Source organism: Limnoraphis robusta BA-68 BA1 (assembly GCF_034932365.1).
Lineage (GTDB): Bacteria > Cyanobacteriota > Cyanobacteriia > Cyanobacteriales > Microcoleaceae > Capilliphycus > Capilliphycus robustus.
In genome coordinates this window covers 57,672-114,853 of sequence record NZ_JAYGHR010000009.1, presented here as the reverse complement: position 1 = coordinate 114,853, position 57,182 = coordinate 57,672, and the positions used below count along the sequence as shown (strand labels likewise).

General features: G+C 40.7%; 57 protein-coding genes and 1 tRNA gene (1 of these 58 only partly in view). 25 read left to right on the top strand and 33 right to left on the bottom strand.

What is annotated here, in order from left to right; all coding sequences use genetic code 11:
- Positions 1-157 precede the first annotated feature (157 nt).
- Both egtC and VB836_RS06790 read left to right on the top strand, forming a co-directional pair.
- A complete protein-coding gene (gene egtC / locus VB836_RS06795; protein WP_323218614.1) occupies positions 158-949 on the top strand; it encodes an ergothioneine biosynthesis protein EgtC in 792 nt (263 codons plus the stop codon).
- The gene (locus VB836_RS06790; RefSeq protein WP_323218613.1) at positions 921-2,183 is read left to right on the top strand and encodes an SUMF1/EgtB/PvdO family nonheme iron enzyme; all 1,263 of its coding nucleotides are present in this window, start codon (positions 921-923) and stop codon (positions 2,181-2,183) included. Before egtC ends, VB836_RS06790 begins: the two co-directional genes overlap by 29 nt.
- A 250-nt stretch (positions 2,184-2,433) precedes the next feature.
- On the opposite strand, the gene VB836_RS06785 is transcribed toward VB836_RS06790, so the two are convergent.
- The 7 genes from VB836_RS06785 to carB all read right to left on the bottom strand — a co-directional run bounded on the left by VB836_RS06785 (position 2,434) and on the right by carB (position 12,673).
- Complete coding sequence (locus tag VB836_RS06785; RefSeq protein ID WP_323218612.1) at positions 2,434-3,906, bottom strand: MBOAT family O-acyltransferase; 1,473 nt, start codon at positions 3,904-3,906, stop codon at positions 2,434-2,436.
- Positions 3,907-4,788: 882 nt separating this feature from the next.
- Positions 4,789-6,324, bottom strand: coding sequence for a hypothetical protein (locus tag VB836_RS06780; protein WP_323218611.1), 1,536 nt, complete (start codon positions 6,322-6,324; stop codon positions 4,789-4,791).
- 180 nt (positions 6,325-6,504) lie between these two features.
- Positions 6,505-6,581: transfer RNA gene (locus tag VB836_RS06775), tRNA-Met, on the bottom strand.
- Between the two features lie 181 nt (positions 6,582-6,762).
- Positions 6,763-7,047, bottom strand: a complete 285-nt coding sequence (locus VB836_RS06770; protein ID WP_046277672.1) for a DUF1830 domain-containing protein — start codon at positions 7,045-7,047, stop codon at positions 6,763-6,765.
- A gap of 124 nt (positions 7,048-7,171) precedes the next feature.
- A complete protein-coding gene (locus VB836_RS06765) occupies positions 7,172-7,381 on the bottom strand; it encodes a hypothetical protein (protein WP_323218610.1) in 210 nt (69 codons plus the stop codon).
- A 225-nt stretch (positions 7,382-7,606) separates the two neighbouring features.
- Entirely contained in the window at positions 7,607-8,851 is a 1,245-nt protein-coding gene (gene hemW / locus VB836_RS06760) for a radical SAM family heme chaperone HemW (protein ID WP_323218609.1), read from the bottom strand.
- 543 nt (positions 8,852-9,394) lie between these two features.
- Positions 9,395-12,673 carry a carbamoyl-phosphate synthase large subunit gene (gene carB / locus VB836_RS06755; protein WP_323218608.1) on the bottom strand — a complete coding sequence of 1,093 codons (3,279 nt, stop codon included), beginning with the start codon at positions 12,671-12,673 and terminating at the stop codon, positions 9,395-9,397.
- Positions 12,674-13,178: 505 nt separating this feature from the next.
- Between carB and VB836_RS06750 the strand changes: the two genes are divergently transcribed.
- The 4 genes from VB836_RS06750 to VB836_RS06735 all read left to right on the top strand — a co-directional run bounded on the left by VB836_RS06750 (position 13,179) and on the right by VB836_RS06735 (position 15,287).
- Positions 13,179-13,436, top strand: a complete 258-nt coding sequence (locus VB836_RS06750; RefSeq protein WP_046276560.1) for a hypothetical protein — start codon at positions 13,179-13,181, stop codon at positions 13,434-13,436.
- A gap of 2 nt (positions 13,437-13,438) precedes the next feature.
- Positions 13,439-14,353 (top strand): ROK family protein, encoded by a 915-nt coding sequence (locus VB836_RS06745; protein ID WP_323218606.1) that lies wholly within the window; start codon positions 13,439-13,441, stop codon positions 14,351-14,353.
- Between the two features lie 180 nt (positions 14,354-14,533).
- Positions 14,534-14,674 (top strand): hypothetical protein, encoded by a 141-nt coding sequence (locus VB836_RS06740; RefSeq protein ID WP_323218605.1) that lies wholly within the window; start codon positions 14,534-14,536, stop codon positions 14,672-14,674.
- Positions 14,675-14,879: 205 nt separating this feature from the next.
- Positions 14,880-15,287, top strand: a complete 408-nt coding sequence (locus VB836_RS06735) for a YidH family protein (RefSeq protein WP_323218604.1) — start codon at positions 14,880-14,882, stop codon at positions 15,285-15,287.
- Here the strand turns inward: VB836_RS06735 and VB836_RS06730 are convergent, their stop codons facing one another.
- Both VB836_RS06730 and VB836_RS06725 read right to left on the bottom strand, forming a co-directional pair.
- Complete coding sequence (locus VB836_RS06730) at positions 15,288-15,692, bottom strand: YidH family protein (RefSeq protein ID WP_323218603.1); 405 nt, start codon at positions 15,690-15,692, stop codon at positions 15,288-15,290.
- Between the two features lie 266 nt (positions 15,693-15,958).
- The gene (locus VB836_RS06725; RefSeq protein ID WP_323218602.1) at positions 15,959-16,846 is read right to left on the bottom strand and encodes a response regulator; all 888 of its coding nucleotides are present in this window, start codon (positions 16,844-16,846) and stop codon (positions 15,959-15,961) included.
- A gap of 539 nt (positions 16,847-17,385) precedes the next feature.
- Here VB836_RS06725 and VB836_RS06720 point away from each other — a divergent pair.
- From VB836_RS06720 to VB836_RS06700, 5 genes are all read left to right on the top strand, one after another.
- Complete coding sequence (locus tag VB836_RS06720) at positions 17,386-17,967, top strand: COP23 domain-containing protein (protein WP_049561401.1); 582 nt, start codon at positions 17,386-17,388, stop codon at positions 17,965-17,967.
- A gap of 120 nt (positions 17,968-18,087) precedes the next feature.
- Positions 18,088-18,432: a hypothetical protein gene (locus VB836_RS06715; protein ID WP_323218600.1), complete on the top strand. Its 345-nt coding sequence runs from the start codon at positions 18,088-18,090 to the stop codon at positions 18,430-18,432.
- Between the two features lie 249 nt (positions 18,433-18,681).
- Positions 18,682-19,608, top strand: coding sequence for a response regulator (locus VB836_RS06710; protein WP_323218599.1), 927 nt, complete (start codon positions 18,682-18,684; stop codon positions 19,606-19,608).
- Between the two features lie 20 nt (positions 19,609-19,628).
- Positions 19,629-19,853 (top strand): hypothetical protein, encoded by a 225-nt coding sequence (locus VB836_RS06705; RefSeq protein ID WP_323218598.1) that lies wholly within the window; start codon positions 19,629-19,631, stop codon positions 19,851-19,853.
- Positions 19,854-19,975: 122 nt separating this feature from the next.
- Positions 19,976-20,557, top strand: a complete 582-nt coding sequence (locus VB836_RS06700; RefSeq protein WP_046276568.1) for an SH3 domain-containing protein — start codon at positions 19,976-19,978, stop codon at positions 20,555-20,557.
- A 97-nt stretch (positions 20,558-20,654) separates the two neighbouring features.
- Here VB836_RS06700 and VB836_RS06695 read toward each other — a convergent pair whose 3' ends face one another.
- The 8 genes from VB836_RS06695 to VB836_RS06660 all read right to left on the bottom strand — a co-directional run bounded on the left by VB836_RS06695 (position 20,655) and on the right by VB836_RS06660 (position 30,197).
- Positions 20,655-20,828: a hypothetical protein gene (locus VB836_RS06695; RefSeq protein ID WP_323218597.1), complete on the bottom strand. Its 174-nt coding sequence runs from the start codon at positions 20,826-20,828 to the stop codon at positions 20,655-20,657.
- Between the two features lie 150 nt (positions 20,829-20,978).
- Positions 20,979-21,344, bottom strand: coding sequence for a response regulator transcription factor (locus VB836_RS06690; protein WP_046276570.1), 366 nt, complete (start codon positions 21,342-21,344; stop codon positions 20,979-20,981).
- A gap of 406 nt (positions 21,345-21,750) precedes the next feature.
- A complete protein-coding gene (locus VB836_RS06685) occupies positions 21,751-22,578 on the bottom strand; it encodes a transglutaminase-like domain-containing protein (protein ID WP_323218596.1) in 828 nt (275 codons plus the stop codon).
- 421 nt (positions 22,579-22,999) lie between these two features.
- A complete protein-coding gene (locus VB836_RS06680; RefSeq protein WP_323218594.1) occupies positions 23,000-24,154 on the bottom strand; it encodes a baeRF7 domain-containing protein in 1,155 nt (384 codons plus the stop codon).
- 69 nt (positions 24,155-24,223) lie between these two features.
- Complete coding sequence (locus tag VB836_RS06675) at positions 24,224-24,850, bottom strand: HPF/RaiA family ribosome-associated protein (protein WP_046276574.1); 627 nt, start codon at positions 24,848-24,850, stop codon at positions 24,224-24,226.
- 49 nt (positions 24,851-24,899) lie between these two features.
- Positions 24,900-25,664, bottom strand: a complete 765-nt coding sequence (locus VB836_RS06670; protein WP_323218592.1) for an SH3 domain-containing protein — start codon at positions 25,662-25,664, stop codon at positions 24,900-24,902.
- A 234-nt stretch (positions 25,665-25,898) separates the two neighbouring features.
- The gene (locus VB836_RS06665; protein ID WP_323218590.1) at positions 25,899-29,006 is read right to left on the bottom strand and encodes an MFS transporter; all 3,108 of its coding nucleotides are present in this window, start codon (positions 29,004-29,006) and stop codon (positions 25,899-25,901) included.
- A 777-nt stretch (positions 29,007-29,783) separates the two neighbouring features.
- Positions 29,784-30,197, bottom strand: a complete 414-nt coding sequence (locus tag VB836_RS06660; RefSeq protein WP_323218588.1) for a phage holin family protein — start codon at positions 30,195-30,197, stop codon at positions 29,784-29,786.
- A 171-nt stretch (positions 30,198-30,368) separates the two neighbouring features.
- Between VB836_RS06660 and VB836_RS06655 the strand changes: the two genes are divergently transcribed.
- The gene (locus VB836_RS06655; RefSeq protein ID WP_323218586.1) at positions 30,369-30,587 is read left to right on the top strand and encodes a YqaE/Pmp3 family membrane protein; all 219 of its coding nucleotides are present in this window, start codon (positions 30,369-30,371) and stop codon (positions 30,585-30,587) included.
- 56 nt (positions 30,588-30,643) lie between these two features.
- On the opposite strand, the gene VB836_RS06650 is transcribed toward VB836_RS06655, so the two are convergent.
- The 3 genes from VB836_RS06650 to VB836_RS06640 all read right to left on the bottom strand — a co-directional run bounded on the left by VB836_RS06650 (position 30,644) and on the right by VB836_RS06640 (position 32,541).
- Complete coding sequence (locus tag VB836_RS06650; protein WP_323218585.1) at positions 30,644-31,504, bottom strand: histidine kinase; 861 nt, start codon at positions 31,502-31,504, stop codon at positions 30,644-30,646.
- Between the two features lie 161 nt (positions 31,505-31,665).
- Positions 31,666-32,142, bottom strand: a complete 477-nt coding sequence (locus VB836_RS06645) for an ankyrin repeat domain-containing protein (RefSeq protein ID WP_323218583.1) — start codon at positions 32,140-32,142, stop codon at positions 31,666-31,668.
- 72 nt (positions 32,143-32,214) lie between these two features.
- Positions 32,215-32,541, bottom strand: coding sequence for a TMEM14 family protein (locus VB836_RS06640; protein ID WP_046276579.1), 327 nt, complete (start codon positions 32,539-32,541; stop codon positions 32,215-32,217).
- Between the two features lie 223 nt (positions 32,542-32,764).
- On the opposite strand from VB836_RS06640, the gene VB836_RS06635 reads away from it, so the two are divergent.
- The 4 genes from VB836_RS06635 (at position 32,765) to VB836_RS06620 (ending at position 36,938) form a co-directional block, all read left to right on the top strand.
- Positions 32,765-34,093, top strand: a complete 1,329-nt coding sequence (locus VB836_RS06635; RefSeq protein WP_323218581.1) for an ATP-binding protein — start codon at positions 32,765-32,767, stop codon at positions 34,091-34,093.
- A gap of 181 nt (positions 34,094-34,274) precedes the next feature.
- Positions 34,275-34,700, top strand: a complete 426-nt coding sequence (locus tag VB836_RS06630; protein WP_046276581.1) for a tellurite resistance TerB family protein — start codon at positions 34,275-34,277, stop codon at positions 34,698-34,700.
- A 217-nt stretch (positions 34,701-34,917) separates the two neighbouring features.
- Complete coding sequence (locus tag VB836_RS06625; protein WP_323218580.1) at positions 34,918-35,967, top strand: hemopexin repeat-containing protein; 1,050 nt, start codon at positions 34,918-34,920, stop codon at positions 35,965-35,967.
- A 29-nt stretch (positions 35,968-35,996) separates the two neighbouring features.
- Positions 35,997-36,938, top strand: coding sequence for a putative 2-dehydropantoate 2-reductase (locus tag VB836_RS06620; protein ID WP_323218579.1), 942 nt, complete (start codon positions 35,997-35,999; stop codon positions 36,936-36,938).
- Between the two features lie 18 nt (positions 36,939-36,956).
- Here VB836_RS06620 and VB836_RS06615 read toward each other — a convergent pair whose 3' ends face one another.
- The 7 genes from VB836_RS06615 to VB836_RS06585 form a co-directional block, all read right to left on the bottom strand.
- Positions 36,957-37,181 carry a type II toxin-antitoxin system RelE family toxin gene (locus VB836_RS06615; RefSeq protein WP_323218578.1) on the bottom strand — a complete coding sequence of 75 codons (225 nt, stop codon included), beginning with the start codon at positions 37,179-37,181 and terminating at the stop codon, positions 36,957-36,959.
- A gap of 41 nt (positions 37,182-37,222) precedes the next feature.
- Complete coding sequence (locus tag VB836_RS06610) at positions 37,223-37,462, bottom strand: hypothetical protein (RefSeq protein ID WP_323218577.1); 240 nt, start codon at positions 37,460-37,462, stop codon at positions 37,223-37,225.
- Positions 37,463-37,487: 25 nt separating this feature from the next.
- Complete coding sequence (locus tag VB836_RS06605) at positions 37,488-38,912, bottom strand: 2-succinylbenzoate--CoA ligase (protein WP_323218576.1); 1,425 nt, start codon at positions 38,910-38,912, stop codon at positions 37,488-37,490.
- 37 nt (positions 38,913-38,949) lie between these two features.
- On the bottom strand, positions 38,950-39,957 hold the full coding sequence (locus VB836_RS06600) for an o-succinylbenzoate synthase (protein WP_323218574.1): 1,008 nt from the start codon (positions 39,955-39,957) through the stop codon (positions 38,950-38,952).
- Complete coding sequence (gene menH / locus VB836_RS06595; protein ID WP_323218572.1) at positions 39,957-40,757, bottom strand: 2-succinyl-6-hydroxy-2,4-cyclohexadiene-1-carboxylate synthase; 801 nt, start codon at positions 40,755-40,757, stop codon at positions 39,957-39,959. The genes VB836_RS06600 and menH overlap by 1 nt, the downstream gene beginning before the upstream one ends.
- Positions 40,758-40,773: 16 nt before the next feature.
- Positions 40,774-40,962, bottom strand: a complete 189-nt coding sequence (locus VB836_RS06590) for a hypothetical protein (protein ID WP_046276586.1) — start codon at positions 40,960-40,962, stop codon at positions 40,774-40,776.
- A gap of 235 nt (positions 40,963-41,197) precedes the next feature.
- The gene (locus tag VB836_RS06585) at positions 41,198-42,700 is read right to left on the bottom strand and encodes a type II CAAX endopeptidase family protein (protein ID WP_323218571.1); all 1,503 of its coding nucleotides are present in this window, start codon (positions 42,698-42,700) and stop codon (positions 41,198-41,200) included.
- 360 nt (positions 42,701-43,060) lie between these two features.
- On the opposite strand from VB836_RS06585, the gene VB836_RS06580 reads away from it, so the two are divergent.
- Positions 43,061-44,017, top strand: a complete 957-nt coding sequence (locus VB836_RS06580) for a 3'(2'),5'-bisphosphate nucleotidase (RefSeq protein ID WP_046276591.1) — start codon at positions 43,061-43,063, stop codon at positions 44,015-44,017.
- A 228-nt stretch (positions 44,018-44,245) separates the two neighbouring features.
- Positions 44,246-44,455 (top strand): TOBE domain-containing protein, encoded by a 210-nt coding sequence (locus tag VB836_RS06575; RefSeq protein ID WP_323218570.1) that lies wholly within the window; start codon positions 44,246-44,248, stop codon positions 44,453-44,455.
- Between the two features lie 121 nt (positions 44,456-44,576).
- On the opposite strand, the gene dusA is transcribed toward VB836_RS06575, so the two are convergent.
- Complete coding sequence (gene dusA, locus VB836_RS06570) at positions 44,577-45,569, bottom strand: tRNA dihydrouridine(20/20a) synthase DusA (RefSeq protein WP_323218568.1); 993 nt, start codon at positions 45,567-45,569, stop codon at positions 44,577-44,579.
- Positions 45,570-45,650: 81 nt separating this feature from the next.
- Between dusA and VB836_RS06565 the strand changes: the two genes are divergently transcribed.
- Positions 45,651-46,550: an ATP adenylyltransferase family protein gene (locus tag VB836_RS06565; RefSeq protein ID WP_323218617.1), complete on the top strand. Its 900-nt coding sequence runs from the start codon at positions 45,651-45,653 to the stop codon at positions 46,548-46,550.
- Between the two features lie 86 nt (positions 46,551-46,636).
- Here the strand turns inward: VB836_RS06565 and crtO are convergent, their stop codons facing one another.
- The gene (gene crtO / locus VB836_RS06560) at positions 46,637-48,331 is read right to left on the bottom strand and encodes a beta-carotene ketolase CrtO (RefSeq protein ID WP_323218567.1); all 1,695 of its coding nucleotides are present in this window, start codon (positions 48,329-48,331) and stop codon (positions 46,637-46,639) included.
- Positions 48,332-48,629: 298 nt separating this feature from the next.
- Between crtO and VB836_RS06555 the strand changes: the two genes are divergently transcribed.
- Positions 48,630-49,214: a YdeI/OmpD-associated family protein gene (locus VB836_RS06555; RefSeq protein ID WP_323218565.1), complete on the top strand. Its 585-nt coding sequence runs from the start codon at positions 48,630-48,632 to the stop codon at positions 49,212-49,214.
- A 120-nt stretch (positions 49,215-49,334) separates the two neighbouring features.
- Here VB836_RS06555 and VB836_RS06550 read toward each other — a convergent pair whose 3' ends face one another.
- Positions 49,335-49,532 (bottom strand): hypothetical protein, encoded by a 198-nt coding sequence (locus tag VB836_RS06550; protein ID WP_323218564.1) that lies wholly within the window; start codon positions 49,530-49,532, stop codon positions 49,335-49,337.
- A 202-nt stretch (positions 49,533-49,734) separates the two neighbouring features.
- Positions 49,735-50,574, bottom strand: a complete 840-nt coding sequence (locus tag VB836_RS06545) for an SDR family oxidoreductase (RefSeq protein ID WP_323218563.1) — start codon at positions 50,572-50,574, stop codon at positions 49,735-49,737.
- 238 nt (positions 50,575-50,812) lie between these two features.
- On the opposite strand from VB836_RS06545, the gene VB836_RS06540 reads away from it, so the two are divergent.
- Positions 50,813-51,502, top strand: coding sequence for a hypothetical protein (locus VB836_RS06540; protein ID WP_323218562.1), 690 nt, complete (start codon positions 50,813-50,815; stop codon positions 51,500-51,502).
- A 125-nt stretch (positions 51,503-51,627) separates the two neighbouring features.
- Here VB836_RS06540 and VB836_RS06535 read toward each other — a convergent pair whose 3' ends face one another.
- The gene (locus tag VB836_RS06535) at positions 51,628-52,416 is read right to left on the bottom strand and encodes a sigma-70 family RNA polymerase sigma factor (protein WP_407659582.1); all 789 of its coding nucleotides are present in this window, start codon (positions 52,414-52,416) and stop codon (positions 51,628-51,630) included.
- A gap of 163 nt (positions 52,417-52,579) precedes the next feature.
- A complete protein-coding gene (locus tag VB836_RS06530; protein ID WP_046282365.1) occupies positions 52,580-52,945 on the bottom strand; it encodes a cupin domain-containing protein in 366 nt (121 codons plus the stop codon).
- 291 nt (positions 52,946-53,236) lie between these two features.
- Between VB836_RS06530 and VB836_RS06525 the strand changes: the two genes are divergently transcribed.
- The 4 genes from VB836_RS06525 to VB836_RS06510 form a co-directional block, all read left to right on the top strand.
- The gene (locus VB836_RS06525; protein WP_046282366.1) at positions 53,237-53,926 is read left to right on the top strand and encodes a Bax inhibitor-1/YccA family protein; all 690 of its coding nucleotides are present in this window, start codon (positions 53,237-53,239) and stop codon (positions 53,924-53,926) included.
- A gap of 742 nt (positions 53,927-54,668) precedes the next feature.
- Complete coding sequence (locus VB836_RS06520) at positions 54,669-54,971, top strand: ArsR/SmtB family transcription factor (protein ID WP_323218561.1); 303 nt, start codon at positions 54,669-54,671, stop codon at positions 54,969-54,971.
- Positions 54,972-55,306: 335 nt separating this feature from the next.
- Entirely contained in the window at positions 55,307-56,092 is a 786-nt protein-coding gene (locus VB836_RS06515) for a response regulator transcription factor (protein WP_323218616.1), read from the top strand.
- A gap of 156 nt (positions 56,093-56,248) precedes the next feature.
- Positions 56,249-57,182, top strand: partial view of an RNA-guided endonuclease InsQ/TnpB family protein gene (locus tag VB836_RS06510; protein WP_323218560.1) — the 5' portion only. The gene runs 287 nt beyond the window's last position; the window shows 934 of its 1,221 coding nt (coding positions 1-934); the start codon lies at positions 56,249-56,251; the stop codon falls past the right edge of the window.

Genomic DNA, 57,182 nt, shown 5'->3' with positions numbered 1-57,182 from the left:
GGCAACAGTTCCTTGTAGCTTCATTTCATAGACAATCATGTTTATCATTGTCGCTCCACGATAAGTTATTGTAGCATACAATAATCCGTCGTGAACGACGGGGCTTTAAACCTGCTTCTCTTGGTAAAATAGAAGCTTTAAAAGTTTTCACAGTTGTATGTGTCGTTTACTTGGCTATCTTGGCTGCACAATTCCTCTAGAGCGAATTTTATCTGATCCTCCCCACTCTTTGATCGTTCAAAGCTATCAACCTCGCGAAATGAGAGAAGCCTTACTCAATGCTGATGGCTTTGGGTTAGGCTGGTATCATGCCACTCAACAAACTGATCCCTTTACCTACAAAAATATTTTGCCCGCTTGGAGTGATCCGAACCTCAAAAGTCTCAGTCGTTATGTTGAGTCAGGACGAATTTTGGCTTATGTTCGCAGTGCAACTCCAGGTCAAGCGGTTAATTTAACCAATTGTCAACCGTTTCAGTTTGAACATTTGCTATTTGTTCATAATGGCTACATCAAAGAATTTCGCACCAGTCTCTATCGACTGATTCGCAACCGTCTCCGAGATTCAGTTTACCAGAATATTGAAGGAACAACTGACTCTGAACATATTTTTGGGTTACTGATTAATGAACTGACTTCTGCCGCGCAACCCACGCTGACTGAAGCCTTACACACGACATTAATGATCTTACAAGAACTTGGAGAATTAGCAGATGTCAAAGCGTTAGTTAATGTGATCATCTGTGACGGGCAGCAAATGGTTGCTTCTCGATTTGCAGTTGCCGGAATTCCACCCAGTTTATATTACCTGCAAAACGATCCAAAATTCCCCCAGTCTGTGATTATTGCGTCTGAACCTTTATTTCCTGGGAATTGGTATTCTTGTCCTGAACAAAGCATTATTACTGTTGGAGAAAACCTTGATATCCACATCGAAAAACTCGCTTAAAGACAGCCTTTATTATGCCTTTCATCGCTGTCGTCTTGGCACTTTAAAACAATTGGAAGCTGTCGATGAAACTGCATTTTGCGCTCAACCTCATCCTGATTTTAGTCCGGTTGGTTGGCATTTCGGACATATTGCTTTTACAGAAGCTTATTGGTTACTCGAAAACTGTGCGGGTTTAAAACCTCTATTTCCTGAATATGATCAACTGTTTCGGGCTGATGGTTTACCGAAACATGAACGGACTCAATTACCCGTCATTTCGACAATTAATTGTTATTTAGAAGCGGTTAGAAGTCAAGTTTGGCGTTATTTCGAGACGGCACCTATCGAAGAACAAGAACGGTTATGGCGGTTTATTTTACAACACGAAAGTCAACACAGCGAAACCATTGCTTTGGTTTTGCAGTTACACCATCTCAACTGTTCAAAAAATCAACAACAAATCTCTGAGTCTTCCTCGAAAATTTCTCATTCTCCCCAAACAATAAAAATTCCCGCAGGTGAGTTTGAAATGGGAAATAATTCAGTCGAAGCGATGGATAATGAAAAGCCTTTACATCGTCTTTATTTAGACACCTATTGGATTGATCGTTATCCGGTTACTTGTGGTCAATATCGCATATTTATGCAGGCTGGAGGATATCAAAATCCTCAATGGTGGTCTACTCAAGGATGGCAATGGTTACAACAAAATCCGGTTTCTAAACCGTTATATTGGCTAGATGATGCAATCTTTGATGATCATCCTGTTTGTGGCGTGAGTTGGTACGAAGCCGAAGCCTATTGTAAGTTTGTCGGGAAACGTTTACCGACAGAAGCAGAATGGGAAAAAGCCGCTAGTTGGGATGAAGAAACTCAAAGCAAACGGACTTATCCTTGGGGAGAAGAATTGCCAAATTCTAACCGATGTAATTGTAATGATAGCGAAAAAATGCTACAGGGAACAACGTCTGTTAATGGTTATCCTCAAGGAGAAAGTGCTTACGGAGTGCGAGATTTATTAGGGAATGTTTGGGAGTGGACAGGGAGTTGGTTTGCTGGATATTCGAGATTTGAATATTATCCTTATGTTGGATATTCTCAGAGTTATTTTGATCAGCAACATCGGGTTTTAAGAGGGGGAAGTTGGGCGACTCGTCCTTGGGCGATGCGGTGTAGTTTTCGCAATTGGTATTATCCAGGAGTCCGAGAAATATTAGCCGGTTTTCGCTGTGTTAGTCACGGTGAATTTTAATCAAAAATCACTTCGCAGGGGCGCTCTTGCTTGCGCCCTAAATTGATAAAAACAGCGCCCTAATATCATGTCCGGTTGATTAATTGCGTTATGGGGGTAGTAGGAGGGCGGGTTTATCTAAATTTTTCCTCACAGACAGAGAACGAGGCAGAACCCGCCCCTACACAATGATCATTAATTAATCGGATGTGATATCAACTGATATAAATTGCGCCCTAAACTGATATCAATAATCATACACCCTTAGGGGCTAAAAATCAAAGTAAATATAAGGTAATACTCCTTCAGGTGCAAGTAACCAAACAGCCAGAAAACAAAGGGGTGCAAGTAAAAGTTTTAGAGGCCAATTAAGCTGTAATTTTAATCCTCGGTTCAACAAAGTAGATAATCCCATTAAAACAAAAACGGATAAGAGTAAAAAAACAACATTACTTCGTTCTAGTCCTAAAGATTCTACATAAACTTTATGAGAAAATTGGATGTCAGCCGGATGATTCCATAAATTTTGAACAACAAACATAGCCTCTTTAAAATTGGGAACTCTAAAAAATATCCAAGTAAAAAAGACCATGAATTGGGTTAAAAACCAAGCAAAAATAATACCCGGAAACCTTTTCCAAATCCAGGCTATAGAAAATTGTTTTGACAACACATCTGTCAGGCGATGAATAATTAATGCTAAACCATGTAAAATTCCCCAAACAATAAAACCCCAAGCCGCACCATGCCAAATTCCAGCGATTAACATTACAATTAATAAATTGAGACAAGTACGAATTAATCCGACTCTAGAGCCTCCCAAGGGAAAGTATAAATAATTTCGCAACCAGTCTCCTAACGTCATATGCCAACGTCGCCAAAAGTCAGCTATACTTGTGGTAAAATAAGGTGCGTCAAAATTTTCAGGCAGACTTAAACCGAGTAATAATGCACTTCCTCTCGCTAAGTCAATATAACCGCTAAAATCGAGATAAAGTTGTAATCCATAGGCAAAGGTTGCTAACCATAAATCTACACTTCCAGCCCGTTGTAAATTACTAAAACTCAAGTCAACTAAAATCCCAATTCGGTCAGCAAATAAGCCTTTTTTAACCGCACCTCGGGCAATTAACCAGAGTCCATCGGCGATTTGTTCGGTCAGGGGAAACTTTAGGTTTTTGAGTTGATGTTCGAGATGATGATAGCGGGTAATTGGCCCGGAAATAAGTTTTGGAAAAAAGAATTTATAAGAGGTAAAGGATAGAAAAGAAGTTGCTGCGGGTGCGCCTCGATAAACATCAATTAAATAAGCGATAATTTCAAAACAGAAAAAACTTAATCCGAGTGGTGCAATCAGATTATTATCTAACCAACTTGCACGGTCAAGAAATAGAGGAAGTTTAAAAGTTTCTCCTACAATATTAAAAATAAACGGTAAATATTTAAAGCCCAACAGAAGAAAGACATTAACAATAATACCAATCCATAGTAAAATCAAACGCCGACTATTCCAAGCTTCATTAGCAATTCGCCAGTCAAGCGGTTCACCAATTGCTAAAGCCAAGCCAAAATTAAACAGAATAGACAGGAGTAGCAATGGAATATATTGAATCTGTAAAGTCCCATAAAAAATTAGACTAGCAGCTAACAACGTCAGGAGTCGCCAAGATTGCCAAGGGACAATCCAGTAAACTCCAAACAAAATGAGTAAAAATAGAGCGTAGGTAACTGAGATAAAGGTCATAGGTTGAGTCTTGGTTCACTTGATTGCTACAATAGACAAAATGTATGCAGAAAATCGAGAAATATGAGAATACAGTGTCAATTTTACCGAAAATTAATGAAAAGCAAACTTTTTTAGTCAGTTGTGATCTTTTTCTCGAACTAGAAGGCGTGAGTTTAGTCAGCATTTACTCCGAGGGCAAATTCAATAATTACCTTAATGATACTTAAACTTTCTCGGGGATAAACTGTAAACTTTTTTGAACTTGTTCTACGGTAAAATTGATTACCTGGGGTTCTAGTCAATTGTAGTAACTTTCAGTAATTTATAGCCCTAAAGTAAATTCATTATCCAAAACTTCAGTTATATCATCAGTAAAAATAATAATCCAAAAATTAACGGTTTGTCAAAAAAGACTCATACTCCGTAAATTTACGGATAAACTCAAAAAGTTTAAACCCGTAAAATTCTGTAAATTTACAGAGGACGAACTCAAGTTAAAATGTTAGATTGAGATAGAGGTAAGTTGGTAAAGGATCAAGTTCTCAGTTTAGATTTTTCTGTAACTTAAGGTTAACTTTAATTAGGGATTATTTTTCAGGTGTTGATTTAAAAGGTGATCAGCTCATTAATCCTAAAAACATCTGCATCTACAGTTATTTATGATTGTGTTTTAGCATTCAAAGAAACTCTGCAACCCACGACGGGTTAAAGCAAGAGATTTTGATTTAAAAATAAAATAAATCAACTTTACTTGAAGTTGATGCAACAGCAATTATTCGTTCTGACGGTTTTTTGTAACTGTAAGGACATTTAGGTGATGGGGAAACTCACCAGGCTCGACACGCTCGTCACAAAGATTTATTCTTAGTGTCTTCGTGTCGAGCGTGGTTTTTCTTCTTTTTAAAAGGGTTCAGCTTCATAGTTAGAAGCGATCACCACTCTTTCAACAGGCTTATATTGGGGAAATTTGGGGAGTTCAATTGCAGCCAGCGATCGCAATTTTTGATGACGAGTCGGCTGAATTAACGGTGCTGGCCAGTTTGCGGTTCGGCGAGTTGATGAAACACTTTCTTGTTGTTTGTCGGAACCGCGATGCAATTGATCAAGAGGTTGATGGGGTGAAGGGATAAACCCGGATTTCCCCATTTGTAGATCAAAACTCGGTATAGTTGAGGAAGCATATTCAATCCGAATCCGATCTAACTCCTCCTCTACAAACCGAGGTGAAGGTTCTATTCCAGACAGTTGATCAAGTTGGGAAGATGGATCATCGGCTTCCTCAAAGGGATTTGATGTTAAGGTGGGATCGCTGGGATTTTTCAGATGCCAATAGCTTTCTAATTCCCCTAAATCGGCTCGTTCTGAAAACTGAGGATTTTGAAAATCCTGTTGATCGTGACTAGAATCATCTGGTTGTGCTGAATCAGCTTCGTCTAACTCAAGCCATTCATCGACGAGTTCCTCATCAAAATCATCATACTCTTGTTCTTGTCTGACAATTTCATCTAGGCGTTCTACACTATCGCTATCGGTTTGAGTATCGGCTGACCAAGGTTTAACGGGTTGAGATCTCGAAACGGCAATTGGATAAGCGGACAGTTCCATTGTAGGAGACTGATTAGAACTATCGGCTTGATTGACACTCTCAATCTTCGGTAAATTTAAAGTCGTCTTGGGTTCAGTCTGGGTAGCCTGGTCTAATCGCGGTTGCATTTCTAGACACCGCTCCAGCGCTGCTTTAAACTGAAGGGTATGACGCTGCTGACGATGCAAACGCGATCGCAATTCTCGACCGACATTTTGAGCTTGTACTAACTCATGGAACTGTTCATTGTAGCGCTGTTGAGCGATCGCACATTCCCGTTCCATCTGAGCCATACGAGTTTGGCTTGTTTCCCATTGTTCGCTTAGGGTTTCAACCAACACTTGTTGGCGTCGAATCACTTGGTTTGACAGTTCTAGCTTCCCAAACAGACGACTGACTTGATCTTGAGCAAAAACTAAGTCTTGATTGCGTTGATTGAGTAAATGATTTTGATCGTTTAATTGCTTTTTGCATTCATCAAGTTCGGTTTCGAGTGAAGTGACTCGATTAATTAAATCCTGATTACACTGGTGTAAGGCTTGAATCAATTGAGATAGATTTTCGCTTTCACCTACTCTTACTTCTATTCCCCGAGAAGCGAGCCTCTCGTCGATCACTTCTGGAGTGCTTCTTTCTTCTTCGGAAGTCTCTCTAACAGGAAGCTGATCAACGCTGATAGCATGGGGTAAATTAACAGTCTCCCATTCTTCATCTTCTGAGTAATACTCATCACTCGTCTGGCTCAAATGACTCAAAGGTGCTGAAGTCTCATTAGACTCTAAAAGGTGAGAATCTGTTGGAGGAGTTGGATCAGATGAATTGAAGTTGGGTGGAAGATCGGCTCCGGGCATAGCTTTAACTTAGACAGCAACAGAATTACATCCAGTTTATCGTGATCGTTTCTCACTGCCAAAGTTTCTAGACTCAACAAGATCGCGCGTTCCCAGAATTGACTTCCCTAGACCTCAACCTCAGACGCAAAAAGCCCTTAGCACAGTTTGGCTTTAGGGCTTTCTTGACAGTCTTCTTGTTGGTGGCGGGGAGCGGATTTGAACCACTGACCTTCGGGTTATGAGCCCGACGAGCTACCAGGCTGCTCTACCCCGCGTCGCATATCTATAACTATAACCCAACCTATAACGAATTGACAACCCCTCAATCAAATATTTTTCTCAAGTTTTCCTCAACTTTAATACTGTAAGCCCTTTGAGCGATCGCGCTTTTTCTGTATCCACCCAATACACCACGACAGGCGCGATCGCATTTTTTTCAACTCTTGGGCTTGGATATTAAGCGTTTGCGGCTTTTGATCCTAGCCCTTCTTCTACCTGCAAACCCTCGCACAAATGCTTTTGGAGTAATTTCACGCCGTCGCTGTCACCTTGGTAAACTTCTAATTCGCCTTCAGTTGGGGCTTCAAACAGAAAATCTTCTCCAGCAAAAACAACCCGTTCTAAATACCAATTTTGAATATTACCAATTCGGACGACTTGCACTTTATCACTGTTATTTGAGTAGCAGCAAAGCAGCTTAGTTTCACAATTAGCCGGCAATTTATCCAATGTTAATGTCATGTCGAAATCCTCATTTCAAACGTTGTTTTTATGACACACCACCTCCTCATTTGACTGAGGAGTGTTCCCAAATTATTTCAAAAAAATTGAGATGTTTGAAAATCGCTTAGATTTTCTGACCTTCTCAACCTTGAAAAAGTAATCCAAGCTGTTTATTGATCTTACCTTGCACTCCAACGGACAGACTTACAGCATTTCCGCCTGTCTGTCCGAGTAAAGGTTGAATCTCATCTTTTATTTGAACCCGGTTTGACTTGATTTTTTGTTGCCAACCTGGGGGCTGACCTGTCTCGCTGTCTTGATCCCTGGCATCTAGACTTTGTGTAATGGTCAATCCTTGCTTCAATTCTACTGCTCTTTCCAGCAATTCTGCAAGATGATCGGGCTGAATTTCTATCTTAAGTCTGAGATGAAGAATTAGCCTTCCTCTCTACAGGGAAACGGTATAAATTACCATGCCTAATCAAAAATTTTTCTTTTGCTGTTTATTCTTTTTAGGAATTTTTTTTAATTAGATTAATCAAGCAACACCGAACAACTGTTCTGGTTAAATTATGACTTAACTGTACTGCAAAGAAATTTCAGCATCACTAAAATAGCTGAATAAACTGGCTAAAATCGTATTAGAAAATAAAAACCCATTTGGATCGGTTAATCTCAAATAGCCTTGTAAATCTCTAGATTGATCATTGCCGTCAACGGCTACAATTTCCACCCATCCCTGTTGCTGGTAAGGATACAAGCATTGCAAAATTTGTTGAACCGTTTGCTGTCCAAATTCTTCAGACAAACAACCCAGACTCACCCCTTCAGCCAAACGCAACCCCAACATCAGCCTTTCCAATAAAAGATCACAAGCCGTATTGATCCATTCAGCATTTGAACTTTGATTTTCAGAGCGAACCCATTGATAATAGAGTTGAGTTTGTCGAGGTCGGGTGAGGCGATATCCTTGTAAATAACTCGCAGCCCCCATGCCAAACCCATAATAAGGCAAACAATGCCAGTAAACTAAATTATGACGACACTGCATCCGAGATCGGGCATAATTTGAAATCTCATAATGCTGATAACCGGCTTGAGTCAAGGTTTCTTGCGCCAGACGATACATCGTGGCTGTGGTTTCATCACTCGGTAGGGGAGACTCTCCAGGGGAATAATATCGGCCAAACACCGTTTTCGGTTCAACAATCAAGTCATAATGAGACACATGAGGCGGATTAATTTTTAAGACCTGTTCTAAAGATTGTTGCCAAAGTTCTATCGTTTGATCAGGTAAACCAGAAATCAGATCAATACTGTAGTTAGAAACGCCAACACGGTGAATCAACTCAATAGCAGTCCAGACATCCGCCACCGTATGCGATCGCCCACAAGCTTTTAAAAGTTCATCCTGAAACGCTTGTACTCCCAGACTAACCCGATTCACCCCCAAATTCACAAACCCTTGTAAGTGATCTTGATCAAAGGTGTCCGGGTCCATTTCCATCGAAATTTCAGCTTGAGAGTCAATCCCCAAGCGTTGATCAAGACTGTCCAAAATTTGACCCAACTGACTCACCGATAACAGCGAAGGAGTTCCCCCGCCAAAAAAAATCGTTTCTAGAGGCTGATCTGTAACGGGGGTTTGGGTAATTTCCTCACACAACACCTCAACATACTGTTGTATCCAAGTTGCATTTTCACCCCGTCGGCGATCGCCCACCACAGAAACGGCAAAATCACAGTAAAAGCACCTGCGACGACAGAAGGGAATATGAAGATAAGCTGATTTTGGAATTGAGGAAATGTGGCGGTTTATCATCTCAAAAATTTCTATAATCACATATCCAGATTATTTCACTTGCAGGGTGTTGGGCGTAGTCAGTTGATTTATTCTGTTATCAGGGTAGGGGGAGTTCGGTACAGTTATCAGTTGTAGGGGGAATTCATCAATTACCCCTAGCCGTGACTGTTCACTGTCAAGCAGAACTCGCCCCTAAAGCTATCTTTTAATATTGACATACTCCCCATTTCTAAAGAAAGGGGATTCTCCAAGCCTCACGGCTTTGGATTACTGATTCATTGACAACCCTTACAGCAAGCTAGTTTCCTAACCTACTCCAGAGGGGTGAGTCTCCCCAGTCGTTCATCTCATTTCAGAGATAGTTTCGGTATGCCCTACCGTACTTGAGAAAAAAATGCTTGATTCTCTGTACTTGGTGCTTTAAGGTTTTATATGGCCAAAGCATTCAGAGCAAGAACCCCGTACCTTAAGTTTTCAAGGTTCATTGCATCGATTAGATGCTGGGTTTTTCAACTGGTTGAATACCCTGCCAGTAGAGTTATTCTAGCATTAGAAAGAGCCTTATATCCCCATACCTGAAGGTAGGGGCGTGTGCGGCAATTTTTGGTAATCCTGAATTGCTTTGACCTCAATAGACCCTAACTTCATCGCCCGAATTGCAGCAACCGTCGCCCTCGCCCCAGCTAGAGTGGTAATAATCGGAATTTTGTAGGCTAAGGCTGTGCGACGAATTAAAAGCCCATCCGCCCTGGCTTCTTCTCCTGAAGGCGTAATCAGTGCCAGTTGAACGTTTTGATTTTTCATCGCATCTAACACATGGGGACGACCTTCGTGCAGTTTCAACTCTAAATCGACTTTAACACCATGTTCCCACAAAACCCGACGAGTTCCCATTGTCGCTGTTACTTTGAAGCCTAACTCCAGAAAATCGCGTACAATCGGGACAACAGCCGTTTTATCCCGGTCATTCATCGAGACAAATACTGTCCCTGAGAGTGGTAGAATCTGACCGGCAGCGAGTTCGGCTTTGGCAAAGGCTTTTCCAAACTCGGTATCAATTCCCATGACTTCCCCAGTTGAACGCATTTCTGGGCCTAACAATACATCGGTTCCGGGGAATTTGGCAAAGGGAAGAACCGCTTCTTTCACCGCCACATAGGGGGGAACTTGCTCTTCGGTAAATCCTAACTCTTTTAAGGTTTTACCGGACATGACTCGAGAGGCGATTTTCGCCAACGGAATTCCTATGGCTTTGGAAACAAAAGGAACGGTTCGAGAGGCGCGAGGATTGGCTTCTAAAATAAAAACCTGTTCACCTTGGACTGCAAACTGAATATTCATCAAACCGACAACTTTTAACGCTTTGGCGAGTTCAATGGTTTGACGACGAATGGTTTCAACTGCTTTTTCAGGTAAGGTTTGATAGGGAATAGAACAAGCTGAATCTCCCGAGTGAACGCCTGCTTGTTCGATATGTTCCATGATACCCCCAATCACCACTTCTCCGGTATGATCGGTGATCGAATCAACATCGACTTCGATCGCATTTTCCAGGAATTTATCAACTAAAATGGGGTGATCGGGTTCTATCTGAACCGCAAACATCATGTAACGTTCTAAGTCTTCATCGGAGTAAACAATTTCCATCGCCCGTCCCCCCAATACATAAGAAGGACGCACAACTACAGGATAACCAATCCGACGGGCAATGGCTAATGACTGTTCATAATTGCGAGCCATCCCATTTTCTGCTTGTTGAATGTCTAATTGACGCAATATCTTTTCAAACCGTTCTCGATCTTCTGCGGTGTCAATTGAGTCTGGTGAAGTTCCCCAAATTTTCAGATCGGGATTTTTTTCAGCGTTGGCTTCGAGATATTTTTGCAGGGGAACGGCTAATTTTAGAGGCGTTTGTCCGCCAAATTGAATGATAATTCCAATGGGTTTTTCCGCCTCAATAATATTAACCACATCTTCTTTTGTGAGGGGTTCAAAATAGAGGCGATCGCTGGTATCATAATCGGTTGAAACCGTTTCTGGGTTTGAATTCACCATAATCGTTTCATAGCCATCCGCCCGTAACGCATAGGACGCATGACAACAGCAATAGTCGAATTCAATCCCTTGTCCGATGCGGTTGGGGCCACCACCGAGAATCATTACTTTCGGTTTATCAGAGGGGAGAATTTCATCTTCTTCCCAATAGGTTGAATAGTAATAAGGCGTTCTAGATTCAAATTCTGCCGCACAAGTATCGACCATTTTGTAAACGGGTTTAACTGCTAATTGTAAACGATAAGCCCGCACTTCATCTTCGGTGGTTTTGGTGGCATAAGCAATTTGGCGATCGCTAAATCCCTGGCGTTTAATTGCTAAGAGTTGATCCGCATCTAACTGTTTTAAAGGCGTGCGTTTGATCAACTTTTCGGTGTCTAAAATTTCTTGGAATTTATCTAAAAACCAAGGATCAATTCCGGTGAGTTCGTAGATTTCTTCTACCGACATTCCCAACATCAAAGCGTGTCGAACGGCTAAAATTCGTTCGGGGTGAGGCGTGCGTAATGATCCGGCGATACTGTCTAAACTGGGTAGTTTTTCAGAGCGATCGCATCCCCAACCTGCTAAACCTGTTTCCAGACTTCGTAACGCTTTTTGAAAGGACTCACAAAAGGTTCCCCCAATTGCCATTGCTTCGCCCACAGACTTCATTTGAGTGGTTAATGTGGGTTGAGAACCGGGAAACTTTTCAAAGGCGAAACGGGGGATTTTTGTCACGACATAATCAATCGTGGGTTCAAAGGAAGCGGGTGTTTTTTTGGTGATGTCATTTTTGATTTCATCGAGTGTATAACCCACCGATAATTTAGCGGCAAATTTAGCAATGGGAAACCCTGTTGCTTTAGAAGCTAACGCCGAAGATCGAGAAACCCGAGGGTTCATCTCAATCACAATCATATCCCCGGTGACGGGATTAATAGCAAACTGAATGTTAGAACCGCCCGTTTCAACGCCGATTTCCCGAATAATTTTAATTGACGCATCTCGCAGTCGTTGATATTCTTTATCGGTGAGGGTTTGTGCAGGCGCAACGGTGATAGAATCTCCTGTATGAACTCCCATTGGGTCAATATTTTCAATCGAACAGATAATCACCACGTTATCTGCAAGATCTCGCATGACTTCGAGTTCAAATTCTTTCCAACCAATCAAAGATTGTTCAACGAGAATTTGAGAAACCGGAGACGCATCTAAACCCCCCGCCGCGAGTTCTTCATATTCTTCTTGGTTGTAAGCAATACCGCCGCCTGTTCCGCCCATTGTAAACGCCGGACGAATAATTAGAGGATAAGATCCAATTTGTTGGGCGACAACCTTGGCTTCCTCCATGTTATTGACGATGCCAGAAGGACAACAAGCTACACCAATGCGTTCCATCGCTTGTTTAAAGAGAAGCCTGTCTTCGGCTTTTTCAATGGCTTCTAATTTAGCGCCAATTAACTCAACGCCGTATTTTTCTAAAACGCCATTTTTCGCTAACGCGACAGCCAGGTTCAATGCGGTTTGACCCCCCATTGTAGGAAGTAAGGCGTCGGGGCGTTCTTTTTCAATGACTTTTTCGACAATTTCGGGAACGAGGGGTTCGATGTAGGTTCGTTCCGCCGTTTCGGGATCAGTCATAATGGTGGCGGGGTTGGAGTTGACCAACACCACTTCGTATCCTTCTTCTCGCAAGGCTTTACAGGCTTGGGTTCCGGAGTAGTCAAACTCACAGGCTTGTCCAATGACAATCGGGCCAGAACCTAACAGCAGAATTTTATGTATATCGTCGCGTCGAGGCATAGTTATTCCTGATGGATTCTCTATAATTGGGTTGTTCGTTTGGTTGTCAATGATAACTCCCGATTGTCAGGGTACTGGTTTGACTTAATACTTACTGTAGCTTTTGCAGCCAATGGAAGAAGGCAAGAGGCAAGAGGCAAGAGGCAACAGGCAAGAGGCAAGAGGCAAGAGGCAATCTTGGAATAGGCAACAGGCAAGAGGCAACAGGCAAGAGGCAACAGGCAATAGGCAAGAGGCAAGAGGCAAGAGGCAAGAGGCAATCTTGGAATAGGAAATAGAACATTCTTTCCTCCTGAACTCCTGAACACAGCCAACTTCTTTCCTTCTAAACTTCTGACTTCTGACTTCTTCGGACTCCGGGGCGGGTTTATGTAACTTATTTCTGGGATACATAGATTTTTGGGGAACCCGCCCCTACAGTTCCTTTGATTTTTGGTGATATAGGAAGTCCCTGAGCGGGGTAAAATGACTACACGAAGGAATCTATCACGTTTGGGGAACGGTTATGCCAAATCCGAGTTCATTTGCAGTATACCTGATGATTGATGGGGGACATCGGGAAGAAATACGATTTTCTACACTTCAAGAGTTTCAGGTCTGGTATCAAAAGGTGTTGATTCCTAAATATACCTCCGATGAGTTTCTCAATGTTCCCATTAAAACGATGCAAGGGGAATATATGGTGGTTCGTCCGTCGAGTATTAAGGCGATACGGGTTGAACCGATTTTTACCACCAGTATTGATCGCGATGAGGTTGAGTAAGATTGAAGGATCAGCAAATTTCATCTCAGGTGATTGGTGTTGATTTGGGCGGATCGGCGATTAAATTGGGGCGTTATGATGCTTTGGGAAACTGTCATCAGTCTTTAACGGTTCCCACTCCTCAACCTGCAACGCCAGAAGCAGTTTGTTTAGCTTTGTTAGATGCGATCGCCCAAATGAGTCAAAACGTTCCATCTATTCAAGGGATTGGGATTGGTTTACCGGGGCCTGTTGATGCCAGTGGGCGAATTTCTCAAATTGCGATTAATCTCAAAAACTGGCAAAATGTGCCGTTAGCCGATTGGATTGAAGCTAAAACAGGTTTGTCTGTTGTGATGGCAAATGATGCCAATTGTGCGGGGTTAGGAGAGGCTTGGTTAGGGGCGGGACAAAGGTTTAAAAATCTGATTTTGTTAACGTTGGGAACGGGTGTCGGTGGGGCAATTATTCTGAATGGTGAATTGTTTGTTGGGCCTCAAGGAACTGCGGGAGAATTGGGATTAATTACGTTAAATTTTGACGGCCCGGTTTGTAATAGTGGAAATCAAGGCTCTTTAGAACAGTATGCCTCAGTTCAAGCAATTCGTCGAGAAACGGGTTTAGAACCTGCTGAACTGGCTGCTAAAGCAAAATTAGGTGATACAAAAGCGATAGAATATTGGCAGCAATACGGCCGAAGATTGGGGGCAGGTTTAGCGAGTTTAATTTATATTTTAACACCTGAAGCGATTATTTTGGGTGGTGGAATTAGTGCGGGTGCAGAGTTGTTTTTACCGAGTACGATTGCCGAAATTGAACGTCGAGTGTTAGCGAGTTCTAGGGTAGGATTAGAGTTATTAATTGCAGAATTAGGTAATCAAGCGGGTGCTATTGGTGCCGCAAAATTAGCCTTTGATAGTTTGGTTTTCAAGCACTAATTTTAAAACTCGCCTGTTATACTGAGAGAAACATCATGGAAGAAACGATATCATCATTCAGGCTAAATAAGTATGACATACCGAGAATAAATTACCATCAAAGTTCCAGCCGATCTTGCTGAAAGTTACCGCAACGCTAACGAACAGGAAAAACAACAAATAGAAACTCGAATTGCCTTTTTGTTAAAAATTCAAATTCTGTCCCAACAAACTGCTATTGATAAATTACGAAAAACGATGAGTGAAATCGGTCAAAAAGCGGTTGCAAAAGGATTAACTCCAGAAATTTTAGAAGATATCTTAAAGGATGATGAAGGATAACCTGTTTGTTTTTGATGTGAATATCATTATTATAGCGGTGTGCGCTCGTATGAGGTACAAACCAGTTTCCCGGTTTCTGCTAGAAACCGGGTTTCTACCCAATCGGTGTACCTCACAGAACTGAAAACTGCTATAGTGCAGTTTGAATTCCTCAAAGTAAGCCTGATTTAGCGATTCGGAAGGCTCAGAAAAAGTAGTAATAACGATGCAAGATCATCCAACTCCTCCACTGAATCCCCAAGCTGAACTGGCAAAAGAACGCAATCGAGCGGCGGCTGAACGAACGTTAATGGCTTGGATTAGAACTTGTTTATCACTAATTAGTTTTGGCTTTGGGATTGATCGAATTGTCAGCGCTATTTTAAGTTTTCAAAATGTGGCAGATCGGGTTAATCCAATACGTTTGTCGCGTACTCTTGGCTTGAGTTTTATTGCTTTGGGGATTTATGCGATGATTGCAGCGATTATAGAGCATCGTAAGGAGTTACGACACATTCAGCGTCGTGGAGATTATATTTATACGCCTCGTCGATCTTTAGGATTAACGGTTGCACTGGGGTTAGTGATCATTGGGATAATGGCTTTTATGGGAATTTTGATTAGGACTTTGTAGTTAAAAATTGAATGAGAGCAAAATAACAATCACTGCTGCTACACCAAAGATGAATACAGCACTCCCAATGGCAATATTGAGAGGACGACTAGAGATTGAGATGTAGTTATCTCGTTCGATAGATTTGATAATAATGCGATGTTGGATGATGGCAATGATCAGCAAAGCGATTCCGAGTGCTATTAAACTTAATCCCAAGATTTGAGAATATTTGAGGAGAATTACCCGACTTTGTAGGGGGAATGTTGTTTCTAAAGCTTCAAAAATTTGCTCAAATGCTATGCCTAAACCGATGAGTGTAACACTATTTTGAATCCAAGAGGCGAGTGTCCGTTCTGCGGCGGCGCGGTTACGTTCTTTGGCTAATTCGTTTGTTGCTCCTGTTGGCTTTGATGGTAAATTCATTAGTAAATAGTTCCTGGATTTTTAAATCTTTTATGATCGGAAAATTTGTTCTCTATTTTAATTTATACAATTAAAAACGATGCTCAATAGGGGGTGAAAACAGAAAAGAAGTAGGATGTAAATTTTTCGGTATAAAAAAGAATTCTGGTGATTACTATCCCTTTCTTAAAAAACACTGAAAATCTTGCTCATTTTTATCGCTGACATCGTGAAATTGTTAATCGAGTTGAGCCGCATTTACAAAAAGCCTCAGAAGATACTAGCTCTTATTTTTCGACGATATCTTCTTCTGCATAAATCCAGATTAACTGCAAATAAGTTTGTAGCTTTTGCAAGAGTTCATCTACTTGAATGGGTTTAGTAATCCAGTCACTACATCCGTTTTCAAGAGCTAGTTTTTGATCTTGATTTGACGTACTTCCTGAAGTGGCAATCACAGGCAAATAGTTATATTCAAGCGATAGACGTAACTGTTTGACCATTTCTAAACCATCTAAAACAGGCATAATCAAATCTGTAATGACTAAATCCGGTTGAAAGGCTTTTATTTTTTCTAATCCTTCCTGTCCATTATTCGCTTCTTCAACTGTAAAGCCCCATAGTTCCAGTAAGTTTTTGAGAACTAAGCGATTTTCTGAGGAATCATCTACGACTAAAATTTTACATTTATCTCCACTAAATCCAATAATATTTTGGTGATCAAAAATGGCATCAAGTTCTATTTGATCAACCTTTGATTTTGAAATATCAAGTCTTTCATTAATGAGTAAAAGTAGATGTAAACCACAATTATAAATCACATCTACACTCTCTTTTTGTTTCGAGTTTAAATTGGGATCTCGTTGTAGGATTTGAGCAGAGGCTAAAATTGTGTTTAAAGATGTTTTCAACTCAGGGCTAAGATTAGCAATCAATTGACTTTTCGCTTGGTTAGCCGCTTCAGCGACTAATTTAGCTTGCGATCGTTCTGCGGTAGGTTCTTCAAGTCTTTTTTCGAGCGGTTTGATTATATTAATTCTATAGACTAAAGCCAGTGCTATACAAAGGACTGTTGACAGAATTAGCAAAGCTGGATATGTAATTAAAATCTGGAAATGTTCGGGAAGTACATCTAACAAGGGAAAGATTGTTAGAATGCTGGATATTTTTTTCATAAAGATAATTCAGTCGCTTCTTTAATATAATTTGCTTTCCACAAAAGTTAATGACCGAAAGCCAAGGCGTTGATTTTTAATAGGTTGAGTGAGTTGGGTTTCCGTTTCTCAGAGGGTTTGCCAGGCGTTGGCGTGGATCAGTGCGATCGCGAATGGGAGATCGGGAAACAAAGTATATATAGAAGAATGGAAAGCCAACAAATGAGAATAATTGCCTACCAATTACAAAGGCTCAATGACTTTACCAATCTAGCCTTGAAAAGTCTAACTCGTTTTTTTCTAAGTTGGAAAAGTCGCTGGGGGTAAAGCCAGAAGAGCAACGCTTAAGCGACAACCCAGAAGTAGACAAGAGAGTTTGTCACCTCCGTTTTGTGATCCCCCTCACTTTTTGATTACTTTCCCCTTACCTCCAGACCTAGATCAGTTTGCAACACATCACTTTGTTCTTACTGACAAGACTGTTCATTTTGCCGTACCTTAAAAAGTATCGCAAAGCCAAACAACTCCTTACTCTGAACATTACCTCTAGGTAAACTAACATGAAAATCACCATCAAAGCATTCGTTGCTTCGGCCATCATTACCGCAGGTTTAGTCGGTACAGTTTCCCAAGCAGAAGCCAAGCCTTCTAATACCTATGTAAGAGATCGGGTCGTTTTTGAAGTGGTTGAAATCAACGCTGAAAAAGACGAATACGGTACGGTTCCAATGGTGGTTCGTGAAACCTATGACTTGGATAATCCAGATCTATTAGGTGACTATCCAGTAGTTGAAACCCAAGTTGTTCAAGCAGCTTCTGAACCTTTAATTATCTGGAGAGAAACACTTTCGTCTAGTGATCCTAAAGGTTCTTATACTCCCGAACGTCGCGCTCATGCAGTTAGCACTCGCTTGACTAACTTAGCAGAATCTTTAGGAATTGAAACTCTAGAAGAGATGTACCAAGCTGGAGTTGTCAATAACGAAATTGTAATTTTTGCTTCTCAAGAAGCAGGTGAAGCCAACACGGATAATGTGGTTTTCACCTTATCCCCAGGAAACCGCAATGACGGGGACATCTTTGTTGAACACATGCAAGAATACGGAAATGGAACGGCAAGTGGTGAGCCGCTCTATAACTAATTTCAGGTGCTTATTAATGGGAGTTGTACTCTACTTTCCGTATGATTTGAGTTCAACAAGCAACTCCCATTTTTTTCTTGAAATCGCTCATGTTTAACCCCAAAATTGGAGGAGTGTAAAATGTTTAAAGCTGTAGACCGATTCAAGACCATTATTGGTTATTTTCTGGTTTACGCAATCAGTTCAAACGTCAACTATCCGAAGGTATTCAGGAGAATAAAAACCATGAAAATCACATTCACTGAAATCTTGCTCACTGCAACTGCTTTGGTTACTACAATTGGTGTTCATGCTCAGATTGCACCACAAAAAGCAGAAGCTACAGTTAAATTGGCTGCTCTAGATTCTTCTGAATCTTTACCGTTAATTAGTTGGTATCCAAGCAAAAAAATGACGAAAGATACTTATCTGTGTCAGAGTGCATCACTCGATTTAAACAAGAGTCTGAAGTCACCGGGAACATAGAATCAGCTCTTACCTAAAAATCAAACTCAATCCCTGGCTATTCGATCAAATTTTCGGGCAATTCAGATCGAGTAAAAAATAAAATAAAAATCTAAAATTTTTAAGATAAAAAGCTTGAGACCTTGAAAATATAAAAATCATCAAAAATGATAACTTAATCGCTCTTACCGTATCACTTGGGAAAATCAAAAGTTATATTAAAGTCGCCGAATACTGGCATGAAGTATCACTAAAATGGGGAGACAGCCAATGGAATCTATCACTCAAGAACTGATTTTAATTGTGGATGATAATCCGACCAATATTAAGGTTTTGTCAGATTTCTTGAGAAACTATGGCTATAAAATTTTAATTGCCAAAGATGGTGAAAGTTGTTTGAAGCGACTGGAAAAAATTACACCCGATTTGATATTATTAGATGTAATGATGCCGGGGATAGATGGATTTGAAACTTGTCGTCAGATTAAAGCCTCAAAGGCGACAAAATCTATACCAGTCATTTTAATGACCGCCTTGACTGATACAGTGGATAAACTGAAAGGATTTAGCCTCGGAGCAGCAGATTATATTACTAAACCCCTACAATACGAAGAAGCGATCGCCCGCATTAATGTTCACATTAAACAACGCAGTTTAGTTTCTCGACTTGAGCAAGAAAATCAAATTTTATACGAGAAAAATCGGCAATGTCAAGATGAAATTCGTTGTCAAAGCTGGTTAGAATCTGCACTCCGATTATCGGAAGATAAATTTTCTAAAGCCTTTCACTTAAATCCCTACCCGATTACCATCAGCACTTTACAGGAGGGAAGATATCTAGAAGTGAATCAATGTTTTTGTTGTTCAACAGGTTATTACTATGATGAAATCATTGGAAAAACGGCAACAGAATTAAAGATTTGGGTGAACCCCGAAGAACGCGAAACCCTGATCAATCAACTTCAATCTCAACGTAGCCTTTCCAACTATAAGTTTAAGTATCGTACCCAATTAGGCGAGGTGAAAACAGCGTTACTCTCAGCAGAAATTTTGCAACTCAAAGGAAAAGATTGTCTTCTGTCAATTTATCGTGATATTAGCGATCGCAAATTTTCCTCCGTGTCTCGAGAGTGGATTAAGTTAAAAAAACTTGTTCCTGCTGCTTCTAAAAGTCCGAAAACTTCACGTATGATTTGAACTCTTTACCCCTAAATATTATGGACAGTACCACATTAATTCCGGCGACTGAACAACGGATCAGGGAGTATCAAAACCAGGATCTACCCAAATTAAAACCCCAAACCAAAATGCGTCAAGCTCAACTCAAATGGTTACAAGATCAAAATCTAATGATCACTCAAGAAGAGTTAGAAGCTTTGGAAACCTACACTTTTATGATTCGTAACAAATTAAGCATCTTGCGAGACGTTTACGAAGTTTGATGACTGCTCACCTGTTGCCGATGACTCTATCTTCAATGAGTTAATCCCTAAAAAATAGATCGGCTTTGCTCATCTCAAGTTTTCAACTGTCCACACCTTTTCACCACCAAAGGAGAACTAAAATGAGACAATTATTAGGAAAAGTAGCTACTGTTTTTGCTAGCACCGCAATTACAGGTTTGTCTGCATTCAGCACCTTAACGCCCTCTGCTGTTGGTGCCACTAGAGTTTTCTACAGCAACCCCGACTATATTTATCTGAAAAACGCTCAATGTTTGACCTACAATAATTCTGGAGAAGGGGTAGGAACCTTAGAACAAGGCTACTACAAAGTCCGCCGCTATGGAAACTTTACGGACGGTCAACCCTATGCAGAAGTTTTTGCTGATTTTTCCGCTTCAGGACAAGGTTGGGGAACCGTCAATTTACCGTTTTCTTGTTTAGAAGTCAACAGCAATAGACAATACAATACAATGGTTGTGGCGGGTAATCCCTCTGTTGGCGCTCGCATCAGCACAGGGGGGCGTCCGGTAGGCCTCCGCACAACTCCCAGCTTGGCTTCCTACCTGGGTTCCCTTCAAGATGGAGAGCCTGTTGAAGTGATCGAAAAAGGTGAAAGTAATGATGGAAAAAACTGGTATTATGTTTCTTCGGTTGATGGTTTAACGGGATGGGTACGCTCCGAATATATTTCTTTTGATTAATTCTAACAGAAGTTACCAATCAACCCGGTTTCTCAACGAAACTTCAAGACTTAAAGTTTTGATTCGTCATCAGAAATCGGGTTTTTATTATTGAAATTCAGCTCGGCTTACGACACCGAACCTGGAAAAAGTAAGCGACAACCTGTGCATCTTTGATCTGTGGATATTGACTGGTAATTTCATCATTGGCTTTCGGTTCAACAAATTTTTCGAGAACAAAACCAACATCAATCAGTAAATTTAACCAGTCGCTGATTGTTCGATGATACACAGGAATCCGAAATTTAGGCCATTGTTGTTGGATATCTTCCGGCGCTGCACTGAATATCCATAACGCAATCTTTACATTAATAGCAGATTGTTGGCGTTCCTATCGGTCGCTTTTTTGAGTAACAAGATGGACGGCTTTTTAGATGGGGGCTTAACTGGCTAATAAGTCATCTCCTAAGAGTTTAGCCGTCATTGCGGCTCGGGTTGTTACCCCTAATTTACTAAAAATTCGACGTAGATAAGTTGAAACCGTCCATTGACTAATACCCAGTTCTTTAGCGATACATTTATTGGGTAAACCTTCGGCAACTAATTTAGCGATTTCTTGTTCCCGTTGACTCAGTTGTACCCCTGGATTTGACTTGGGTTGACAGCGTACCAGATAATAATGAGTGCCATCAATATCAGACTCGAAAATCACCTCATTTGTTGCTCCTCCTGAAGTTTGCAACAGATTGGGTGAAGTGGCAGAATTGACTTGAGCGATAAGAGATTGGATAATATCTTGAAAGGTCATGGGTTGTTTTGGGTAAATGGGGTTAATCTGGTTTCTCAGGCTCGTTGTTAGTTTATACGTTCGTCAAACAAGATCAGATGCAGTTGTTTGAGATTCCGATGACCAGCTCCCTGGCTTATTCGCAATTTAACTTCGACATCCGCAGTCAAGAAGCAATTACTGGGTATGTTTCAGAATTGACACTCGGATCTCAGGATATTTCCCCAATAATCAACAAATCTTTATATAGACAACCGTAGATTTACCCGTTTGAAGAACACTTGTCCCTCAACCTCCTACTATGTCACTTAGAAAACTGTCACATCGTCAAGAGGTAACAACAAGCATCCCAAACGGGTTTACCGAACCAGTAATCCAAATCCGCTCGTGTTTGGAGAATCCCCTTTCTTTAGAAATGGGGAGTATGTCACAAACTGGTGATCGCCCCCACTGTGGTTTGCGGAATTTCTTCGCTCAAGCAATCTACTGATACTTTCATCGAGTCAAGTTGAGCCGACCCAAAAATCATCGCAAATGACACATCCGCCGCATCTCGTCCTGTACCAATTCGCACAAACCCTTTCCGGGGTATCAAACGAGTCGCATCAAACAAATACCAGCGAGAGCCTAAATAGGCTTCAAAAGCCGCATGAAAATCTGGCGGTTCTAAACTATAAGCATAGCCACTGACAAAGCGAGCGGGGATGTTTAAAGCCCGACAAAATGCAATTCCCAAATGAGCAAAATCTCGGCAGACTCCAGTCCGTTGCGTGACAATTTCATAAGCAGAAGTCTGAGAATCTGTACTACCGGATAAGTAAGTGATGTTATCATAAATCCAATTACAAATTGCCGTGACTCGGGAATAATCCGGCAAGAGATGACCGAATTCCTTGTTGGCTAAATTGATTAATCGGTCTGACTCACAATATCTCGAAGGATAGACATAATTTAAGACTCTTAAAGGCAGCTTATCTGGTGGAATTTCGGGAATTGTATTGGGATTGTCTTCTTCTAAATAAAGTGCAACTGTGGCTTGATAATTGACTTCCAATTTTCCCTGGGGTGCGGTCAGACGTAACAATCGATTTTTCAGAGGTGATGACACATATTCTTCGGAATTGACCGCCGGTTCGATCTGAAGATGTTCTTCAAAAACCTGTTGTGAACCATTATTAAAAGCACTGATATTAAAAATAAACGTGCAAGGCGTTGCCAGATCGTATTTTAATTGACATCCCACTTGAAACTTCATCGTTTTGATTTCCTTAAGTTTGTGTGTGGTTAAAAAAAAGAAAAAAATTGATTTGAACTCTATTTTTGAATCAACAGAACTGGAGTCCGAGACGTTGGACTGAATTAGTGATGACGCGATCGCATCCGATCATACTCCTCTATTCCTCCAGGATTCTGTTATCTTAAGTTGTTCTCCATCAACAGTCAATTTGAATCTTAGTCAATTGAGATGAGCGCATCCAACATTCCCATCTATTTGCTCTTTCTCTATTCAGTGTTTTGGGTTAATATTTAATATTAGCATAATTCTGGCTATTTTTCTCAGATAGCCAAAATGTCTGCATCTTCACCCTTTCCCCTTTGCGACTCCAAAACCGGAGACAAACAAACAAAGAAGAAAAGGATTAATCCCCTTCTTCACTCTTAATTCTTATTCATTTTTAGTAGCGGAATGTTGCAGCAATTAAAGCGCGATCGGGAAGATTTTCAGGAACATCTGTATAAACTGCACCGCCATTGAGGAAAGTATGAATTGTGGCAAAATCTAACAGATCCTCATTTTCCGGTTGATCTTCTGGTTGCAAAGTGATTTCATGGGTTTCGGGATTAAACTTACCCCATTGTTCCTCATCGATAGCAACAAACAGAGATTCAATCCGTTTATCATAAGCTGCTGTAATAATTTCCTTGAGATCGCGAGACGCTTTTTCTGGGTTGTTTGCCATCAATTCTTGATACTTAGTTGCGGCTTTTTCTTGAGACTCTTGGAAATAAGGTAGAACAATTTCCCAAGCCTGTTTGTGTAATTCCTTGGGATTAGCATTGTCGGGATTTCCTGGAATTCCTTCTGACAAAACAAGCGGATAAATCGTAATGTCTCGATAGATACTGATCACATAATCTACCCCAGCCAAGATCATCGGAGCTTGTTGATCTTCAAGAATGTCATGTAAACCCCGATCAACCTTTTGTAAAAAACGGCGAATTTGATCTTTATTATCATCTACTCCTACACCTTGACCGTGATAAGTTTGAGATTTACCTTGGGGGAGTGCAGGGCTTCCTGAGTGAAGTTGAAGCTGTTGTTCTGTCTCATCATATTTCAACGCTTCTGATAAACTCAAAGGGATTCCTTCAAGAGAAACTTCATCAATATTATAATGACTTGCCTGAAATAAACGCACCTGATTTTGACTCAAAGCTAACACATAAAACCGCCCGTCATTCATTAATAAAGGCATTAACGGTTTAATATGAAAGCGATTACTGATGATCACTTCTTCATCAAAATTGAGCGGAACACGGTAATAACGGAACTCATTTGGAGAAATAAATAAAGCGAGTCCTTCGTCTTGATGTCGCCAAAACTCCCCTTGATCCAGTTGATGAGCCTGTTCTAAAAGTCGTTGAGCATCGGTATCTCGCCAACCCGCTTCTACTAATTTTTCCTCAGCCAAACTGAGAACATTCTTAAACCGAATTGGATCTTGACGAATTTCTGATCCGGCGGCATGAGTCGGCATAAAAATTGTAATGCAATTTTCATCCCGATATTCCATTAACTCTTTAATTTCGCTGGTTGATAAAATACTCATTCTTTAATAAATCTCCAATTCACTATTTCTTTGATTCGGGTTCTTTGATTCGGGAAAATGAAACCCGTTTTAGGAGTTCCATCCCAAGGGTATTTCAACTTCAGTTTCCGAAGCTTTATCGGTACGAACTCCGGGTTTATTCACAATTTGCACGGTTGTTGCTTGCGGCCCTTTTTCACCTTCTTCTTCGACATATCTCACCCCTGTTCCGACTGTTAACCGCTCAAAATCATTGTGTAAAACACTATTTTTATGGAAATAAATCTCGCGATCTTCATCAACAGTTCGTAAGAAACCATATCCTTCCTCGGGGAAAATTTGGGTAACAATCGCAACCATTTGTTGTTGTGAGGGAGAGTTTCTATCCCATTGGCGTTGACGTTCAACTAACTCCACCAGTTGACGACGTGCCGCCTCAAAAGCGTCTCGAATAACGCTTTCTAACGGTTCGTATTGAATACCTTGATCGGGACTGCGATCTACTGCTAATTCGTGACCCGGAGGAACTGTAATATCGAGCCGCACCCGATAGGGGGAACCTGCTTTTGGGTGTTCGTGGTTTTTCTCGATCACAACTCGACAGCTATTCATATAGTTGCAGAATTGCTCAAGTTTGCCAATTTTTTCTCGAACTAAAGAATCAATGGCTTGATTTTTATCTATATTATGATAGGAAATTTCGGGTTGAATTTTCATGTTTATTCTCCTGGATTTCTGTTCAAACAATGATTCCGTTAATTAAGTCCTACGGACAATATTCAAGAAAGTTAGCTGCGACATATCCCTCGATAGGAGCGAAAACCGGAACCCAACCATTTCCACCTCTATTTCTGATAGAAATGTCTTGTCCGTCTTCTAAAGTTCCGATAATTTCTCCTCCCGGTTGCGATCGCACATTTAACCGCGTATTCACATCAACTTGACGACAACTACTGCTAGAAAAAGTGGGGCCAACTGTATCACAATAAGCCAAGTTTGCTGAGGTTACATACCCTTCAACGGGATATTGAACTTGCACCCAACCATTCTCACCTTCATCTTGGATATAGACTCTTTCATCTTCTTCTAATGTGCTGATAATTTTCCCTTGAGGTCGATCTCTGAGCGTTACCAGTGAGGCGTTAACTTTACGACAACCATTCACGGGAGGAGTGAATAAAGCCTCTCCATCAGGAACTTGAGATGTGGTATTTTCTCCGGTACAATAGCGGAGATTTTGTGCATTCACATAACCACTACCAGGGTTTTCTATCGGTACCCAACCGTCTCTCCCTTCATTGGCAATGTAGACATTTTCTCCTTCTTGTAACCGACCGATTTCATTTCCTCCGGGTTCATCTCTAATAATGATATTAGAGGTTTTTGCTTCCCGACAGTTACTTCCGGGGACTGTAGAGGTTTGAGCATTAACGCTTGCGGTTGGCAAAATCAAACTGGTTGCTAATGCTCCTAATGCTGTTAATCCCAGCGTTTTTTTTAAGGGGTTTAAGTCTATGTTGTGAGTCACCATAATTTAACCTTTTTTCTTAAAAGATTTATTCTTATTGATCTATTATGATTGTTTTAGCAGTTAATTTTATCTATCTGGAGTTGTAAATTTTTCTCTATCTTTTTACGAGTTTGATGATTTTATTGATCGCAAAAATGACTGTAAAAAATAGATTTGATCTGACCTGGGCAGAAAATGAGCAAAAAAAATCCCCTGAAAACAGGGGAAAATTAAAACAGAATCAACAGAATATTCTTACACCGTTACACCTAATGCTCCGGCACCAGCAGAAGCTAAAGCCGAAACTAATGCTGTCAGAAACAACCACCAAGCGGCGGCGGCGGCGGCTTGTTGAGTTTCTTCAAGTTGTTTTTGAGTTTGATGCTTAACCCGTTCTATTTGTAATTCCGTTTGTTGTTGTAGGCGTTCTACCTTTTGTAAAACACGGTTCCGAGTCATTTCAATCTGATCAATAATTCGATTAGCATCTGCTTCAGAAATATCTTTGCGAGAACTCATCAATGCTACTAAAGTATCGCGATCAAACTGAGACAAACGCTCCCGCAACGCCTCAAAACCCGCTTGCGGATCATCAAATAAGCTGCGTAAATCATTGCGAATTCCCTCATAGTTCAGTTCGGGTCGATCTAAACTATTGAGATAAGCACGAATTTTCGCAAAGATGCGATCCAGCACTAATTGAACTTGAACATTAATCGTATGTAACTGATCTAAGAAGCGATCACGCACGCTGAAAATATTATCAACAATCTTATTCACCTCTTGTTCAGAAATATCTTCTCGCTGAGACAATAACGCCACTAAAGTTGAACGGTCAAATTGTGACAAGCGATCCTGCAAGCTTGCCATTCCTAAACGCGGATCATTCAGCAATAATTTAAGATCCCGTTGAATGCCATCAGGATTCAGTTCTGATTTCTCCGTAGATCGCAAATAATCAGCGATCACCGTTTGAAAATCATGTACTTTTTGCTGAGTGCGACGAGCCAAACGACGGGGTGATTTTGCAATCGCTTTCAGGGTATTTTGTACTTCGTCAATCACTTGATTCACTTGTTGTTCACTCAAGTCATCTCGCTGTGATAATAACTGTACTAAAGTATCGCGATCCATCTCCGCCAAACGTCTTTTAATGGCTCTACTTCCCACGGATGGATCTTGAAGTAATAGAGTCAGATCTTGTTGAATTCCATCGGGGTTTAGTTCCGGTTTACCTGTACGATAAAGATAGTCTGCGATCGCTGATTTTGCTTGTTCATACTGTTGTTGAGCTTGATCGGCGAGTTGCTGAGGTTGGTAACGAATACGAGTCCAAATGCGTTCGGTTCGATCTAAAATTTTATCGACTTGTTCTTGACTCAAATCCTTCCGTTGACTGAGCAACTGTACCAAAGTATCGCGATCAAATCGAGAAACTCGCGCTCGTAAAGCCGACATTCCCGCTTGCGGATCATCAAGTAACAGTTTTAATTCCTGTTGTATTGCTTGGGGATTAAGTTCAGATTTACCTGTATCTCGCAAATAGGACTGAAGTTTGAGCCATTGTTTTTCGGCTCTCGCTTGAGCGGCTATATTCAGTTCGTGAGCTTCTTTGATCACCTGATCACGATTGATTTCTAACTCCGTTATAATCTCTGCAATTTGTACAGGTGTTAACTCGGGACGATGTAATAAAATCCGTTCAAAAGTTAAGCGATCTAATTGAGCTAAACGGTTACTGAGATGCTGATAATCGGTATCGGGATCTTTAAGAATCGGTCGAAAATTGAGTGCAATTTTCTCTGGGGTTAATTCTTCTCGGGGTGCTGAGAGTAAATAGCGTTCGACTTCGGTTAACAAGGTGAGTGCTTCTTCCCGTTCTTTCGCCGCGTAAGCCGTATTTAACACCTGCAAACGAATGGCATTCAAACTATGAGAAATATGCTCAATTTCCCCTTGAGTTAAAAGTCCTTTTTGTTGCAGACTATCTACAAAGTCGGTGCGATTAATTTGTTCTAATTCTTCGATCACCAGACTCGGATCGGCTTCAGAATCATAAAGCAGTTCGCTAAACTCTCGTTCTAAGTTAGCAGATTTCAGTTGCCATAGATGAGCGTTAGAGAGATAGTTTTCAATATCGGCTCGTAACGGGCTGTAAGGGTGATGATCGCCACTCAATTGATCAGCAACTTTATCTTTCTGTTCGCCTAAATACCCTCTGAGTTGTTTCAGTTGTCCGACAACTTTTTCAGCGTCGAGATCGGATAAATCTGTTCGTCCGATTACTAAGCTGACCAAACTGTTAAATCCCATCATCAAGCCTTGACTTAGGGGATTAGAACTGTCAGTAGGGCTGTGTTTCTGTATTTCTCCAAGAACTGCGTCTAACTGATTAGATAAATCCTCACCCAGCAATGATTTTCGAGGCGCAGATTTGAGATAATCAACGAATTTGGAGAAGTTATTTTGACCTGGGACTTGAGACGTTGTTTTGTTCCAAGCGGCTTCTAATTGTCTCGCCAGACGATCAACTTCTTGTTGAGATAAGTCGGTGCGACTACTGACAAGATCAACAAAAGTTTGACGGTTAACATTTGGTAAATCACCGCTTGCTAAAGCGTTTTGCAATTGTGGATCACGCAGAAGATCTTCAAAGTCGGAGCGAATATTTTGCAGATCGAGTTGGGGAGGACGTAACCCCTGAAGGTAATCTTCAACTTTTTCCCGCACGAAAACCGGATCAAGTCCATCGGTTAATTCGCGACGGACAGCGCTAGCCGCAGCTTCGGCAGTGGCGACGACTTGTTGGGATGCGGCTTTCGATCCAAAGGCGGCGACGGCGGTTCCAAATAAGGCTTGAAACCCAGAAGTTGCTGTATTAACGACTGATCCGATCAGTGATCCAACTGTTGTTGAACTCACCCAGACTAACAGCGAGAAATAAGCGCCCCAAATGACTAATCCGACTATTGCCCCAGAAGTACCAGAGACAAATAAACTGAGTTTGACGGCGAATAAACAGGCAAAAAATAGGGATATCGTGACACTAACTAGGGTGCCTAATCCTAAAGCAAAGCCTATTTTGCGAAGGTTTATACCACTCGATTTAGAATGTGAATGATCCTGATCATGTGATGATGAGTTTCCGAGTAAAGAAATACCTGTCGCCACGCCTAGATTAGTCAGTAACATTTGGAAAGCAAATGCTAATATTACTCCAGTAATTAAAGCGGTAAAAAATTGCGGCCCACTAAAGACCATTGCAGCATCTTCTACCGCTTCGGGTTCCGGTTCGACGATGACTTGAGCCAACCAACTCAGGTGAGAAATGAGCTTTAATGTAGTGAGTTCTCCTAGATTCATTTTGTTTTCTGACTGAATAAGTAGGTGTAAAAGCAAAAGTATAAGATTGCTGGTCTGATAGTGAGCAAATCTTATCAAGATGGAAATAGTATCTCTGATTTTCCAGCAAAGATCGTCTGTCTGGAGTGGGAACTTTGCTGATCTGTTTATTTTTGCTTCTCTATCGTCTGGAATAGTAAAAAGACTGAACTTATGGAAGTTCAGTAGAAAAAGGACGATACTCTATTGACTTTTAACAAATATTTTTAAATAGATAAGGGTAGGATAGCAAGAATTCGAGAGAACGTAAAGAATGACTTATGTTCGGGCGAACTGCTACTATCCTTTCCCTTATCTAGCCAAGTCTTTTAGGTCGGAAATTGAGCTAAAATACATGGGTATTTATATAATACCCTTCAACAATTGGGACGGCAACTCTTAGCTAGGGTATCTTATTTAGCTTGCAACCTAAGCATATCATCTTCATCGGCAGAGTTTATCTATCCACAGATAGAGATCGAACTTAAAGCTTTTCTGTAATGGCACTCTCAGCCAAGGGAATAGAGAAGTGAGTCAGAGGATAACTTGAGCATTCTTCTCTAACGTTTAACTGATTTGTCTGAGGGATTTTTATAAATAGATAATGATAATTATTTTTCGATAAATCCGACGGTTGGACAAACCCAGGCATAACATCTATCCATTTCAAACTTTTTTCTGCTACTTAAGTGTTAACAGAAAGCGAGTTTATACCGTCGGAAATTTTCAGTGAAACCGGATCTCAATTTGATCAGAAAATTATTCCAGGTTGGCTTCTGGATATCTTTCTACAAAGTAGTTCGTTAACAGGGTATTCACAAAAGACAAAATCACTGGCCCTAAAATAAAAGACAGAAGACCATTCACTTGGAAACCCGGAACTGCAACGGAAGCCAGCCAGAAACACAGTCCGTTTACAATTAATGAAAAGCTTCCCAAAGTGACAATATTGATGGGTAGGGATAAAACTTGTACAACGGGTCTAACAGCCCAGTTTACCACTCCAATAGAAGCCGCCGCAATTAAAGCAGCCGGAAACGTTGCTAAGTTAACACCAGGAAAAATAATATCGACAACCAGCAAACTCAAAGCAGTTGCCAGTAGAGGTAAAAGTGATCTCAAAGCCATCATAATTATTTCGCTCTCCCTTTCAAATTTTTCAAAAATATTCATTACTATCCTCTATAGTAATTTTAATAACTGGGGGATGACTTCCTCACTTCGATAGATTTTCTGGCGTTAATATTCTGTCACAAAAACCAAAATATAGCTAAAGATAGAGATATAAATCTGGAAAATTAGAGACAATAAAAGTAGACATTAAAGTATAGGATTTTAAAGAAGATGGGAATTTTAAGAATTCTTTTGGCTATTGTAATTCCTCCTCTGGGCGTTTTTCTAACCGTTGGCCCGAGTTCGGCATTGATCATCAATATTCTGCTCACTATTCTGGGTTGGCTTCCCGGTTCAATTCATGCGGTTTGGGTGATTACAAAACACGCTGAAAGAACAGATGTAGTCGCGAGAGAAGAGGCTGAGAGAGTAGACGAAAGAGTATACTAATTTTAGAGTTTGTTTAACCCGGTTGTTTGAGAAAAACCGGGTCATTTTTATGTCAATTAGACGGATTTATCTTTTCCCTCTAAAAGTTTAGGATTTTCTCCTTCTAAGGCTTTCGGACTATCTACAGGCTTGCTGCGGTTAAAAGACTCAGATAGAGAATCCCATAACTCTCGCAGACGGAGTTTAATTTTCTGTTCTTTTTGAGCGATCGCGCTTCCCGCTTCACCGAGTTTATGCTCAAAAGTATTACGGGTTTGTGAAACTTTTTCAGTGACGATTTCTGGCTCTTCTTTAGCTTTTTCGTACCAAGTTTTGGCTTCATCTAGATAGTCCTTGACTTGCTCGTACTGCTCCCCGTAACGAGCCGATAAATTCGCTTGAACGATTGCTAGTTGTGCTTGGAGTTGAGCATATCGCTTTTTCATCAAGGCAACTTCTTCGCTATTTTTCACGGTTTCAACGGCTGAATTAATCGAGGCTTTGACTTGCTCCGATTTATCTTGACTTGAGTCCGCAATATCCCCTAACGCTGTATCAATTTCGGCTTGTAATTCCTGTTCTTGGCTGTCGATTTTTTGTTGAAGTTGTTTAACTTCTGCTTGCGTCTTAGAAATAGCTTGACGTCGGGTGCGACTAATCGCTTCAATCGCACCTTCTATCGAAGCGGTTACTTCTTCTTTGACTTCTCCGCCTTTATCACTCAAACTTTCAACAACCGCAGAAATGGCATCTTTAACAACAGAGCGAATTTCACTCGAACCTGCTTTCACTTCTGATGTGCTTTGAGAAATGGCTTCTTGGACAATTTCTCGGATTCTTTCTGAGCGCAGTTGACCTTCTGTTTTCGCTTTTTGTAAATTGCTTGTAATTTTCTGTTTGACGTTTTCAGATTCGTTGATTTTATCAGATTCAGACATCGTTAATGATTCCCCAAATTTAACTCAATCCAAGTTATGCTTCTATTTTGCCAAAAGATGAGTCTCACTGAGTCATCCCCAAGAGATAATCTCAACTTTGTTTCAGCTAATTTCTATCTTAAGATAGAGGACTGGTGATCCTTTTCAATCAATTTGGATTTCTAACTGCGATCGCGAACTTGTTTGATTAAATCTACAATTTCTAAATGTCCTTCTGAGGATGCCCAAATTAAAGCTGTCCAGGTATTATTGTCTTTAAGCGTTAAATCAGCATTATTATTCAGTAAAAGCTGTAGAACTTCCCGATGACCTTTAGCCGCAGCACTCATCAAAGCCGTTAAGCCAAAGTCCGTTGTGGCATTAATTTCAGCCCCCGCATCAAGTAACTGTTGAACAACTTGGGGATGTCCGGCGGCGGAGGCTTCCATCAAGGCTGTCCAACCATCGGGATCACAACCGTTCACTTCGGCACCTGCATTGAGTAGTGCAGCGACAATCTCTGGAAACCCGGTTCCGGCGGCGAAAATTAACGGTGTTGTCCCTTCTTCGTCTGGGATATTAATCTCTGTATCCGTTTTTAATGCAGCCAGAACTTGAGCCAGATCTCCTGTTTTTACCGCTTTCACTAACTCGGTCATAGCCGTTTCTCCGGTTTTTCACCATAGAATGTTTCCCCTCTTTTGGTATACCACAGTTTGGCTACACGGGCATCAAGCGGAAATCGAAAATTGTAGTTGATAAATCATAGCAACTGCTGCGGCTAAACCTGCAATAATCATTAATACGGCGGGCATTAACTTGCGAGTTTTAATCAGACGGATTATAAACACAATCACCAATAAAATAGAAACCGCCGTTGCTAAAATTAATCCCCAAGGGATACCTTGCCACTGCATGACTCCCCCAGTTATCAACAAAGCCCCACAAATTCCACCGGAAATCAGCGAAATTTTACTATTTCCCTGGGTATATCCCAATACGCCACCGACTACAGCTAATAATCCATAGGCGATCGCTGCCACAATGCCAATATTCATCTGTCACTCTCTCCCACTTGCAATCTCGAACTCCAGTTATACAACCGATGTTGTCGAACAATCTGTATTCTTTCAGAATTTATCAAAACTTGACATCAAACTGACATAAAACTTATCAAAATTTTAGAATGAGATGCGGCTCTCCTATCCGATACAATACAGGGGCATCAACCCTGGAAATACTCAAACGGCTTTTTTCCTTTTCAACTTTTGATTTACTCTAATGTCTTCTCTCAATCCTCAACTGATCGCTCAAGTGCGTTTTCTTCAACGTCAGGCTGCTAGTTTGCTCCTTTATCAATCGGTGTTTACTGAGGCGATGGGGCAAGCATTTTTGAATTTACTAGAAGCCTTAGAAAACGATAGCAATCCTTTAGATTGTCTTAAAGCTTATGGAATTTTGTTTAAAGAGCAAGCGCTCGATCAGCAATGTTGGCAAGATTATCTGATTGTTCAAATTATTAGGGCGGATAATCCCTTTAGTCAACAAGCTCAACAAAAGGATTTTAAGCAGTTATCTTCGTCTTTAATTGCCGCCGCCAAGTCAGATTTACAACGCTTACAAACCCTCTATCAATGCAGTGGTGAACAACTGAGTCAATGGATACAACAGTTAATTCCCTCATCTGAACCGCCTGTGGTTTGGCAAGCCTCACCCGAGGGAGTCGAAAATATTGCAGAATTGCCTCTGAAAACTCTACTGGAAAAACAGGAAAATTGGGCCGATGCTTTAGAAGAATTAGCCGATCATTATCGACAGTTTGGCGTGGGCTTATTTGCCACTTCTCAGGCTTTTCGTTGGCAGAATGGAGAATTAATCAGTATTTCTCATCCTGATCCGGTTCATCTCAGCCAATTAGTCAGTTATGACTCTCAACGGCAGATTTTATTACAAAATACTGAATTTTTGTTGGCGGGATATGCAGCGCAAAATGTGCTATTATATGGAAGTCGGGGTTCGGGAAAATCGTCTTTAGTTAAGGCTTTATTACATCAATATAGCGATCGCGGTTTACGGTTAATTGAAGTGGCAAAGTCGGAACTGAAAGATTTACCCCTCGTGATCGAACAGTTGCGCGGAACTCCCCACAAATTCATTATTTTTGTTGATGATCTCTCCTTTGAGGAAGATGATGATACCTTTAAAGCCTTGAAAGTTGTACTTGAAGGAAATATTACCGCTCGTCCTCAAAATGTAGTGGTTTATGCCACTTCCAATCGTCGTCATTTAGTGCGAGAATATTTTGCAGATCGCCCCCAACCGCGAGAGGTTGATGAGGTTCAGGCTTGGGATACCGTACAGGAAAAGCTATCTTTTAGCGATCGCTTTGGTCTAACCTTAACCTTTGAACCGCCCGATCAACAAACCTACCTGAAAATGGTACATCATCTCGCTGCTTTAGCCGATATTAGCCTCAACCCCGAGGAATTAGAATTTCGCGCCCTCCAGTGGGCAACCCGTCACAATGGCCGTTCAGGACGCAGCGCTCGTCAGTTTATCGACTTCCTCACCGCAGAACTTGCCCTATTTTCAGGGAACAGTAACCAGTGAACAGTGACCAGTGAACAGTGACCTGTTACCAGTAACCAGTAACCAGTGAACAGTGACCTGTTACCAGCTTTTACAACTTCGTTTCTTAACTCTATTGGAAAAAATCCCCATCTTCGCTCAATATCCATTATCGTGAGGAGATACTCTAAACTTTAAAATAGTAGTAAGTAGGTCTAGAACTATGTCTCCTAGCATGACCAATACTATCGAACTTACTCCGGCAGAAGCCTTTGCTGCGATCGCATTAACTGCTGTGGCTGCTGATGGTATGATCACTGATAGTGAATCACAAATCATCAGAAGTACCTTGGCGCGGATGGATCTTTTTACCGACTACACCGCCCAAAAGAAGACGGAAATGATTCAACGCTTATTGGATCAAATTCAAGAAAAAGGGTATGAAGTCGTCATGCAGTCTGCGATCGCTAAATTGCCTGGTAATCTCAAAGATACAGCTTTTGCAGTCGCGACTGATATCATCCTTTCCGATGGGGATCTCGCAGATGAGGAAGAAGAGTTGTTAAATGCTCTTTATAATGCTCTAGGAATTGAAGAAGAAATGGCAACTAAGATTATTGATGTCATGCTGATCAAAAATAAGGGGTAATTTTGCTCAGTTTGGGTGTCGAAAATCAACTTGTTTGTCCCTGGATTAACCAGGGATTTATTAAAATAATTTTTAGACAAAAGCAGAATTCACAATTTGAACTGTTTAAGTTGCGAACTGTGGGTTTAAATGCGCTGTTATCAAAGTCATCTAAATCGAGTTTGATAAGCTTGTCCGACTACATTCTACCTTCTTTATGTTGAGATTTTAAAGGGTTATGGCTTACATCCGAACCGTTCGCTTTCAAGATACGGATGCTGCCGGAGTTGTCTACTTTGCTAATGTTTTAACCATTTGTCACGAAGCCTATGAAACCTCCTTAGCAGCCGCTAAAATTCATCTAAAAACGTTTTTTTGTAACCCAGATTTTGCCATTCCGATTGTTCATGCGAGTGTTGACTTTTTTCAACCGATATTTTGTGGTGATCGGCTTATTATTCATTTAATGCCACAACAAATTACAGAAAACACCTTTGAAATTAACTATAAAATTGTTTTATTAGATTCAGATAAATGGATAGCAAAAGTCACTACAAAGCACGCTTGTATTCACCCCAGTAGCCGCAAAAGAAAGCAACTTCCTGATGAAATTCTGCATTGGTTAAATGTCGAAACCATAGAGCGAATCTTAAATAATGTTGATGCGGTTGTCGTTTGGAATAATGGCAAAGCTTACTTCTTTAAAGACAATGAATATCTGAGTTATGATCTAAATTGGAACTGTATTGATTACGGTTATCCCCAGAAAATAGACCGGGGAAGATGGGCAAGTTTTCCGCCGAGTTTTACTCAAGGAATTGATGCTGGGTTAGTTTGGCATAATGGCAAAGCTTACTTTTTTAAAGGAGATGAATATATTTGCTATGATTTGTATAAAGATCAAGTTGAAGCGGGTTATCCTCTCAAACTAAATAGCGGACTTTGGGCGGGATGGCCGAAGCATTTTTATAGTGGTATTGATACAGCAGTGTTATGGAATGATGGTAAAGCTTATTTTTTCAAAGGAGATGAATATATTTGCTATGATCTCTATCGAGAAGTTACTGAATTAGGTTATCCTAAAAAGATTTCAGAGAGTCAATGGCAGGGATGGCCGAAACAGTTTACTCGTCGTATTGATGCCGCCGCCGTCTGGAAAAATGGGAAAGCTTATTTCTTTCGAGATGATGAATATATTTGTTACGATATCAATCAAAATCGGACAGATCCAGATTATCCTAAAAAAATTAAGGACAACTGGTTAAGTTTTTGGTGTCAACTGTTGTAGAAACTATTTGAATATTTGAGTTTAGAACAATGTCAACTCGTAGCTATGCTATTTTAGGAACAGGAGCAATCGGCGGATTTTATGGTGCAAAACTCCAACAGTTGGGAATAGATGTGCATTTTCTGTTGCATAGTGATTATCAACAGGTTTGTCGTCAGGGTTTATCGATAGAATCTCCAACAGGAAGTTTTACCTTGTTTCCGGTTCAAGCTTATGATAACTCTCACAAAATGCCTGCTTGCGATGTCGTGATTGTCGCGTTAAAAACCACACAAAATCATTTATTACCCCAGATTTTGCCGCCTTTGGTTAAAGAAGACGGTGTAGTTTTAATCTTACAAAATGGATTAGGCATTGAACCGCTAGTTGCGGAAATTGTTAACGCTAAACGAGTGATTGGGGGATTGTGTTTTATCTGTTCTAATAAAGTCGGAAAAGGTCATATTCGTCACTTAGACTATGGTATGATTACGATGGGAGAATATAATGAAAATTATCAACCTGGGGGAATTACGACCCGAATTAAACAAATTGCCGAAGACTTTAATAATGCCGGAATTCCTGTAGAGTTAAGTGAAAATTTACTATTAGCTCGATGGAAAAAGTTAGTTTGGAATATTCCCTATAATGGACTGTCTGTGGTTCTCAATGCCAAAACAGACGAGTTAATGAACGCTCCAGATAGTCGAATTTTAGTCGAAGAAATCATGCGGGAAGTCGTCAAGGGCGCACAAGGATATGATTGCATGATTCCCGAAGAATTTATCCAAAAAATGCTAAATCATACGGAGAAAATGACACCTTATCTTACTAGCATGAAACTTGATTATGATAGCAAACGTCCTTTAGAAATAGAAGCCATTATCGGAAATCCTTGGCGGATGGCTACAGAAAAAGGTGTTGATTTACCTTATATTGAAATGCTGTATCGACAACTCAAATTTCTCGATTATCAAAATCGTTTAGTATGATTTTTATGGGTTGAAAACTCAAGGAAAGTAACGATAAAATTCTCGTCTATGAAGAACTCGGCAGAAAGTGATAGTATCGCCTTTCAGAAAAAAGCCTATTCTATAATCACCGACCAGAATTCGATAGGCATTGTCTTCTCCTTTTAATTTTTTAATATTGTTGATATCCCCAAAGTTTTGACAGGCTGGAATCTCAGAAAAGGTTAGATTTTTAATCGTCGTATAAACGGGTGTGCTTTTCAAAGATTTCAGCTCCTTAATAAATGTCGGAAGATATTCAGTTTTCATTCCTGCTCTAGTTCTGCTAATGCTTCCTCAAAATTTAAAGGCGTTTCATCTTTAACTTCCATCATAGCTCGATAGAGTCCTTCATCTTCAAGCATTTCAATTAAACGTTCATAGTCCGAAAAGCTAATGACAACTTTCTGGATGTGACCTTGAGTATCAGTAATTAATTCTTGTGCAAATGGATAATCTTTGGCATTCATTTTTTCCGGCTTATCTTTATCAAACGGTATTGCCATTGTACCACTTTGATTTGTAAGGTAGTTAAACACTTGAACGATTGAGAAACGTTTCAGCAAGTTTTTCTAACTGTTTAAAGTTGAGTTTTCCTTGAAGGTTTCGAGGTAAAACATCGACAGCTACCCAATGTTTAGGCTGTTTAAACTTGCTCAGTTTTTCATGTAATGCTATCTGCAAATTCGAGATAGAAACATCGGGAATATTAGGAACATAAATCGCTGTTACTACCTGTCCCCAATGACTATCTGGTAAACCAATAACGCCGACATCCGCTACCAAACCTGTTGAACGAATTGCTGCTTCTACTTCCGCCGGATAAACATTTTCACCCCCAGTAATAATTTTATAGCTATTGCGTCCGACAATTGTTAAATATCCCTGTTCATCCAAATAACCTAAATCATCAGATTTGAGAGTTTTCAGCCCAGATTTTGCCTTGTCACTTTGACCATAATATCCTAAAGCCAAAGAGTTTGCGTCTATTGTTAAAATTCCCAGTAAATTGACACCTAATTCTTGATTATTTTCACTGTATACTGTTATTTTAGCATGGGGTAAAACTTGACCATAGCTGTTATTTCCTGCTAAAAAATCCTCGGGTTTGAGGGTCGCAATTTGAGCGGCTGTTTCCGTCATTCCGTAGGTGGGAGCGAGTCGAATTTGATGCCGTCTCGCCTGTTGTAATAATTCTAACCAAGCAGGCGCACCCCCTAACAAAACCGTCTGAAATTGCGATAACCAGCGAGTTGTTTGAGAATGATTTAAAAGGCGTTGGAGTTGGGTAGGAACCAGAGAAATAAAAAATTCTGAAGGATTAATTTCTGGGAATTTCCCCCTTTCCAGCGTTTTAAACGGAAAAATTGCTAACGTTCCGCCTGTTGTGAAAGAGCGCATAAATTGCATTAATCCGCTAACATGATATAAAGGTAAAGTGCAGAAAGAATTGACCTGTTTTATGTTAAAATACTGTTGGAATCCTTGCACAGAAGCCGTTAACGTTTCCCAAGTATGAATCACAAATCGAATATTTCCCGATGAACCCCCAGTGGGAATCATAATGGAAGCGTGAGGAGTTGAAATAACAGAATTTGTCTGAATATAGGAGGGGTTAAACTCCTCTAAATTGCCGAAAATCACATCGGGATGAACGATTTTAAAAACCTGTTCCCACTCCGCTTTTACCCAGTTGGGATTGCATAAAAAAATCGGACATTTAGTGACAACTGCGGCTAGAAACGTTGCTAAAAAAACTGTCGGTTCGGGTTCGGCGAGGATAATTTTGGGATGAACTCCCTGAGCGTTAATAAATTCGGTCAGTTCTTGAAAGCGATGTTGATAGATTTTATTAAACTCAGAACAATTATATCCGATTAACCAATCATCGGTTCTCAAATTAAAATAATTTTTAACATCAGTTGATGAACTGCTTTTAACTTGAAAAGATACCACGCTCGTTTTTTCTCGAATATTGCTGTCTCTCACTTTATCAGAAAGTTGAACTCAATTCACACCACCAACTTTGATCATTTTCCTGAAACCAATGTCCAATTCCAAAACCCACCGCTCGTTTAGGATCAGAGAGTTGAGAGGCTAAATTCAAAGCCGCTTGTCTTCCCACTGGGGTTTCAAAGACTGATGAAAATACGGCATCAATTTTATTTTCACGACAAAATTTTCGGAGTTTTTGGGGAGAACCGACAATAGCAGGTTTAACGACGAAAATTCCTCGCCAAGATTGTTGATAACAGTCTTGAATGTGTTGAAGAGTCGCCACAGATTCATCCAACGCTATTGTTGTAGAATATTGTTGATTTAACGCCAACATTTCAGCAAACTGATGAACCGATAAGGGTTGTTCTAGGTATTCTATTTTGAGAATATCAGATTTGATTTCCTCACAAACCGATAACCATTGATTCGCTTCCTCCCAACTCAATCCCCCATTCGCATCTAACCGCAAATAGATAATTTCTTGCTTTTCTTTTTCTGAGTTTATTGTCTCTAAAATGAGTTGAGTTAACTGTTTAAAGATTTGCAGTTCTTCAGAAATCGGATGAACCGCGATTTTCCATTTAAACGTTCTAAAACCTTGATTGAAAAGGGTTTTAAAGACTGGTAATCCAGCGTTTCCTGACGGTAAAAGTCCACTGAATTTCAGTTCTCTTAAAAACCCGGTTTCTTTGAGAAACCGGGTTTTTGGAGTGTACCTCAAAGCTGACTCAAACCCAAACTGACAAGCAGGAAGGTTATCTGGAATTTCGAGAATATCTTCTAACGTTAACGTTTGGGGAAGTTGCTGACAAAATTCTAACGCTTGTTGTAACGTTTCCGAACCAAACCAACTCAAAGGTGCAATTTCACCCCAAGCGATTTTTCCCTGTTCGTTTGTGAGACGAATAATAATTCCCTCACGGGTTTTCCAAGTTCCGTGATGAGTTTTTAAAGGGTGTTTTAACTGGCGACAATAGGGAGAAAACTTAAACTGATAAACCATTAACTCTCGACTAAAAACTCTTGCACCAGTTTAACCCACTGTTGGGGATTTTCTACATGAATATTATGACCGCAGTTGAGAATAATTTCAAGCTTTGCAGTCGAACATAAATTCGCCATTTCTTGATTAATTTTAATAAACTTTTCATCCAACTCTCCAACCAACAATAAAAGCGGAACTTTCGTCTCTGAAAGTTTATCCCAGAGTGAGGGTTGATTTCCTGTTCCCATCATTCCTAGAGATTTGGCTAACTCTGTTGGATTATTTTGCAGACGCCGTGCTAAAATTGTGTTAAAGTTGGGATGATTTTTAAACGTTTTAAATAACGGCTGATTGTACCAATTTTTTAAAAAACTTTGTAAGTCTTGCTGTTCGAGTTTTTCTGCTAATTGTAAATCCGATAAATAACGTTGACTTCGCTCTTTTTCGGTTTTTAATCCCGGAGAAGCTGATTCTAAAACAACTTTGTTAAAATATTGAGGATAATATAAAGCCAGATAGAGTGCTAACCTTCCTCCCATCGAATAACCGACGAGAAAACACTGTTTAATCTGTAATTCTTCTAACCAATCTATTAAGCCTTTAGCTGTGTTTGAGAGGCTGTAAAAATCATCTCCACTGTTAACTTGAGTTTTTCCATGTCCCGGTAGATCAACGGCTATACAATCAAAGCTTTTAGATAAGGGGGAAATGACCGTATTAAAATCATTGCCATTTCCCAGAAATCCATGTAAAAATAAGAGAACGGGTAAATTGACATTCCCCGTGCGAAAAGAGTGAAAGTTGTAATGTTGTGACATTTACGCTGAGTTTTTATTAATCATAAACCCAGTGCAGAAAAGGAACCGCAGCCGCACAGAATGCCATAAATACAAATAAACCGCCTAACATTCCAAAAAATAGAAATTCTTCGCCTCGTTGTTTCGCCAATTTAACGATGAGAAAGCTATAGCCATAGGAGGCGAGAAAGAAAAAAATGGTGAAAGCTGTGAAGTAATATTCCATAGGTTAGATCACGAAAAACTGCTGTGAAAGCGTTTCTAATTCAGCTTGAATTGTTTCAACTGACTTGAAAAGCTTCATTTTCTATTGTAACGAGATTGAACAAAAAACGATGATACAAAAAGTGAACAATGTTAAACAATTATCATTTCTTTACAAAATCTTGTATCCTACGTTTGTCTCTCGAATAACCGGAGATTAGTGATTAAACCCTTTTTTCCTTTCGGTAATATTTCTGTTAGGCAGAACCACTTCCAAGAACATATAAACTTAATAATGTTCCGCTATTCCACAAACAATGCAACAACATAGACGATAACAAATTCCGCGATCGCGTATACACAACTCCTAAAACAATTCCCAGAGTCATTAACGGAATGACTTCCGAGATATTCATATGAGCGATCGCAAAGAATAAACTACTCAGTAAAATCGCACCTCCAAGCGGCATATATCGAGTCAAAGAAGGGAGTAAAAACCCGCGAAACATAATCTCTTCAAACACAGGTGCCGCAATAGAAGCCGTCACAAAAAAGATAATCAAAGCAACCGGATCTCGATTTTCTAAGGCTATGGATAAAAGCGGATTACTTCCCCCCTGCCCATACCAAAGTTGTTGGTTAATTAAAGAGACTAAAATCACTAAAGGAAGTGCAGTAACATAACCTCCCAACCCCCAGAAAAACCAGCCTTTTTTCCAGTCAATATTAAACCATCCTTCGGGTAAGGGGAAAAAAGGTTTCAAAGAGAAATACAAAACCGATAATCCACCCAGCATCAAAAAGCCATAATTTGCCCAGACATAAAACGCTTTACTGCGAACATCAAAACTGGCAGGATTGATATTAAGAAACTGAAAACCCAAACTAAATATGATGGGAATCACCAGTTGTCCAACCAAGAAAAACCCCACCACAAAAACTTGAATCAGCGTTTCTGTATCCCAAGGCGTTAACCAAGTAACATCAGTATTTTGAGCGAGAATAGAATCTTTTCCTTTCAATAGGAATTGAACCCCTAAGACAATCAACAAAATCACACCGACAAATAACCCGATTCCCGGAATTGCACTAATAACGGTGAGTTTAACAACCGCTTCTTCAGCAAGTTCTTGTTCTTTTGCTTGAAGGATTTGTAAATCTTCTGTGCGTTCTTGGAGTTGATAAAGTCGAGACAAAGCCTGATAACTAAACCATCCCTCTAAATTATTTTTAATCGTTAATTCAGTCTCGGGAAAAATTCGGGCTGGCTCACTCCAAATTCCCCGTAAAACTTTAGCGAGTTCAAGCTGTTTTTGAGCGTTGGGTAGAGATTGACTGGTTGGAATCAACGTCTGCCAAGTGTTTAACGCTTCTTCAGTTTCACCTTGTTCGGCTTGTAAAATGCCGATGCGGATTGTTAATTCATCTATCAATTGTTGTAACTGTTCAGCAGATTGAGAAGGCGATTCTAGGGTTTTAACTGTTTCTAGATTGTCTTTTGCCCCCGACTGCACCTCCTTGTATTGTTTGAGGGCAGATGTTGAGGCATTTTCACCAATCAGATTATTTTTTAAGGTGCTAAAATCTTGTTGAAACTCTGGATCGGCTTGCCATTCTGTTGCATGAAGAATCAGATTGGTTTGATAGAGTTCCAGACGGCTTTGAATTTGCGGTTGAGTGATACTATCGATTAATGAAGCACCCACCACTATAATGGTCAGTAAGGTCAGAATTCCTAAGATAAATCGCTTGATTGTCATTGAGTCTCCAGAAAATATTTCAGTTGACAAAGATGTATATTCTAACAAATTTTAGGCATCCTGATCCTAGTGTATATTAGGCCTGCTTCATAAAAATTGGACGCAGATGCAGTTCACTTTCCCAGGGTGGCTCCTGACTTTCTCAATCTCCAGGTGGATACTCGATTGCTTCAAACTCGGATTGAATGAGTTCTAAATCTTCAGTCGTCATCATAGGTTTTTCCCATTCTATATCTTTAGTTTAGGTCAACTTTTAAACAATTTATCTGGGTAGTCCCAAACTTTTGAGATTCAGAATAAGTAGACATTACCCATCCGACTGCGGCTATACTCGATATGGAGAGCAGCAGGAGTCTATAAATGTCCTACGATCGCGAAAAGCAAGTTGCAATTGAAGCCACCTTATCCGCCGCCAAATTGTGTGAACAAGTGCGTCAGGCGATTCCCCCCGCGATGGAAAAAGGCGATAAAAGCCCCGTTACGGTAGCAGACTTAGGTTCACAGGCGATTATTTGTAAAGCCATCAGTGAAGTCTTTTCCCATGATCCCATTGTTGGAGAAGAGGACGCTACGGAATTACGAAAACCCGAAATGGCGCATAATTTGGCAAAAGTCACTGAATATGTTAAAGGTGAGATTGCAGATGCTACATCCGAACAGGTGATCACTTGGATTGATCGCGGTAATGGTCAAGTCGGACAACGCTTTTGGACATTAGATCCGATTGATGGGACGAAAGGCTTTTTGCGACAAGATCAATATGCGATCGCTTTAGCGCTGATTGAAGATGGGGAAGTAAAAGTTGGGGTGATGGCTTGTCCCGCCTATCCCGTCAAAGATCACAAACCCGGGATGTTGTTTATGGCGGTGAGGGGTGAAGGGGCGATAATGATGCCCTTTGCGACAGCAGAACCCACTCCGATTCATGTGGTTAAAGCCGATGATACCGCAAATCTGCGCTTTGTCGAAAGTGTGGAATCTTCTCACGGAGATCAGGATCGACAAAATGCGATCGCCCAAGCTGTGGGAATTACAGCGCCTTCGATCCGCATGGACTCTCAAGCCAAATACGGGGCGGTGGCTTCAGGACAGGCTGCGTTGTATTTGCGGCTTCCCTCTCCCAAGTCTCCCGACTACCGCGAGAATATTTGGGATCATGCCGCAGGTGCGATCGTTGTCGAAGAAGCAGGTGGGCGCGTTACAGATATGTATGGTAAACCGCTCGATTTTGCTTCTAAACCGAAAATGATGGAAAATCAGGGTGTAATTGTTAGCAATGGCATTATTCACGACACGGTATTAGCGGCTTTGAAATAGTCGGAATAGTTCTCAAGCTTTCATGGAGAATTCATAACATTTTAGATTGACAATTTGACCATTTTAAGTGTGGGGGAAAGGATACTTTTCCCTTTTTTTTGTCGAGTCAAACCTAAAAAAATTAAGGTTTGATCTCTCTCGATTTTGTGCTATAGTCTTATTCTTGAACGGAATGTTTAGACATTAAGAACAAACAAACCAATCTTCAAAACTAAGGAGGGTGAATCCATGAAAATTAGTGCAAGAAATTCCCTAAAAGGAACCATTAAAGCTGTACACGCAGGAGCAGTCAATACAGAAGTCGTTCTTGAAGTGGCTCCCGGCGTTGAAGTGGTTTCTATCATTTCTAAGGCTTCTGCGGAAGCATTAGAGATTGCAGAAGGGAAAGAAGCCTACGCAGTCATCAAAGCTAGCAATGTTATTTTAGCCGTTGATTAGCAGTCAGATAACAATATTGTAGGTTGGGTTAAGCAGTAGCGCAACCCAACTCAAACCAATCATTGTTTGATTTTTTATGTGGGGTTTCATTGATCAACCCAACCTACAAAGCACCAATTTTTTATTCATTAATTTGAGGAACTTGAGTTAATGCTTCTCGCACCACTTCTATTCCCGCACCAGGGAGATAACCATTTTCACTCAGATAGCGTTTCCAAGCTTTTGTTCCCGGTTGTCCGGTAAACAGTTGTAAAACATGACGCATTATACTATTTAATTTAACGCCTCGACTCAGCCAATATTCTAAATAAGGAAACATCGCTTCAACCACTTGATGACGAGTTAAAGGAGTCGTTTCTTCGCCATAAAATTCTTGATCAGCCGTTGCAAATAAATAAGGATGATCATAAGCCGCACGTCCGATCATCACCGCATCTACAGATTTTAACTGTTCGTGAACTTGAGAAAATGTTGTCAACCCGCCATTAATTTCAATCAACAAATGAGGAAATTCTTGTTTCAACCGATGTACATCTTCATAACGTAAAGGGGGAATATCTCGATTTTCTTTTGGACTTAACCCTTGCAACCAAGCTTTCCGCGCATGAACCGTAAACTGTTGACAACCCGATGCAGAAACAATTTGCACAAAATGAGCCATATCTTCATAGCGATCGCGATCATCTATCCCAATGCGATGTTTAACTGTTACCGGAATTTTGACTCGGTGTTGCATCTTAGAAACTGCTTCAGCAACTCGTTGAGGTTGCGCCATCAAACAAGCGCCAAAATTGCCATCCAGTACCCGTGAACTCGGACATCCCACATTCAAATTCACCTGATCATAACCCATATCTTCGGCAATTTCTGCACAGATGGCTAACTCCTGGGGTTGATCTCCTCCGACTTGTAAAACGAGGGGTTTTTCTTCTGGAGAAAAGCCTAAAAGTTTGTTGCGATCGCCATGTATAATCGCCGCAGACGTCACCATTTCAGTGTACAATAATGTCCGTCGAGTCATTTGGCGCATGAAATACCGAAAATGGCGATCGGTGCGATCCATCATCGGCGCGATACTTAAAGGATAAACTTGATTTGGGGAAGTAAAATTCATCGGATCTTAGCAAGACAGCAGCAAATTTAGGAGATAATAGATTTAGTATTATTGTTGTCGTTTAGTGAAAAGAGTTCGATGATGTTGGAACCCGGTACACTCTGGAAACGGACTCAGGAACAAACCCGATTTGCACTTCAATGTGGTGCGCTTCAGTCTATCCCCACTGAATATCAGTTTATCGAACAGGATGGCATTTTGTTCTTTGTGCGAATTGTCTCTAATTTAGCACGAAAAGAGCAAGCCAAACAACAACAAGACCAAAAATCTGAAACGTCTGGAAAACCCTTTAACCCGTTTCTTCCCTATGAAAAAGATTTATTGGTTGCTGATTTATCTCCGACTCATTTATGTTTACTCAACAAATATAATGTCCTTGATCATCATCTGTTAATTGTAACACGAGAATTTGAAGAACAAGAAAATTTATTAACCCTCCAAGATTTTCAGGCTTTATGGATAGCTTTAGCCGAAATTGATGGATTGGTATTTTACAACGGAGGTGCCGAGGCGGGGGCGAGTCAACGACATAAACATCTGCAACTTGTTCCGCTTCCACTTGTTCCCAATGGCGTGAAAGTTCCCCTTGAACCTGCTATTAATTCAGCGCAATTTTTAGGCGCAATTGGCAACTGTCCCCAACTCCCCTTTGTTCATGGTTTAATTCGCCTTGATCCGCTTTTAGTTCGTTCTCCCGAAGAAGCCGCAGTCACGACTTTAGAGTTTTATTATAACCTGTTAAAAAAAGTCTGTTTACAGGGAGAAAAAGGCATGACGGGAAAACAATCGGGTGCTTACAATTTAATTATAACACGAGAATGGATGTTATTAATTCCAAGAGTTCAAGAAAGTTTTGAAGGAATTTTAGTGAATTCTTTGGGCTGTTGTGGGGCGATGTTAGTCAAAACAGAAGAAGAACTACAACACCTCAAAGAAATTACCCCATTTACCGTTTTACGCAATGTTTGTATCCCGAAATAAACAGTTAAAAAACCCGGTTTCTTCTTCAACAGGTGCTACAAAAACCCGGTTTCTCGAAGAAACCGGGTTTTTATTGGGTTTTGCTTCTAAACAATTCCTAAAACCGATTTCGTAAAAGATTGAAAAGACTGTCCAGCTTCAGTTAAGATGTGATAGAACGGTTGTTGAGCAGAAATAAACACTCGCGCACAATTTCGTCCCGGCATTCCTGATATTGAACCACCTGGATGAGTTCCCGCCCCACTGAGATATAATCCCTTAATGGGGGTGCGATAATTGGCTAATTCGGGTAAAGGACGGAAGAAAATCATCTGTTCTAAGGTCATATCAATATGATAATAATTCCCCTTGTAAGCGCCTAAACGTTCCCCAAGTTCAGCCGGACTTTCGACTCGTCGAGCAATCATTGAACGCTTGAGATTGGGAGCATAATCTGCTAATTTATCTAACACCCGATCTGCAACTTTATTTTTCAATTCATCCGTCCATCCCGTCCCATTTAAACCCGTTCCTTCAGCACCCTCTATTTGATAAGGTGCGAAAAATTCGATCCAAAGGGTATGTTTTCCATCCGGCGCCATTGTGGGATCAAGCATCGTTGGAACCACCGCATACATCGACGGATCAGAATCAGGAATTTTACCCAAAGAACAGTCGTGATGAGCAATTTCTACCTGTTTAAAAGAGTCCGCAATTAACACCGAACCAATTAAGTATTCATCTTTATGATTGTGGTGTTCAAAGCGTAACGGTTCGGATAACGCACAATCAATTTTGAGGATTGTTTCGTTATTATTCACAATACGACGTTCTAAGCGTTGACGCAAGTTTGGATCGGCTGCATCCACATCAGCTTCATCCATACATTGTAAGAACAAACGTTTCGCATCAATATTAGAAATAATGCCTTTTGTAGCGCGATATTCGATGCCATTTTCTACTTGAATTCCCACAGCACGGCCATCATCAACCAAGACCTTTTTAACCGTTTTGTCTGTTAAAATCACACCGCCTTTTGCTTTAACCAAATTCACTAAAGCCTGGACTAAAGCACCCGTTCCGCCTTTCGGTCTAGCCATACCCGGATCATGTCGCATCGTCATCATCATCGCACCCACCGCCAGATTTTTTTGAGAAGGAGGGGCGCCTAATTCTGAGGCTAAACGTGCCAGAGGTGCTTTCAGAAATTCCGAGTCAAACCACTCATTTAAAATATCCTCAGCACTGCTTAACATGGTGCGAACAAAATCCAAGCTTTTCTCAACTGAATTAATGAGCGACCATAAGTCTTTAAAGTTGTGAGAATCGTAATTTCGGGCAATATCAATAATAGATTTTGGCGGCGCATTAAACATCGGAATTGCTGCACTAATAAACCGATGCCAGAAATCAACAAAAGTTCTATAGCGTTCAGCATCTGCTGGAGAATAACGGGCAATTTCTGCACAGGTTTGTTCAACAGATTTATGAGCCAAAAAATATTTACCATCAGGATGAGGACAAAAGACAATCGGATCACAAAAGAGATATTCTAAGCCATATTTATGCAGTTCTAGTTCTTGAACAACTGGACTCAGGTGAATAAACTCATGATCAATGGCACAGAGGTTAAATTTAAAGCCCGGTGCTTCTTTCGGCATGACTTCCTCTGTCGTCGCTGCACCCCCAGGAACTGAGCGTTTTTCTAGCAGTAAAACACTGTATCCGGCTTTTAATAAATAAGCGGCACAGGTTAAACCATTGTGACCAGCCCCGATAATAATTACATCGTAAGTTTCCATGTTTTTTTAGGAATTAAAGTGGATTAGAAAACGTTAATTTTCAGCAGGAAATGATCTTTTACGGATTTTCCATAGGGTAATCATCTGCGATCAAGACATTCTCTCAACTGGCAAATCTCATCTTGGTATAATGATCTCTTGCATTGTAGGCAATCAATAGGTTGATTGGTATCTATATTTAGATAGACTGTCTTTAGTCCAGTCATCAGAGAACATACATCCCTCATTTGATTAACAGGAGTTGTTTCAATCCCAACCATTATAATGTTATGACTCGGGATTTCGACTCTTTACTGTCATGTCAAAATTTGATGATCAACTTGAAACAATTTATGCTAGCGATCGCCAAGTCTGGCGAGAATGGTTAGAAAAAAATCATTGTACCTCAGAAGGTGTCTGGTTAGTTTACTACAAAGTCAAAAGTAGTAAACCCAGTATTCGATATAGCGAAGCCGTTAAAGAAGCCCTCTGTTTTGGCTGGATCGATAGTAAAGTCAAATCGATAGACTCCGAACGTTATATGCAAATTTTCACACCGAGAAAACCCAAAAGCGTCTGGTCAAAATTAAATAAGCAATATATAGAAGAAATAATTGAACAAGGATTAATGACTCAGGCAGGTCTTGAAAAGATTAATGCGGCAAAACAAAACGGATCTTGGACGAAGTTAGATCAAATTGAAGCCTTGATGATTCCCCTGGATCTCAAACAGGCTCTAGAAACCAATGAAACTGCTAACCAGAATTTTCAGGCATTGAGTAATACATCCCAGAAGAATATTCTCTTTTGGATTGATAGTGCTAAACGTGCAGAAACTCGGTTAAAAAGAATTGAGAAAACGGTTAATTCAGCAGTGCAGAACAAAAATCCGTTAATACCGTAAAGCACAATTAACCGTTCGTGAATCATTGAGTTTTTCAATCTAAAAAATAACCCCCGCACTATTGTTATCGAGTTCATGGTGCAGGGGTTAAGTTAAGTAGACTAAGTTGGTGGCAACAATTTAAGCGGTAATTCGCACCCGGCCTCTGACCACAGAGCGCAACAGTCTGTCAATTGAACGACGTTCGTCTTCGTTCAAAGATTCATCCAACATCGCCGCCATCAACCCGTAACGGTCAGTTTGGGTGAGGCTTCGGCTGTCAGCGACAGAGGCGATGATTTCGTTGATGGCTCCGGGAAGTAGGTTAACTTGAGGCATGGGGTGAATGTTGAACTCGATGTTTTTATAATCGCCTGTTTTTCAAATTCGCGAAGTGACTTGTCTTCTGAGGGTTCGGTGAGAATATCGGTAGAAATCGAGTGAACTGAACAGCTAAACGGCTGTGATAGACATCACCAGTCACCAGTCACCAGTTAGCACTGATGTAGGGGCGCGCCTCCGCGAAAATCTGTGTGAGTCCTCAACTCAGCTTCGATAACAACAGTTTCCAGTTCACCCCATTCTCCGGTTTAACGCCTGTATTCACCAGTTCAAAAATTTGACCTACGGTTTCAGGGATATCCAGACATTCCACACAAGCCGCCGCCACATCAATTCGACTCGTTTGACCCGTAAGTTTATCCCCAACCCCCACCTCAACCCCTAACTTTCCGCCTGTCGTCGCTTTAAGCAATGTGTTCAGGTCATAGGACGTATAGGGGCCATCTGTTAGCCGTCCGGGTCGAATAATGGTGTAAGGGAGTCCTGAACGAATTATCGCTTCCTCGCCCTTCTGCTTGGCATCCAACACCCCAAAAGCATTGAGAAGACTATAGGGAAATTGGTCTTTTCGCAGGACACCACAGGAAGACACAAACACAAAGCGTTTGAGGGTTTTAGGTGCAGCAGCAACTAGGTTACTCACCCCTTGAGCATCCACTTGTTCAGGGCTATTATTGGCGTTTTTGCGGCGATACTCAGCATCAAAATAAATTTTCAGCCATTCTACCCAACTTTCCTGTCCCGTTGACTGTTGTAACGTGTTAAAATCCCATTTGGTTGAGGGAAATGCAGTCGTTCCGGTACAACAAATAATATCAGAGATATTCTCGGTCGCCGCAGACAAACTAGAGGGGTTGCAAATATCTCCGACAACAACCTCTACTTGATTTTCAAACATTTTCTCTGCCTTTTGAGCATTGCGAGTTAAAACCCTCACCGAAAATCCTTTTTCTAAGAGTTTGGCGACGGTAAGTTGACCCACTCCACCTGTTGAACCCGTAACTAGCACTCGCTCTGTGGATGATACTGTTGAAGTCACAATCGGTTTCCTCTATGCTAATTTTCCCTTATACAAAAAAATAAAACACTTTCTAAAAATTGACAATCAATAGATAGAGTTTTTGCTCTAAATTTTGATTTTAAAATTCTCAAGCTTAACGGTATTTTTTGATCTATCTAAAGATATCTTTCTTGTAACAGATGTACAAGCAATCACAGTCTAGCAGAATGATATGTACGTTGTTTGTGAACAGGCTTGTTAGCTAGGAGATCAGAAAATGTTTAACCTGAAAAATTTAGTAAACGCTAAAATTGTTGCTTTAACTGCTGTTGCTGGTCTTACACCCCTGATTGCTCAATCTGCTTTAGCAGAATCAACTAAAATTAACTCTAGCTTTGAGCGATTTGAAAATGGAGTATTAATCACTCAAGGTACAACTAATCCTGGAACCAGTCCTACAACTAATCCCGGAACCAGTCCTACAACTAATCCCGGAACCAGTCCTACAACTAATCCCGGAACCAGTCCTACAACTAATCCCGGAACCAGTCCTACAACTAATCCCGGAGAAGTTCCTACAACTAATCCTGGAACCAGTCCTACAAATCGTCCTGGAACCAGTCCTACAAATCGTCCTGGAACCAGTCCTACAAATCGTCCTGGAACCAGTCCTACAAATCGTCCTGGAACCAGTCCTACAAATCGTCCTGGAACCAGTCCGAATATTAATCCTAATCAACAGAGAAACTCTCCTTCTCAACCCCTAAACGGGGGTGATAACTCCAATGAACTACAGAGAAATTCTCCAGACACAAATCGAGGAGTAACAACGGAAATGAATGACATGGAGAATCAAGATTTGACTTCTCCGAATCCTCAGATTAATAATGAGGGAGTGACGAATTCTCCCAATAATCCTATTGAGAATGAACCCGACGACGGATTTATTGGGGTTCCGGCTCGATAATTGATTGGAAGAAAGCATATTTTAGCTGGAATTTAATCCCAACTCAAACTCCTGTTTTTGGTAGCAGGGGTTCTTTTTATAAAGAATAAAGATTCAATTTTTAGACTCTGAATACTCTAGGCGCATCAAACCAAAGTTTCCCAACTTGTGAGCATGACTTTTAAATCTTTCAAACTTTGTTTAATGCGACGATGAACCGTAATCATACTAATTCCTAAATGTTTTGCAACTTCTTTGTAAGTGAGATTTTTAAAGAAAACTAATTCTAAAATATATCGATTTTTTTCTTTTAACTTCAATAAAGCCATCTCCAAATCTATTTTGTCTTCATGAGCCGTCTTGAAATCGTTATAATTCGGATCAACAATCAATTCAACTAAGCTCTTTTGATCCTCAAATTCATCATTGAAAGTCGCATCCAAACTCAACACAGAACTATTTTTTTCAGCTAATTTAACCTGATTCCACTGCTCAACAGAAATCCCCAAAGTATTAGCAATTTCTAAATCTGTTGGTTTTCGGTGTAGTTTTTCCTGCAATTGAGCAACCACTTTTGACCCTTGACGCTTCAACTTTAAATAATGACGCGGAACTCTAATTAACGAACTTTTGTCCCGTAAATAATGTAAAATTTCCCCTCGAATATAAGGAACAGCAAAAGAACTAAACGCACAACCTTTTGTTAAATCAAACCGTTCAATCGCTTGAATAAGTCCAATACATCCAACTTGAAGTAAATCATCATAACTTTCCGAACATTGTTTAATCCAGTGATGTACTTCTTTGCGAACCAAACCCCTATTCAGTTGAACAATTTGATTCCGAATAGATTGACAAGGAAACTGCTTATATTCTTGTAGCAATTCCAGACTACTCTGTTTGAGACAACGGGGTGAAGTCTGATAGTTCATCATAAGTATTGCCAATCTGAATTGAGTGGAACCTTAAACCGTTATCTAGTTCTAGATATCCGATTTTCTGAGTTTTGAGCTTTGTTATTAGCTTTACTATCGCCCCACTCAACCCTTCTTTTCTTCACCCAAACAGGTGATTGTAGAATCACCCAGGAGTAGGAATTTATTCAGAATCTCGATGCACTAAACTAGGAGAAAATGCAGGCAAACAAACAGCTATATATTCCGCCCCTTCCTCAGTCGGACTACTATAACGCACCCATTCCCCTTTAGCCGCAATCACAGCTTGTCCTGCATAAATATCCATCTCACCGCCTTCATATTCAACCCGTAGCATTCCTTTTAAAACCATCGTAAATTCATCAAACTCTGGACGCTGACCGGGTTCCATCCAACCCATCGGAGAGTGCATATGAGCGATACTCACCGCTTCCGTCTGAGAATTCACCCGACCGATATATTCATCAATCTGTTTAGGTTTATTTCCCGCCGCTTCAATGCGAGTCGCCTGTTCAATTTTTATGGGCATAGTCATTAACAATGAACAAAATAAAGAAAAGTCACATCCAGTCTAAAGCCGTAATATCAAAAATTAACCATTTTTTGGAGTTTATTAAGATGAAAAATCAGTTTTTTTATCCAAGCCTTCCATTGATTCATCGACAGCCTATAGTTGTCCTAACCGTTAGCAATACTCGTGACATCCAGTAGAAAGGGCTTGTACCCTAGCTCAATCTCTGCCTCTTCAGGAATTGAACTGTAGTGCTACCCTTGGAAATAATAGCTAACTTTTTCTTTACAACCTTTCAGGAGAAGCCATATGGTTACTGTTGCTCAGTCCCGACCGAGTGAACGAGCTAAGTTTATTCAACAGACTTATATACACTTAGCTGGAGCCGTGGGTTCCTTTGTTCTCGTTGAGATTCTACTCTTTCAAACGGGGATAGCTCAAGCATTAGCGAGTTTTGTGTTTGCCAGTCGATTTAGCTGGTTGCTCATTTTGGGTGCTTTTTCACTTCTGGGTTGGTTTTCCAGAAGTTTAACCGCAAAAGCCGATTCTGTTGAGACTCAATACGCGGGTTTAGGAATTTATGTCGTCGCACAGGCGTTGATTTTTGCACCTTTACTTTATCTTGCGGTTTATTTTTCTGACCCCAGTGTTCTGCCGACAGCCGCTATTCTAACGCTGTTGCTGTTTGGCGGCTTAACGACGGTTGCTTTGACCACAAAAACGGATTTTACCTTTTTGGGTGGAATTCTGAAAATAGGCGGCTTCGTGGCCCTGGGTTTAATCTTGTGTAGCATTCTTTTCGGCTTCACGTTGGGTCTTCTGTTCTCTGTCGTCATGGTTGCCTTTGCTTCGGCGGCGATTTTGTATGATACCTCCAAAATCATGCGCCACTATTCGACTCAGCATTATGTCGCTGCTTCGTTAGAACTGTTTGCTTCTGTTGCTTTGCTGTTCTGGTATGTTTTGCAGGTTATGATGTCACTGTCGAGTCGGCGTTAATATTTTTGGGCAACATTCGTTTTCTCAAATTGAATCTAAGCACGGGTATACAAAGATAATTCTCGTGCTTATTTTTTATAAAAAAGTCTCGTTAGCGACTTCATCCCCTCTTCCTCAACCAATAATCCCTTCTACTCAACTTAATTTGTTATTGTATAACGGAGTTGATTCTCTGTTGAACTCGTGATCTTCAAAGTTTAACTTAATCACAATTATCATTCTAGAGGCTCAGTAAGACCTTCTCAAACAAAAATTGGTTCTAATTAAATTATTTCCAGAAAGTTTAGCGATTAACTCTCGATTGATCACCTCTAAATCCGACTATAATGTGAAAAACTTGTGACAAAATGATCCACCCAGGGGGGATATAGGACTTCCTTCACATCAAGTTGATCTGTTTGAGTCTATCTTGAGATAGATTTTTAATCAAGCAAGAATTGACCTAGACATCTGAAAACCGACAGGGTGTAATTTTTGTAACTTAGGATGTGAAAAACTTGGATGAGTTTCATTGATATTTTGAGAAAAAGTAAAAGTTGCTCTTGATCAAAAACCTGATCAAAATTTATACTAAAAATAGTTATTAAATTTCTGCGGCTAGGGAGTAACCTTCCACAGACATAACTCAATTGATAGCAGGACAGATTGCATTATCTGCAAACTGACTCTGCCGTTTATTGTCCTAGCTGTGGTCTTAGACTTCAGCTCAGAAAAACCTCTTGACGTTAACAAAAAAAAATTGATGCTCACAACTTCTCTAACTTCGCCCTTTGAGGTTGCATCAGGCTTTCATGCTTTATCTGACCCTTTGCGAGTTCGAGTTTTAGAATTGCTGCAACAGAGGGAATACTGTGTCTGTGAACTTTGCGAACAACTTCATGTCAGCCAGTCTAAACTATCGTTTCACCTGAAAGCGTTAAGAGAGGCTTCGCTCGTTCGCGCCCGTCAAGAAGGCCGATGGGTCTACTACAGCGTTAATCTTAATCAATTTGGTATGCTCGAACAATATCTTTCTGATTACCGTCGCCGTAGAGCTTCTCTGTGAGCGGGTCGAGACTCAACCGAGTCAAGCTTTCCTGACAACAACCCATAACGATTGACTCCCTCACCGATCTCAAAAAGTGGGGGAGTCAACTGTGAGCAGTTTTTGCCTGTTGCAATTCGCGCCTGTTCCCTGTGTTTTACTTGCTAATCTGCTGTAGAGTCGGTACACTTGACTTTACATGAAACCATAGTTCTTAGCTAAACTTTAGAATAAATTATAGAAGCTTGACAAAAAGGGGTAAATCCGGTAGCCGCTCCCAAACAGGGAAATCACTAGCCAATACCAATCGCAAGCTGCTCCAACTGTCCATCGTAGCCACTGTAAACTTATAAATGATGCCTCGGATATTAGTTATTGATGATGATCCAGCGATCGCAGAACTTGTAGCCATCAACTTAGAAATGGCGGGCTACGAAGTCAGCCAAGCAGAAGATGGCATAAAAGGACAAGCCCTAGCCCTACAACTGTTACCCGATTTGATCATTCTCGACTTGATGTTACCCCGAGTCGATGGGTTTACCGTTTGTCAGCGTCTCCGACGAGATGAACGCACAGCAGATATCCCCATCGTCATGCTCACCGCCTTGGGACAAACCCAAAACAAAGTCGAAGGCTTCAACTCAGGCGCCGATGATTACCTCACCAAACCCTTTGAACTCGAAGAAATGCTGGCCCGAGTTCGCGCCCTACTGCGTCGAACCGATCGCATTCCCCAAGCCGCTAAACACAGCGAAATCCTCAGTTATGGCGTTCTGACTCTCGTTCCTGAACGGTTTGAAGCCATTTGGTTTGAAAAAACCGTTAAACTGACTCACCTGGAATTTGAACTGCTGCACTGCTTACTTCAGCGTCATGGTCAAACCGTTGCGCCCAGTGAAATTCTCAAAGAAGTCTGGGGTTATGATCCCGATGACGATATCGAAACCATCCGAGTGCATATTCGACACCTGAGAACCAAAATGGAACCCGATCCCCGCCATCCCCGCTATATCAAAACAGTATACGGGGCTGGTTACTGTCTGGAATTACCCAGCAATAGTTCGGTTCAAGGCGAAGACAACCAAGAAGCCTCAGAAGAGTCGGTGAGCAGCAATGGTTCTAAAATCAAAAAGCCAAGCTAGACCGGATAAACAGGGGGTTCATGGTTCCAGACTCCATCAGACGAATTAGGATTGATTCCTATCATCGAAAGTTTTGGGTCTGAAACCCCGTCCGTGATTGACGGCTTTATTCAATAAGTTTAACGTCTTCACAAGACATATGTTAAACTATGAGGCATGACTGAGAAAGCCTATCGCTACCGTTTTTACCCTACTCTTGAACAGGAAAACCTGTTGAGGAGAACACTGGGATGCGTAAGGTTAGTGTACAATAAGGCACTGGCAGCACGTACTGAGGCGTGGTATGAACGTTTTGAACGAGTTGGCTATTCTCTGACTTCTTCGATGTTGACAAACTGGAAGAAAGAGGAGGAATTAGACTTCTTAAATGAGGTCAGTTGTGTTCCGCTTCAACAGAGTTTAAGGCACTTACAAACCGCTTTCAGTAACTTCTTTGCTGGTCGGGCGAAATACCCAAACTTCAAGAGAAAACGTAACGGTGGAAGTGCAGAATTTACCAAGTCGGCTTTCAAATTCAAAGAGGGTCAAGTCTACATTGCCAAGTGCTTTGAACCCTTGCCAATTCGATGGAGTCGTCAACTTCCTACTGGTTGTACACCCTCAACAATAACGGTCAGATTAGACCCGAGTGGGAGATGGTTTGTTTCTTTGAGAATTGACGATCCAGTAGACCACAAACTCAAGCCCATCGATAAAAAAGTGGGAATTGATCTGGGAATTACCAGCCTGTTCACCACGTCCGATGGCGTTAAAGTTTCCAACCCCAAACATTTTGACAAGCTATACAAAAAACTCAGACGCGCTCAAAAGTCTTTAAGCCGAAAAACCAAAGGTTCTTTGAACAGAGAGAAAGCCCGAGTTAAAGTAGCAAGAATTCAAGCAAAAATTGCTGATTGCAGGCGCGACCAAACTCACAAGCTAACGACTCAACTAATGAGTGAAAATCAAACGATAGTAGTTGAGGATTTAGCTGTAAAGAACATGGTCAAAAATCACAAATTAGCTAGAGCAATCAGCGACGCCAACTGGGGAGAACTGGTTCGACAACTCACTTATAAAGCAGAGTGGTACGGACGAGAATTGATCAAAA

Bases quoted from the DNA above. Each gene is read 5' to 3' on its own strand.
- egtC (WP_323218614.1), top strand. From the start codon at position 158: ATGTGTCGTTTACTTGGCTATCTTGGCTGCACAATTCCTCTAGAGCGA.
- VB836_RS06785 (WP_323218612.1), bottom strand. From the start codon at position 3,906: ATGACCTTTATCTCAGTTACCTACGCTCTATTTTTACTCATTTTGTTT.
- VB836_RS06780 (WP_323218611.1), bottom strand. From the start codon at position 6,324: ATGCCCGGAGCCGATCTTCCACCCAACTTCAATTCATCTGATCCAACT.
- VB836_RS06770 (WP_046277672.1), bottom strand. From the start codon at position 7,047: ATGACATTAACATTGGATAAATTGCCGGCTAATTGTGAAACTAAGCTG.
- hemW (WP_323218609.1), bottom strand. From the start codon at position 8,851: ATGATAAACCGCCACATTTCCTCAATTCCAAAATCAGCTTATCTTCAT.
- carB (WP_323218608.1), bottom strand. From the start codon at position 12,673: ATGCCTCGACGCGACGATATACATAAAATTCTGCTGTTAGGTTCTGGC.
- VB836_RS06750 (WP_046276560.1), top strand. From the start codon at position 13,179: ATGCCAAATCCGAGTTCATTTGCAGTATACCTGATGATTGATGGGGGA.
- VB836_RS06735 (WP_323218604.1), top strand. From the start codon at position 14,880: ATGCAAGATCATCCAACTCCTCCACTGAATCCCCAAGCTGAACTGGCA.
- VB836_RS06730 (WP_323218603.1), bottom strand. From the start codon at position 15,692: ATGAATTTACCATCAAAGCCAACAGGAGCAACAAACGAATTAGCCAAA.
- VB836_RS06725 (WP_323218602.1), bottom strand. From the start codon at position 16,846: ATGAAAAAAATATCCAGCATTCTAACAATCTTTCCCTTGTTAGATGTA.
- VB836_RS06720 (WP_049561401.1), top strand. From the start codon at position 17,386: ATGAAAATCACCATCAAAGCATTCGTTGCTTCGGCCATCATTACCGCA.
- VB836_RS06715 (WP_323218600.1), top strand. From the start codon at position 18,088: ATGTTTAAAGCTGTAGACCGATTCAAGACCATTATTGGTTATTTTCTG.
- VB836_RS06710 (WP_323218599.1), top strand. From the start codon at position 18,682: ATGGAATCTATCACTCAAGAACTGATTTTAATTGTGGATGATAATCCG.
- VB836_RS06705 (WP_323218598.1), top strand. From the start codon at position 19,629: ATGGACAGTACCACATTAATTCCGGCGACTGAACAACGGATCAGGGAG.
- VB836_RS06700 (WP_046276568.1), top strand. From the start codon at position 19,976: ATGAGACAATTATTAGGAAAAGTAGCTACTGTTTTTGCTAGCACCGCA.
- VB836_RS06690 (WP_046276570.1), bottom strand. From the start codon at position 21,344: ATGACCTTTCAAGATATTATCCAATCTCTTATCGCTCAAGTCAATTCT.
- VB836_RS06685 (WP_323218596.1), bottom strand. From the start codon at position 22,578: ATGAAGTTTCAAGTGGGATGTCAATTAAAATACGATCTGGCAACGCCT.
- VB836_RS06680 (WP_323218594.1), bottom strand. From the start codon at position 24,154: ATGAGTATTTTATCAACCAGCGAAATTAAAGAGTTAATGGAATATCGG.
- VB836_RS06675 (WP_046276574.1), bottom strand. From the start codon at position 24,850: ATGAAAATTCAACCCGAAATTTCCTATCATAATATAGATAAAAATCAA.
- VB836_RS06670 (WP_323218592.1), bottom strand. From the start codon at position 25,664: ATGGTGACTCACAACATAGACTTAAACCCCTTAAAAAAAACGCTGGGA.
- VB836_RS06665 (WP_323218590.1), bottom strand. From the start codon at position 29,006: ATGAATCTAGGAGAACTCACTACATTAAAGCTCATTTCTCACCTGAGT.
- VB836_RS06660 (WP_323218588.1), bottom strand. From the start codon at position 30,197: ATGAATATTTTTGAAAAATTTGAAAGGGAGAGCGAAATAATTATGATG.
- VB836_RS06655 (WP_323218586.1), top strand. From the start codon at position 30,369: ATGGGAATTTTAAGAATTCTTTTGGCTATTGTAATTCCTCCTCTGGGC.
- VB836_RS06650 (WP_323218585.1), bottom strand. From the start codon at position 31,504: ATGTCTGAATCTGATAAAATCAACGAATCTGAAAACGTCAAACAGAAA.
- VB836_RS06645 (WP_323218583.1), bottom strand. From the start codon at position 32,142: ATGACCGAGTTAGTGAAAGCGGTAAAAACAGGAGATCTGGCTCAAGTT.
- VB836_RS06640 (WP_046276579.1), bottom strand. From the start codon at position 32,541: ATGAATATTGGCATTGTGGCAGCGATCGCCTATGGATTATTAGCTGTA.
- VB836_RS06635 (WP_323218581.1), top strand. From the start codon at position 32,765: ATGTCTTCTCTCAATCCTCAACTGATCGCTCAAGTGCGTTTTCTTCAA.
- VB836_RS06630 (WP_046276581.1), top strand. From the start codon at position 34,275: ATGTCTCCTAGCATGACCAATACTATCGAACTTACTCCGGCAGAAGCC.
- VB836_RS06625 (WP_323218580.1), top strand. From the start codon at position 34,918: ATGGCTTACATCCGAACCGTTCGCTTTCAAGATACGGATGCTGCCGGA.
- VB836_RS06620 (WP_323218579.1), top strand. From the start codon at position 35,997: ATGTCAACTCGTAGCTATGCTATTTTAGGAACAGGAGCAATCGGCGGA.
- VB836_RS06610 (WP_323218577.1), bottom strand. From the start codon at position 37,462: ATGGCAATACCGTTTGATAAAGATAAGCCGGAAAAAATGAATGCCAAA.
- VB836_RS06600 (WP_323218574.1), bottom strand. From the start codon at position 39,957: ATGGTTTATCAGTTTAAGTTTTCTCCCTATTGTCGCCAGTTAAAACAC.
- menH (WP_323218572.1), bottom strand. From the start codon at position 40,757: ATGTCACAACATTACAACTTTCACTCTTTTCGCACGGGGAATGTCAAT.
- VB836_RS06590 (WP_046276586.1), bottom strand. From the start codon at position 40,962: ATGGAATATTACTTCACAGCTTTCACCATTTTTTTCTTTCTCGCCTCC.
- VB836_RS06585 (WP_323218571.1), bottom strand. From the start codon at position 42,700: ATGACAATCAAGCGATTTATCTTAGGAATTCTGACCTTACTGACCATT.
- VB836_RS06580 (WP_046276591.1), top strand. From the start codon at position 43,061: ATGTCCTACGATCGCGAAAAGCAAGTTGCAATTGAAGCCACCTTATCC.
- VB836_RS06575 (WP_323218570.1), top strand. From the start codon at position 44,246: ATGAAAATTAGTGCAAGAAATTCCCTAAAAGGAACCATTAAAGCTGTA.
- dusA (WP_323218568.1), bottom strand. From the start codon at position 45,569: ATGAATTTTACTTCCCCAAATCAAGTTTATCCTTTAAGTATCGCGCCG.
- VB836_RS06565 (WP_323218617.1), top strand. From the start codon at position 45,651: ATGTTGGAACCCGGTACACTCTGGAAACGGACTCAGGAACAAACCCGA.
- crtO (WP_323218567.1), bottom strand. From the start codon at position 48,331: ATGGAAACTTACGATGTAATTATTATCGGGGCTGGTCACAATGGTTTA.
- VB836_RS06555 (WP_323218565.1), top strand. From the start codon at position 48,630: ATGTCAAAATTTGATGATCAACTTGAAACAATTTATGCTAGCGATCGC.
- VB836_RS06550 (WP_323218564.1), bottom strand. From the start codon at position 49,532: ATGCCTCAAGTTAACCTACTTCCCGGAGCCATCAACGAAATCATCGCC.
- VB836_RS06540 (WP_323218562.1), top strand. From the start codon at position 50,813: ATGTTTAACCTGAAAAATTTAGTAAACGCTAAAATTGTTGCTTTAACT.
- VB836_RS06535 (WP_407659582.1), bottom strand. From the start codon at position 52,416: ATGATGAACTATCAGACTTCACCCCGTTGTCTCAAACAGAGTAGTCTG.
- VB836_RS06530 (WP_046282365.1), bottom strand. From the start codon at position 52,945: ATGCCCATAAAAATTGAACAGGCGACTCGCATTGAAGCGGCGGGAAAT.
- VB836_RS06525 (WP_046282366.1), top strand. From the start codon at position 53,237: ATGGTTACTGTTGCTCAGTCCCGACCGAGTGAACGAGCTAAGTTTATT.
- VB836_RS06520 (WP_323218561.1), top strand. From the start codon at position 54,669: ATGCTCACAACTTCTCTAACTTCGCCCTTTGAGGTTGCATCAGGCTTT.
- VB836_RS06515 (WP_323218616.1), top strand. From the start codon at position 55,307: ATGCCTCGGATATTAGTTATTGATGATGATCCAGCGATCGCAGAACTT.